Origin of the sequence: Chlorogloeopsis sp. ULAP01 (genome assembly GCF_030381805.1) — a bacterium.
Classification (GTDB): Bacteria; Cyanobacteriota; Cyanobacteriia; order Cyanobacteriales; family Nostocaceae; genus Chlorogloeopsis.
The window spans coordinates 1-56319 of record NZ_JAUDRH010000026.1 but is presented as its reverse complement, the minus strand read 5'-3'; the positions used below and the strand labels follow the sequence as shown (position 1 = coordinate 56319).

At 40.9% G+C, this 56319-nt stretch carries 60 protein-coding genes, 1 tRNA gene and 1 riboswitch (1 of these 62 only partly in view); of the genes, 36 read left to right on the top strand and 25 right to left on the bottom strand.

Annotation, left to right across the window (positions count from 1 at the left end; all coding sequences use genetic code 11):
• From QUB80_RS34365 to QUB80_RS34350, 4 genes are all read left to right on the top strand, one after another.
• A protein-coding gene (locus QUB80_RS34365) for a DUF3592 domain-containing protein (RefSeq protein ID WP_289793938.1) crosses the window boundary here: on the top strand, positions 1–6 show its end. 450 nt of this gene lie to the left of the window's left edge; 6 of the gene's 456 nt are visible here — the last part of the coding sequence; its start codon lies off the left edge, out of view; the stop codon is at positions 4–6.
• A 108-nt stretch (positions 7–114) separates the two neighbouring features.
• Positions 115–2379 (top strand): NHLP family bacteriocin export ABC transporter peptidase/permease/ATPase subunit, encoded by a 2265-nt coding sequence (locus QUB80_RS34360; protein ID WP_289793937.1) that lies wholly within the window; start codon positions 115–117, stop codon positions 2377–2379.
• A 155-nt stretch (positions 2380–2534) separates the two neighbouring features.
• The gene (locus QUB80_RS34355; RefSeq protein WP_289793936.1) at positions 2535–2915 is read left to right on the top strand and encodes a hypothetical protein; all 381 of its coding nucleotides are present in this window, start codon (positions 2535–2537) and stop codon (positions 2913–2915) included.
• 149 nt (positions 2916–3064) lie between these two features.
• Positions 3065–4087: a spore photoproduct lyase family protein gene (locus tag QUB80_RS34350; RefSeq protein ID WP_289793963.1), complete on the top strand. Its 1023-nt coding sequence runs from the start codon at positions 3065–3067 to the stop codon at positions 4085–4087.
• Positions 4088–4129: 42 nt separating this feature from the next.
• Here the strand turns inward: QUB80_RS34350 and QUB80_RS34345 are convergent, their stop codons facing one another.
• Both QUB80_RS34345 and QUB80_RS35010 read right to left on the bottom strand, forming a co-directional pair.
• Positions 4130–4594 (bottom strand): hypothetical protein, encoded by a 465-nt coding sequence (locus QUB80_RS34345; protein ID WP_289793935.1) that lies wholly within the window; start codon positions 4592–4594, stop codon positions 4130–4132.
• Positions 4595–4620: 26 nt separating this feature from the next.
• Positions 4621–5277: a DUF7219 family protein gene (locus tag QUB80_RS35010; RefSeq protein WP_336622374.1), complete on the bottom strand. Its 657-nt coding sequence runs from the start codon at positions 5275–5277 to the stop codon at positions 4621–4623.
• 735 nt (positions 5278–6012) lie between these two features.
• Between QUB80_RS35010 and QUB80_RS34335 the strand changes: the two genes are divergently transcribed.
• Positions 6013–6222, top strand: coding sequence for a hypothetical protein (locus QUB80_RS34335; RefSeq protein ID WP_289793934.1), 210 nt, complete (start codon positions 6013–6015; stop codon positions 6220–6222).
• A gap of 307 nt (positions 6223–6529) precedes the next feature.
• On the opposite strand, the gene QUB80_RS34330 is transcribed toward QUB80_RS34335, so the two are convergent.
• The 4 genes from QUB80_RS34330 to QUB80_RS34315 are packed head-to-tail and all read right to left on the bottom strand — an operon-like array spanning position 6530 to position 9511.
• Positions 6530–7687, bottom strand: coding sequence for a hypothetical protein (locus tag QUB80_RS34330; protein WP_289793933.1), 1158 nt, complete (start codon positions 7685–7687; stop codon positions 6530–6532).
• Between the two features lie 21 nt (positions 7688–7708).
• A complete protein-coding gene (locus tag QUB80_RS34325) occupies positions 7709–7981 on the bottom strand; it encodes a hypothetical protein (protein ID WP_289793932.1) in 273 nt (90 codons plus the stop codon).
• On the bottom strand, positions 7969–8223 hold the full coding sequence (locus QUB80_RS34320) for a hypothetical protein (protein ID WP_289793931.1): 255 nt from the start codon (positions 8221–8223) through the stop codon (positions 7969–7971). Before QUB80_RS34320 ends, QUB80_RS34325 begins: the two co-directional genes overlap by 13 nt.
• A 22-nt stretch (positions 8224–8245) precedes the next feature.
• Positions 8246–9511: a hypothetical protein gene (locus tag QUB80_RS34315; protein WP_289793930.1), complete on the bottom strand. Its 1266-nt coding sequence runs from the start codon at positions 9509–9511 to the stop codon at positions 8246–8248.
• A gap of 237 nt (positions 9512–9748) precedes the next feature.
• On the opposite strand from QUB80_RS34315, the gene QUB80_RS34310 reads away from it, so the two are divergent.
• A complete protein-coding gene (locus tag QUB80_RS34310; RefSeq protein ID WP_289793929.1) occupies positions 9749–9886 on the top strand; it encodes a hypothetical protein in 138 nt (45 codons plus the stop codon).
• Between the two features lie 301 nt (positions 9887–10187).
• The gene (locus tag QUB80_RS34305; protein WP_289793928.1) at positions 10188–10823 is read left to right on the top strand and encodes a DNA-3-methyladenine glycosylase family protein; all 636 of its coding nucleotides are present in this window, start codon (positions 10188–10190) and stop codon (positions 10821–10823) included.
• A 153-nt stretch (positions 10824–10976) separates the two neighbouring features.
• Here the strand turns inward: QUB80_RS34305 and QUB80_RS34300 are convergent, their stop codons facing one another.
• Together QUB80_RS34300 and QUB80_RS34295 are read right to left on the bottom strand one after the other, a co-directional pair.
• A complete protein-coding gene (locus tag QUB80_RS34300) occupies positions 10977–12185 on the bottom strand; it encodes an FG-GAP repeat domain-containing protein (protein WP_289793961.1) in 1209 nt (402 codons plus the stop codon).
• 608 nt (positions 12186–12793) lie between these two features.
• Positions 12794–14008, bottom strand: a complete 1215-nt coding sequence (locus QUB80_RS34295; protein ID WP_289793927.1) for an FG-GAP repeat domain-containing protein — start codon at positions 14006–14008, stop codon at positions 12794–12796.
• A 497-nt stretch (positions 14009–14505) separates the two neighbouring features.
• Between QUB80_RS34295 and QUB80_RS34290 the strand changes: the two genes are divergently transcribed.
• Positions 14506–15816, top strand: a complete 1311-nt coding sequence (locus QUB80_RS34290) for an aminopeptidase P N-terminal domain-containing protein (RefSeq protein ID WP_289793926.1) — start codon at positions 14506–14508, stop codon at positions 15814–15816.
• 64 nt (positions 15817–15880) lie between these two features.
• Here the strand turns inward: QUB80_RS34290 and rnc are convergent, their stop codons facing one another.
• Positions 15881–16561, bottom strand: coding sequence for a ribonuclease III (rnc, locus tag QUB80_RS34285; protein ID WP_289793960.1), 681 nt, complete (start codon positions 16559–16561; stop codon positions 15881–15883).
• A gap of 216 nt (positions 16562–16777) precedes the next feature.
• Here rnc and bchD point away from each other — a divergent pair, with 216 nt between their 5' ends.
• Complete coding sequence (gene bchD / locus QUB80_RS34280; RefSeq protein WP_289793925.1) at positions 16778–18805, top strand: magnesium chelatase ATPase subunit D; 2028 nt, start codon at positions 16778–16780, stop codon at positions 18803–18805.
• A 179-nt stretch (positions 18806–18984) separates the two neighbouring features.
• Here bchD and QUB80_RS34275 read toward each other — a convergent pair whose 3' ends face one another.
• The 3 genes from QUB80_RS34275 to QUB80_RS34265 form a co-directional block, all read right to left on the bottom strand.
• Positions 18985–19320 carry a hypothetical protein gene (locus QUB80_RS34275; RefSeq protein ID WP_016873553.1) on the bottom strand — a complete coding sequence of 112 codons (336 nt, stop codon included), beginning with the start codon at positions 19318–19320 and terminating at the stop codon, positions 18985–18987.
• 67 nt (positions 19321–19387) lie between these two features.
• A complete protein-coding gene (gene rbp / locus QUB80_RS34270; RefSeq protein WP_289793924.1) occupies positions 19388–19687 on the bottom strand; it encodes an RNA-binding regulator in 300 nt (99 codons plus the stop codon).
• Between the two features lie 300 nt (positions 19688–19987).
• Positions 19988–20167, bottom strand: coding sequence for a CAB/ELIP/HLIP family chlorophyll-binding protein (locus tag QUB80_RS34265; protein ID WP_016873552.1), 180 nt, complete (start codon positions 20165–20167; stop codon positions 19988–19990).
• 195 nt (positions 20168–20362) lie between these two features.
• On the opposite strand from QUB80_RS34265, the gene QUB80_RS34260 reads away from it, so the two are divergent.
• Both QUB80_RS34260 and QUB80_RS34255 read left to right on the top strand, forming a co-directional pair.
• Complete coding sequence (locus QUB80_RS34260; protein ID WP_289793923.1) at positions 20363–20707, top strand: type II toxin-antitoxin system Phd/YefM family antitoxin; 345 nt, start codon at positions 20363–20365, stop codon at positions 20705–20707.
• A gap of 2 nt (positions 20708–20709) precedes the next feature.
• A complete protein-coding gene (locus tag QUB80_RS34255; RefSeq protein ID WP_289793922.1) occupies positions 20710–21000 on the top strand; it encodes a type II toxin-antitoxin system RelE/ParE family toxin in 291 nt (96 codons plus the stop codon).
• A gap of 82 nt (positions 21001–21082) precedes the next feature.
• Here the strand turns inward: QUB80_RS34255 and pip are convergent, their stop codons facing one another.
• Positions 21083–22030, bottom strand: coding sequence for a prolyl aminopeptidase (gene pip, locus QUB80_RS34250; protein WP_289793921.1), 948 nt, complete (start codon positions 22028–22030; stop codon positions 21083–21085).
• A 72-nt stretch (positions 22031–22102) separates the two neighbouring features.
• Between pip and dusA the strand changes: the two genes are divergently transcribed.
• Entirely contained in the window at positions 22103–23146 is a 1044-nt protein-coding gene (dusA, locus tag QUB80_RS34245) for a tRNA dihydrouridine(20/20a) synthase DusA (RefSeq protein WP_289793920.1), read from the top strand.
• 11 nt (positions 23147–23157) lie between these two features.
• On the opposite strand, the gene QUB80_RS34240 is transcribed toward dusA, so the two are convergent.
• Positions 23158–23940 (bottom strand): RNA polymerase sigma factor SigF, encoded by a 783-nt coding sequence (locus QUB80_RS34240; RefSeq protein WP_289793919.1) that lies wholly within the window; start codon positions 23938–23940, stop codon positions 23158–23160.
• Positions 23941–24569: 629 nt separating this feature from the next.
• Between QUB80_RS34240 and QUB80_RS34235 the strand changes: the two genes are divergently transcribed.
• The 7 genes from QUB80_RS34235 (at position 24570) to QUB80_RS34205 (ending at position 29884) form a co-directional block, all read left to right on the top strand.
• Entirely contained in the window at positions 24570–25298 is a 729-nt protein-coding gene (locus tag QUB80_RS34235) for a Bax inhibitor-1/YccA family protein (protein ID WP_289793918.1), read from the top strand.
• A gap of 463 nt (positions 25299–25761) precedes the next feature.
• Positions 25762–26881, top strand: a protein-coding gene (prfB, locus tag QUB80_RS34230) for a peptide chain release factor 2 (RefSeq protein WP_289793917.1) whose coding sequence is annotated in 2 segments (ribosomal slippage) — positions 25762–25833 and positions 25835–26881 — 1119 coding nt in all. Because the reading frame shifts where the segments join, the coding sequence is not laid out codon by codon here.
• A 225-nt stretch (positions 26882–27106) separates the two neighbouring features.
• Positions 27107–27259, top strand: coding sequence for a DUF3285 domain-containing protein (locus tag QUB80_RS34225; RefSeq protein WP_289793916.1), 153 nt, complete (start codon positions 27107–27109; stop codon positions 27257–27259).
• Between the two features lie 40 nt (positions 27260–27299).
• The gene (gene ybeY / locus QUB80_RS34220; protein WP_289793915.1) at positions 27300–27827 is read left to right on the top strand and encodes an rRNA maturation RNase YbeY; all 528 of its coding nucleotides are present in this window, start codon (positions 27300–27302) and stop codon (positions 27825–27827) included.
• 122 nt (positions 27828–27949) lie between these two features.
• Positions 27950–28402 (top strand): diacylglycerol kinase family protein, encoded by a 453-nt coding sequence (locus QUB80_RS34215; RefSeq protein ID WP_289793959.1) that lies wholly within the window; start codon positions 27950–27952, stop codon positions 28400–28402.
• A gap of 99 nt (positions 28403–28501) precedes the next feature.
• The gene (locus tag QUB80_RS34210; RefSeq protein ID WP_289793914.1) at positions 28502–29107 is read left to right on the top strand and encodes an anthranilate synthase component II; all 606 of its coding nucleotides are present in this window, start codon (positions 28502–28504) and stop codon (positions 29105–29107) included.
• 3 nt (positions 29108–29110) lie between these two features.
• A complete protein-coding gene (locus QUB80_RS34205) occupies positions 29111–29884 on the top strand; it encodes an MBL fold metallo-hydrolase (RefSeq protein WP_289793913.1) in 774 nt (257 codons plus the stop codon).
• 188 nt (positions 29885–30072) lie between these two features.
• On the opposite strand, the gene QUB80_RS34200 is transcribed toward QUB80_RS34205, so the two are convergent.
• The gene (locus QUB80_RS34200) at positions 30073–30549 is read right to left on the bottom strand and encodes a cupin domain-containing protein (RefSeq protein WP_289793912.1); all 477 of its coding nucleotides are present in this window, start codon (positions 30547–30549) and stop codon (positions 30073–30075) included.
• Positions 30550–30643: 94 nt separating this feature from the next.
• Here QUB80_RS34200 and QUB80_RS34195 point away from each other — a divergent pair, with 94 nt between their 5' ends.
• Positions 30644–30985 (top strand): winged helix-turn-helix transcriptional regulator, encoded by a 342-nt coding sequence (locus QUB80_RS34195; protein WP_289793911.1) that lies wholly within the window; start codon positions 30644–30646, stop codon positions 30983–30985.
• A gap of 228 nt (positions 30986–31213) precedes the next feature.
• The gene (locus QUB80_RS34190) at positions 31214–31891 is read left to right on the top strand and encodes an Alr2735 family protein (protein WP_289793910.1); all 678 of its coding nucleotides are present in this window, start codon (positions 31214–31216) and stop codon (positions 31889–31891) included.
• A 16-nt stretch (positions 31892–31907) separates the two neighbouring features.
• On the opposite strand, the gene QUB80_RS34185 is transcribed toward QUB80_RS34190, so the two are convergent.
• Entirely contained in the window at positions 31908–32327 is a 420-nt protein-coding gene (locus QUB80_RS34185; protein ID WP_289793909.1) for a DUF1636 domain-containing protein, read from the bottom strand.
• Between the two features lie 23 nt (positions 32328–32350).
• Positions 32351–32510: riboswitch (cobalamin riboswitch) on the bottom strand.
• 104 nt (positions 32511–32614) lie between these two features.
• Between QUB80_RS34185 and QUB80_RS34180 the strand changes: the two genes are divergently transcribed.
• Together QUB80_RS34180 and QUB80_RS34175 are read left to right on the top strand one after the other, a co-directional pair.
• Positions 32615–33124, top strand: a complete 510-nt coding sequence (locus QUB80_RS34180; RefSeq protein WP_289793908.1) for a GNAT family N-acetyltransferase — start codon at positions 32615–32617, stop codon at positions 33122–33124.
• A gap of 250 nt (positions 33125–33374) precedes the next feature.
• The gene (locus QUB80_RS34175) at positions 33375–34961 is read left to right on the top strand and encodes a GMC oxidoreductase (RefSeq protein WP_289793907.1); all 1587 of its coding nucleotides are present in this window, start codon (positions 33375–33377) and stop codon (positions 34959–34961) included.
• 136 nt (positions 34962–35097) lie between these two features.
• On the opposite strand, the gene QUB80_RS34170 is transcribed toward QUB80_RS34175, so the two are convergent.
• On the bottom strand, positions 35098–35223 hold the full coding sequence (locus QUB80_RS34170) for a hypothetical protein (protein WP_289793906.1): 126 nt from the start codon (positions 35221–35223) through the stop codon (positions 35098–35100).
• A gap of 26 nt (positions 35224–35249) precedes the next feature.
• Between QUB80_RS34170 and QUB80_RS34165 the strand changes: the two genes are divergently transcribed.
• The 6 genes from QUB80_RS34165 to QUB80_RS34140 all read left to right on the top strand — a co-directional run bounded on the left by QUB80_RS34165 (position 35250) and on the right by QUB80_RS34140 (position 40915).
• Entirely contained in the window at positions 35250–36443 is a 1194-nt protein-coding gene (locus QUB80_RS34165) for an aminotransferase class V-fold PLP-dependent enzyme (RefSeq protein WP_289793905.1), read from the top strand.
• A 142-nt stretch (positions 36444–36585) separates the two neighbouring features.
• Positions 36586–37680, top strand: coding sequence for a glycosyl transferase (locus QUB80_RS34160; protein WP_289793904.1), 1095 nt, complete (start codon positions 36586–36588; stop codon positions 37678–37680).
• A 466-nt stretch (positions 37681–38146) separates the two neighbouring features.
• Positions 38147–38560 (top strand): secondary thiamine-phosphate synthase enzyme YjbQ, encoded by a 414-nt coding sequence (locus QUB80_RS34155; RefSeq protein WP_289793903.1) that lies wholly within the window; start codon positions 38147–38149, stop codon positions 38558–38560.
• Between the two features lie 106 nt (positions 38561–38666).
• Positions 38667–39470, top strand: a complete 804-nt coding sequence (locus tag QUB80_RS34150) for a Nif3-like dinuclear metal center hexameric protein (RefSeq protein WP_289793902.1) — start codon at positions 38667–38669, stop codon at positions 39468–39470.
• 353 nt (positions 39471–39823) lie between these two features.
• On the top strand, positions 39824–40033 hold the full coding sequence (locus QUB80_RS34145) for a hypothetical protein (RefSeq protein ID WP_289793958.1): 210 nt from the start codon (positions 39824–39826) through the stop codon (positions 40031–40033).
• Between the two features lie 570 nt (positions 40034–40603).
• Positions 40604–40915 (top strand): DUF6679 family protein, encoded by a 312-nt coding sequence (locus QUB80_RS34140; RefSeq protein WP_289793901.1) that lies wholly within the window; start codon positions 40604–40606, stop codon positions 40913–40915.
• A 46-nt stretch (positions 40916–40961) separates the two neighbouring features.
• On the opposite strand, the gene QUB80_RS34135 is transcribed toward QUB80_RS34140, so the two are convergent.
• Positions 40962–42641, bottom strand: coding sequence for an MBL fold metallo-hydrolase (locus tag QUB80_RS34135; protein ID WP_289793900.1), 1680 nt, complete (start codon positions 42639–42641; stop codon positions 40962–40964).
• A 240-nt stretch (positions 42642–42881) separates the two neighbouring features.
• Complete coding sequence (locus tag QUB80_RS35375) at positions 42882–43004, bottom strand: DUF8629 family protein (protein ID WP_039751593.1); 123 nt, start codon at positions 43002–43004, stop codon at positions 42882–42884.
• A gap of 278 nt (positions 43005–43282) precedes the next feature.
• On the opposite strand from QUB80_RS35375, the gene QUB80_RS34130 reads away from it, so the two are divergent.
• The 6 genes from QUB80_RS34130 (at position 43283) to QUB80_RS34105 (ending at position 49071) form a co-directional block, all read left to right on the top strand.
• Positions 43283–44104: an SDR family oxidoreductase gene (locus tag QUB80_RS34130; RefSeq protein WP_289793899.1), complete on the top strand. Its 822-nt coding sequence runs from the start codon at positions 43283–43285 to the stop codon at positions 44102–44104.
• A gap of 299 nt (positions 44105–44403) precedes the next feature.
• Positions 44404–46044 (top strand): peroxidase family protein, encoded by a 1641-nt coding sequence (locus QUB80_RS34125; RefSeq protein ID WP_289793898.1) that lies wholly within the window; start codon positions 44404–44406, stop codon positions 46042–46044.
• Positions 46045–46067: 23 nt separating this feature from the next.
• Positions 46068–47255 carry a catalase family protein gene (locus tag QUB80_RS34120; protein ID WP_289793897.1) on the top strand — a complete coding sequence of 396 codons (1188 nt, stop codon included), beginning with the start codon at positions 46068–46070 and terminating at the stop codon, positions 47253–47255.
• A gap of 235 nt (positions 47256–47490) precedes the next feature.
• Complete coding sequence (locus QUB80_RS34115; RefSeq protein ID WP_289793896.1) at positions 47491–47706, top strand: CAB/ELIP/HLIP family chlorophyll-binding protein; 216 nt, start codon at positions 47491–47493, stop codon at positions 47704–47706.
• A gap of 197 nt (positions 47707–47903) precedes the next feature.
• Positions 47904–48338 carry a YidH family protein gene (locus QUB80_RS34110; RefSeq protein ID WP_289793895.1) on the top strand — a complete coding sequence of 145 codons (435 nt, stop codon included), beginning with the start codon at positions 47904–47906 and terminating at the stop codon, positions 48336–48338.
• 148 nt (positions 48339–48486) lie between these two features.
• The gene (locus QUB80_RS34105) at positions 48487–49071 is read left to right on the top strand and encodes a thioredoxin family protein (protein ID WP_289793894.1); all 585 of its coding nucleotides are present in this window, start codon (positions 48487–48489) and stop codon (positions 49069–49071) included.
• Between the two features lie 106 nt (positions 49072–49177).
• On the opposite strand, the gene QUB80_RS34100 is transcribed toward QUB80_RS34105, so the two are convergent.
• A complete protein-coding gene (locus QUB80_RS34100) occupies positions 49178–49642 on the bottom strand; it encodes a hypothetical protein (protein ID WP_289793957.1) in 465 nt (154 codons plus the stop codon).
• Positions 49643–50177: 535 nt separating this feature from the next.
• Here QUB80_RS34100 and aroA point away from each other — a divergent pair.
• Positions 50178–51527, top strand: a complete 1350-nt coding sequence (aroA, locus tag QUB80_RS34095) for a 3-phosphoshikimate 1-carboxyvinyltransferase (protein ID WP_289793893.1) — start codon at positions 50178–50180, stop codon at positions 51525–51527.
• Between the two features lie 89 nt (positions 51528–51616).
• Here the strand turns inward: aroA and QUB80_RS34090 are convergent.
• The 5 genes from QUB80_RS34090 to glyQ all read right to left on the bottom strand — a co-directional run bounded on the left by QUB80_RS34090 (position 51617) and on the right by glyQ (position 56135).
• A tRNA-Ser gene (locus QUB80_RS34090) sits at positions 51617–51701 on the bottom strand.
• Positions 51702–51889: 188 nt separating this feature from the next.
• Complete coding sequence (locus QUB80_RS34085; protein WP_289793892.1) at positions 51890–54247, bottom strand: ComEC/Rec2 family competence protein; 2358 nt, start codon at positions 54245–54247, stop codon at positions 51890–51892.
• 110 nt (positions 54248–54357) lie between these two features.
• The gene (locus QUB80_RS34080; protein WP_289793891.1) at positions 54358–54837 is read right to left on the bottom strand and encodes a DUF4079 domain-containing protein; all 480 of its coding nucleotides are present in this window, start codon (positions 54835–54837) and stop codon (positions 54358–54360) included.
• Between the two features lie 78 nt (positions 54838–54915).
• Positions 54916–55143: a hypothetical protein gene (locus tag QUB80_RS34075; protein ID WP_289793890.1), complete on the bottom strand. Its 228-nt coding sequence runs from the start codon at positions 55141–55143 to the stop codon at positions 54916–54918.
• A gap of 86 nt (positions 55144–55229) precedes the next feature.
• Positions 55230–56135, bottom strand: coding sequence for a glycine--tRNA ligase subunit alpha (gene glyQ, locus QUB80_RS34070; RefSeq protein WP_289793889.1), 906 nt, complete (start codon positions 56133–56135; stop codon positions 55230–55232).
• Positions 56136–56319: the final 184 nt, after the last annotated feature.

Here is a 56319-nt window from a genome sequence, read left to right as displayed (position 1 = left end):
AAGTAAAAATCGGGAAAGGAATTGCGAGGAAGTTGCTTTTCTATCCCACTTTTTCTCAATTCTTTCCTACACTATAAGTTGGTTCAGCAAAAAATACTGCAACCTAACTATACTATGCTTTTTACTCTTGCTTCGCAACTGCTTGAGCGAGTCCAAACTTATTGTGTTCGCACTCCCACTATTTTGCAAATGGAAGCAGTAGAATGCGGTGCTGCTTCCCTGGGTATTATTCTTAGCTATTACGGTCGCATTGTACCTCTGGCGAAACTCCGAGAAGAGTGTGGTGTTTCGCGAGATGGGAGCAAAGCTTTTAATATTCTCAAAGCTGCCAAAAATTATGGTTTAGATGCAAAAGGTTTAAAAGTACCTTTTGAAAATCTTATAAATCTTCCTCCTCCATATATTGTCTTTTGGAATTTCAACCATTTTCTTGTCTTAGAAGGGTTTGGTAAAAAGCACGTTTATCTCAACGATCCGGCTACAGGACGCAGAAGCATTTCTATAGAAGAGTTTGACCGTGCATACACTGGCGTGATCTTGGTTATGGAGCCAGGAGTAAGCTTTCAAAAGGGAGGCAAAAAAAGTAATATTATCTCTGCTTTGCTGACTCGCTTACAAAACTCGTGGGGTACTATCCTATTTTGCCTATTTGCAGGTCTATTGCTGACAATTCCCCGATTAGCTGTGCCAGCATTCTCTCAAGTCTTTGTTGATGAAATTTTAGTTCAAGAGCGTCAAGAATGGTTACGTCCCTTGTTATTGGGGATGATTCTAACTGCTGTGTTACGGGCGTTACTTGCCAAAGTCCGACTGATCTATCTGCGGCAATTGATGGTGAAATTATCAGTTACTATGTCAGGAAAATTTCTCTGGCATATTCTGCGCTTACCTGTGGGATTTTATGCCCAACGTTATGCAGGAGAAATCAGCAGTCGGGTTCCCATCAATGACACAGTTGCAGACATACTTTCAGGACGTCTGGCAACGACGGTAATTGATGCGGTGATGATGGTTTTTTACCTGTTGATTATGATTCAGTACAACTTAATGCTGAGTGCGATCGCTGTCGGTTTTGCCGCTATCAATATTCTTGCCCTGCAATTTATTTCTCAAACTCGTGTTGATACAAATCTGCGGTTAGCCCAAGAACAAGGTAAAGTTTATGGAGTTACTGTTAGTGGCATTCAGACTATAGAAACCATCAAAGCATCTGGATTAGAGTCTGATTTATTTTCTCGATTTGCTGGTTATTATGCTAAAGCACTTAATGTTCGACAAGAATTAGGCTTACAAACTCAAATTCTCACTGCATTGCCTATAATTTTGACGAGCCTAACAACGGCTTCTATTTTAGTTGTCGGTGGTTTAGAGGTGATGAACGGCAATCTCAGTATTGGGATGTTAGTTGCCTACCAAAGTTTAACACTGAGTTTTTTAGAGCCAATTAACAGCTTGGTGAATTTTGGCAGTACTCTGCAAGAGTTAGAAGCTGACTTAAATCGCCTTGATGATGTCCTGCAAAACCCGATTGATGTAGAAGTAGAAAGGAAAGAGGACACGGGGAGGTGGGGACGCGGGGACACGGGGAATGTAAATGAAAGTTTCTCCCCCCCTTTGCGTCTCTCCTTCTTTGCGTCTTCCTCCTCCTCTAAATTAGAGGGCTATATTGAGTTACGAAATGTCACCTTTGGCTACAGCCGTTTAGAACCGCCTATAATCGAAAATTTAAGCTTGAGTATTCAACCAGGACAACGAGTGGCATTTGTAGGCAAGAGTGGTTCTGGTAAGTCTACGATCGCTAAATTAATTTGTGGTCTTTATGAACCTTGGGATGGGGAAATTTACTTTGATGGTATTCCGCGCAAGCAAATCCCGCGTTCTGTATTGGCTAATTCTTTAGCAATGGTTGAGCAGGATATCTTTTTATTTGCCGGAACAGTACGGGACAACATCACTCTTTGGGACTCAACAGTGCCCAATGCAGATTTGATCCAAGCTTGTCAAGATGCGGCGATCAAGGATTTAATCTTATCAATGCCTGGAAGGTATGACGCTGAATTAATTGAGGGAGGGATGAATATTAGTGGTGGGCAACGCCAGCGTCTAGAAATTGCCCGTGCTTTAGTTAAAAATCCAACGGTGTTAGTACTCGATGAAGCTACCAGCGCCCTCGATCCCGAAACAGAATTAATAATTGATCAAAATTTGCGACGACGTGGTTGCGCATGTATCATCATTGCCCATCGACTCAGTACAATCCGTGATAGTCATGAAATTATTGTGCTAGAAGCAGGCAAAGTCGTCCAAAGAGGTACTCATAAACAATTGTGGCAACAAGACGGAATTTATACTCGTTTGATGAAAACACAAGAGGCTTAAATACGTTGTTAGTCATTAAGTAAGAGCTCCAATACGTCATTTTCCAATCGGAAACTACTACTTGGAATTGGGTAAAACCCGCTTTACTTATAGCTGCAAGGTCATTTTCTAAGCTTCTAAAATAGAAGTAAGTCACAAAAATAAGTTTTATTTATATGAAAATCCAGTCGTCAGTGCTAGTCCATTTAGGATTTGGCAAGTATGTGCGTTCCGATCAAGTCACAGCAGTAATACCGATTGACGAAGATAGAGGGCCAGGACGACGCACTTTTGTTCATCTTCAAGGGCAAGTTGATCCAATTATTGCCTCAAGAGCTGAGGATACCATCGTGCGCGATCTAGTACAAGAACCGCGTGAAGTGACCCAAGCACGTCAACAACAGGAAATTCTTCAAGATTTATTGGTAGATTTGGGCAATGTTAATTCTACTGTGCGTAGAATTAGCCGTGATGAAGGTGGTTTAGATCTCGATTTACTGGAGCGGCGCATCCGTCAAATCTTAGACAATGAAACCAATCTTAAAGCCACCGCATAGCCTGTGAATTGCCTGCAAACAAGTAAAAACTTAGCAAGATAAACACGCTGAATCTGAATAGTATGCACCTGATGCCTACGGCAAAGACTTCTTCTCATACAGACAATAAAGATTCGTTAAAGCTAGAAGCATCTAAGCCTCGTTTATGGATGCCAGAGCGCGTTATATTTACAAAAGCCGCTTTGGCAGAGCCTTACGGTCAAAAAATATTAGAGCGCGTACAGTCCCTCAATTTACCCATTGAAGAGCTATCGCGAAATCGCCTGACTGGTTTACGTGGTGAAGGCGATCGCGATACCTACAATATTGCCAAGCGCACCCTTGCCGTCGTCACTGCACCACCCAGCCACTTTAAACTCAGCCCCATTCCACCTTCTGCGGATTGGCAGTTTCACATTGCTGAAGGATGTCCAGGACATTGTCAATACTGCTACCTAGCTGGTAGTTTGTCGGGGCCACCTGTGATTCGTGTCTTTGCCAACTTACCGCAGATATTAGAGAACTTAGCAGCATACGAACGACCAAGCCAGACAACGACATTTGAGGTTAGCTGCTATACCGATCCACTCGGTATTGAGCATTTAACCGGAAGTCTAGGTGAGTGTATTCGCTACTTTGGTAATCGTCAAGAAGCTCATCTACGCTGGGTGTCGAAGTTTGATGCCATAAATGATTTACTCGATTTGCCGCACAATGGCCATACCCGTTGTCGAATGAGTATAAATGCTGCACCTATTGCCAACAGGTTTGAAGGCGGTACTGCGTCGGTGGCAGCCAGACTGAGTGCGTTGCGACAATTAGCTTTACCACGAAAGCGTGGTGGTGGTGGATATCCGGTGGGAATAGTCATCGCGCCAATTATGCCCATAGATGATTGGCAAATGCACTATAGCCGTTTGTTTAACCAAATTAGCGAGACGTTAAATTTTGAGTGCGATCTTACTTTTGAGTTAATCTCACATCGATTCACACCTGGCTCAAAAGAGGTGTTGCAAACCTGGTATCCGCAATCAAAGCTAGATATGGATGAGTCAAAGCGTAGCATCAAGCGAAACAAGTTTGGCGGCACAAAGTATGTATATGATGCTAATACTATGAAGATGCTACGCCGCTTTTTTGAAGCTGAAATTGAACAGCACTTCAGTAATGCTAAATTGCTTTATTGGACTTAGGGCTAATTCTTCGTCTTTTTACAAACCAAGCTCGTTCCACTGTTAAAACAATTCAACCCCAAATTCCAGAGGACGTCCCCGTACAAGACTAAAAGCTTGCTGTGGAGGCACCTCTGGTTTTCTCAAAAACCAATATTCTGTAGCATCAGAACCATAATTGAAACCCACAATCACCACATATTCATTGTCTGGATTGTAGTTATCAATTAAGGTAAAAAATTGTGCGTATTCTATTGGTTGCTGTTTAGCAGCCTGTGAAAGTTTTGCCATGTTCCATGCTTCACTACCTTTGGCGACGTAGTGAACTGAGTTCCCCAAATGTGATACTCCTTCAGTAATTGAAAAGTTGTTGCCACCGGAATGCTGGATATTTACAACTTTGTGTAGATAAAGATAGCCTCTACCTAGGTTTTGAAAAAACTTCCATGCTTGAGCACTAAACAGTATTTCACATTGTTCGATAATGTTTTGCGCAATTTTAACTCGAATTTCTTTTTCTGGTGTCATTTTAGTTCTCACTGTAGTGGTGACAGTTAGTGCAAAGTTTCAATTCCCAAATCTTCTTTTAAGCACTCTAATTGTTTCCACAGTTCCTCTATTTGTTGGTATGCCACCTCAGAATTTATTTTGCCGTTGGTTTCTAAAGCACAAATATAACTAATTCGCTGGGAAAATTTCTGCAAAAAGGCGTTGAATTTTAAATTTTCTGGCTTGACTTCACCATGATAATTACTATATGTGTACAAAAAATCATCTTTATGTGTCATCCTGTTTTTCAGACTATTATCTTTTTTAAAGAGAATAGAAGAGCAAGTAACACAAGGTGTATCTATTCTCCCATAAGTTTCCCAAGAGGGATAAATATAGTTTTGTAACCAACAAGTAAGCTCCCAAGAATACTTATTGGAGATTTCGTTTAGTAATAAAAATGCTGTTTTTTTTGACAAAAAATCAATTTGTTCTCCATATATATATAAAGGAAAAGCCAGACTTTTTAATATAGTTTCATATTTATTCCATATCTGACTTTCTTCTTGATAAAAACAATAATTAATTAAAGAAAAGCCTGCAATACTCAAATCTACTCCATTAGAAGCAAATACAAAACTCTCGCCGTTTTTATCTGTTTTATAATCATCAGGTAGCCAAAAATCTACACAAAAAAATTGGTAGTTGGTAGATGTAATCATGATGAATATTCAAAGAATTTCTTGTCAGCAAACAGTCTCTAACACTAATCTATCAAGTCAACACAAACTTTATGAAAATACATTAGTGCTGAGAGCAAAAGTATGTTAGTAACAACATATTTGCTTTTGCTGATTTTTAAAATATGTCTCAAGGTAGATAAACAATTATTTCTTGGGTGGAGTGCTGAAAGTTTGTGTATGAAAATTTTATTTCAAGTTATTTTGACATTTTTCTTATTTTTTACTTATAAATCTCTTATTTTTTATATTTTTATTTAGGTTATGTTTAGTTTAAAAGCTCCTATTACTATATTTTTTACTAATGTTATTACCTCAACTTTTCTAAAATTCACGATTATAGACAGATACAGACTAACAAGTAAGGTTTCTAATTTGGGTATCTAACTTCATCTATCCGTATATGCATAAAAGACTTGCGCGCCATAAACGCGTAGGGATTCTTGAAGTAGGCAGATCTAACACTATCACCTGGATACTTCTGGGTAAGCTATTCCACGTCTAATACCAAATTGGCACGCGGGAGTCTTGTTTCAAAATTTTGGACTAGCCTATTAATCAATGTTTTTAATCCAAAATCACGCCACTTGCACTCAACGCGCTTAATCCGCAAGGGCGTACTGACTCCAAAATCCACGCATTGGTATAAGCACCATTCAAAAATTTTAGTTTTTTGTACATAGCATACTAATGTACTAAATATAGTACAATTGAACTATGCAAAAAGAACTTGTTTATAGGATTGGGCAAAAAGTTTATGTGAGTGAACCCAAGATGCCGCAGTATGGCAAGTGGGTTATCGTTCGCGGTACTAGTAATGGACACAGCTTAGGCATATTTTTAGTTTGCAGAGATGATAAAGGAAATAAATTGCTGCTGCGAGAGTCAGAAGTTTCTATTTCCCAGCCTGTAACTGGATATAGCTAAGACCTTGCTAACAATTAGTGCGCACAGTGTTGAAGGTTGCATAAAAGTTGTATATAACTTTACAAGTTGTTAGTTTTCTGGAATTCTTATTTTTAACCTCATTGATATGCTTACCTTTCGCCAGTGTATATATTGCCCTGGCGGTTTTTCTTTTTATACCTTCCCTTCAACAATAGACCTCTGGCATGAATCAAGAAAACAAACCCATTAATCACGATATATATAAATCATGTACAGACGCTGCCATGACACATCTCTACAAAAAGATATGTTTCGCTTTTAGAATAAATCAACTTTTGGAGGAGTGTTAAAGCGTCATTGGAGCAACAGGTTCAATATCAGGATCGAAACCACCAACCTGATTAGTTCGCAACACCCATGCCTCACCACCTTGTTTGAGAAATGCTTGCGTCACCTCATCACTAGTCAGGTGAGGTAAGATAGTACGCCAACTTAGCAAGCTGCGGATTAAGTTTTGCACCGGATCATCTTCTAGGGTGCTACCTAATACCTCAGCCTGATTTTTCCAGTCTGCTCGTGCCGTTCCCCAAGGTAACAATAGACGTCTCAAATCGAGACCTAAACTTTCTAGCTGCTCTAATCTATGCAACTGTGAGGGATGCTGTTTTTTCCACTCCTCGATGTTTGGGTGAGAACGAATCGCTTTAGCTATTTGCCTGAGTGCAGCGTATAAGGCTTGATTGGCATCCTGGGTACAGTTTGCAGGCCCTACAAAAGTGCCTCCTGTCCCATCGCCAATGCGATAGCGAGCAGCCATTATTTCTAACTGGTAAACCACCTGATCCAGAGGCGATCGCTTTTGACCATTCTCTGTTTCATAATCACCAGTAAACCCATCGAGTGCGACTATGGTATCGGCAACAGGGCGTAATCCCAACCATCCAAAGAAGCGATCGCCCATGTAACGAGACCAATGCAGGCTACCTGAAATCAGTCCATCAGTATTATGCGTGTAAATTTGGTGATAAACAATCTCAAACCGTAATTCATCGGTTAACGGTTCCCGCACTACCTGGGCAATGCCGTAAGCAAAGTGACCGAAGTAGAGTGGGCCTTTTGCAGTTGATTCGGTTTTATTGCCACCAATCCCACCATAGACATGAATTAACAAAGCCCGTTTACCTTCGCGCCAAGCAGTTGCACTTCTTTTTTCAGTTGTCCCCCAACCCAGCACAACAGAGCTAATTTTACCTTTCTGGGCAGCCAGATTACCCCAAGACTCTTTTTTCAGATACTTTTTGACTGACTTTTTGCCGACAACCACGCGCTCTGGTTTGACCTGTAACAGGACACGGGGAGCTAGAGCCTGCACAACAAACAGTCCTGACTCATCCCAAGCACCATAGATGTACCATCCACTTTCGTTCAGAGTATATTTTTCAATATCTTTACTGGTTGATGGATAAGTATGATTGCGATCAGTTACCACAGGAGGCATTCTCACAATTTCATCTGCCCCATCAAATTACTCTGAAGCCCGATTGAAGTGAACTACACGAAACAAGTCACTTTCAGGCTCAATTGGCTGAACGAATTTTACTAGTCCGTAGTAAAGTCCCGTAATTTGCACAGGCTCGTGAGAGATGTACAAGATGTGTGGTGCCTGAGAGCCGCTTTCACCATGCGAGGATTTATTCAGTTGTAGCGAACTCTGTGTAGTATCGGGGCGCACAACAGGTGGTTCTTGCAACATTACCATCACGTCATCTTCAGGATGCGAACTTGCTAGCGATTCCAAGGGATTGACAAGTCGCCAGTGATTAATCCGAGTCGGATGAACGTTGCCCTGTTGAGTTGGTAACCATATCTAATCAAGGCTTGATACATTACCTGGGCAATCCCCAGGTTGTAAATTGGCCCATAGCGTTTGTCAGCAGAAACCGCCACGACCAAGACGTTGCAAATGTTGACTAAATAACCAAACAAGCTGGCAGGATTTTTGAGCCTGAATGAGTCAGCCAAATGCCAAAAGAATGCCAAGGGACGGTTTCCTGTTAGTGGGTTATTTAATTCCTTTAATTAGCACCATGTCCTTTGGTAAGACTGATGCCAAAGAGTCTAGAAACTCTTGAGCATCTGGCAGATACTCAAATGTGGACTGACCGATACCGTCGAGATAAATTACGTAGCGTGTAATCGCTTGTTTTTGTGGGATAGGTTGTAACTGGGCTGTTGCTGGGGGCGTGGTGTCTACTTGCTCGCCATACCAGCCTGCCCACCAGCCGAGGGCTTCCAAGGGAGCTAAGAGTGCAGCGGCTACAAAAGCAATAATACCAATCCACACCAGATTAAAGGCTAGTTTAAAAATACCGCCTAAATTTTCATACCAGGCAAACCACCAGTAGCGAATTGGTGAAAGGAGGATGAGTGCAGCAAAAGTTACACCAATTAGGGCAAGTATGCCGGGTAATTGTTTAACGATTTTACTGAGTTGAAAACGAGGGTTTTTGTCTGTTGCACCAGTCTGAGCAGTGAATGCTGCATTGCTTTGGGAACTTGAGACAGGAATAGGCGATCGCACCTTTACACGAGCGATTTGTTCGGCTCCTGTTATTTCCTCTTCCACTTGGGGAGACGTAACAGCATTTTTTGTCTTTGGTATGTTAACCGTTGTTAAATTTGTGGCAAATGAACGTAATCTTCTTTGCAAAATAGCTGAAAACCGTTTGCGCTTGGTAACTAGCTCTACACCTGCTACCTGACAAGCAATCCAATGACCGAACTGGGCAATGGGCTGTCCAATAGTGCGTTGAATTGTCCAGAGCGTCAACCATCCCAACGCTACAGTTCCAAATGCCTGCCACAAACTAGTATCGCTGACAGCAGCAAAGCTTACAACCATCGCCAGTAATTGCCACAGCGATAAAACAGATAGGATCGGTTCACCCAAGTAAGGCATTGCCCCGAAAATGCTAAAAATGAGCGGTGCGTAGCTAAATCCTAAAGTGCGAGCCACTACATCAAAAGGAGCTGCAACTGTAAATGGAGCAAAGCTAATCAGCCAGGTACTCAAAACCAGGAACAAGTAGCCAGATGCAAACAAGACAGCTCCAATCAGTAGGGTGAAAACAAAGCGAATTGGTGTGACACGGTTGACGAATAGAATTACGCTCTGAGCAAGGACTTGGGATAGACTCGCAGCCAGAACAACAACTAATGCTACTATTGAGCCATCAGGCAGAGTGTTTATGTGCTCAATTGCTTCAGAGTTAAGAGCAAGAACCCATCCCAATAGCTCCCAAAATCGGTCGAGGGCGGTTTCATTCATGGCAAATGGAGTGAACGCTTACCAATCTGAATCGCACCTAAGCGCGAATGACTAAAAGCAGAAGCCAGCAGCCTTGCTCTGAATTTTAGTTTAGCAAGTGTTAACGCTATAATTCCTTCAATTGATATCAGTGCTCATATCAATTTTGGATTTTGGATTTCAGATTTTGGATTAAAATCACTTATTAATACGCTATTCCAAAACTTTTAAACAAGGCTTACATATGCCTGATCTTACATGATCACTATCCTACTAGTTCAAGATGATGTTTCTCAAGAAGAAAACATTATTGATATGGTGAATAAGGTTGTCGAGCCATTTAGCAGCTTGGATAATCAAATCAGCACCAATGATAAGTTTTCTAGTGTTGCATAAAAGTTGTATATAACTTTATCAAAATATAATTTTCTGGAAATCTTAGTTTTAGTTCAGCAAACCCATGTTGAGCTATCGAATCCACTTGTGCCAGTGTTGTTCTCCACACTGGCTTTCTTATGACATCTTTTATATAAATTTGCTTGAAAGGTGCTAATTACAGATTTTTTCTAATTTTTTGCAAATTTTTGGTTGTTAGTATTTGCTTCAAAAAAATTTCTCTTTCTAAAGATAGTTAACGTGTTAGCATATCAGCAGTAGGCTACACTGCATCTTGTGCATATATTTATAAATTTAGATAGTGTCAGAAATATTAACTCAGAATAACTTTGCTCATGGTTTAAAAGTTATTACTTCCAGCGATTTAGACCTAGCAGAGATTCTCAAGTCTTTTGGTTTACCACCTTTTTGGGTGCGTGAGCCAGGCTTTGCCACACTAATTCAAATTATCCTAGAACAACAGGTTTCTCTCGCGTCAGCTAAAGCAGTTTTTGAGCGTTTGCAGGAAACCATATCACCAATTACTCCAGAAGGATTTCTGACTCTAGATGATGTTCAAATTAAAAAAATCGGTTTTAGCAGGCAAAAAGCTCTTTATGGACGCCTACTATCACAATCTATCATTACAGGACAGCTTGATTTAGATAGCCTCAATCAGATGAATGATGAGGATGTACGTTCTGTTCTCAAAAAGATCAAAGGTATTGGAGACTGGACAGTTGATATATATTTACTGATGGCATTGCGGCGAGCGGATAGTTTACCAAAAGGAGATTTAGGATTAGCGCTGGCAATACAGAAAGTAAAACGCTTAGAAAATCGCCCTTCACCAAGAGAAATAGAACTTATCGCCGAGAACTGGCGACCTTGGAGAGCGATAGCTACGCGTTTGTTATGGCATTATTATTTGAGCGATCGCTTCTTGCTCCGCAAATAAAAATGTTCCTAGCACAATTGGTAATTAAGTTATTAAGTTTTGGTAAGGAGCGAATTCTTGTTCGCCCCATCAGCCTTCTGAAATCTTGCCTGAAAATTTGAATCACGATTAAACTTCAACAGTACACAATTTGATTACCATAACCACAAACTTCTAATAAGCCTGCCACTCAAGGGGAACTTGTTCTACAGGAACGGCATTGGCAATGGTACCATTCATTAACCAAATAGTGTTCTCGCCAGTTTGTTCGTCACGCCAGAAGATATCTGACTTGCCATCGTTATCAACATCACCAATACTAGCTTTCCACGATGAATTAGTTGGAGGTAGGAAAGCTTCTGTACCAATAGATGTACCATCCATCAACCAAGCGGTGTTTTCACCAGTTGTCTCATTGTGCCAAAAAATATCTGTTCTGCCATCTCCATTAAAATCCCCAACAGAAGATTTCCATGAAGAATCCAGTTTGGGTAAAGAACCTGCACTGATAAAGATACCATTCATTAACCAAACAGTATTTTCATCCGTTTGGTTATTATGCCAGAGTAAATCTGTTCTGCCATCACCATTGAAATCACCAACAGTTAAATCCCAAGATCCCTCCATTTTTGTCAGAGCATACTCTGATCTATTCGTACCATCCATAAACCAAATTAGATTTTCACCTGTAATTTGATTCCGCCAAAAGATGTCATTTTTGCCATCACCGTTAAAATCGACAACATTAAAATTCCAAGGTGAGTCAGTTCTCGGTAGAAAAGCCGCAGTCGTAATATTTGTACCATCCATCAACCAAGTGGCATTTTCACCAGTTTGAGTGTTGTGCCAAAAAACATCACTCCTGCCATCTCCATTAAAATCTGCGATCGCAAAGTTCCATGCAGGATTTATGGTTTGTAAATTAACCGCAGAAGCAATATTTAAACCATCCATTAACCAGATGCCAGTTTCACCATTATTTCTATTGCGCCAGAAGATATCTGTTTTACCATCACGGTTGAAATCGGCATAGGCAAAATCCCAAGCTGCATCCACTTGAGGCAGCAAAGCCCCAATCGGGGTTGTTCCATCCATTAACCAAATAGCAGTTTCACCTGTTTGTTGGTTACGCCAAAATTTGTCAGCTTTACCATCGCCATTAAAATCAGCAACAAGCGCCGCATTACTGAATATGGGATTAGGGTTGACATTTTTTGCTGCGATCGCGTTTTGCTGTTCATTTTGGGTTAATGACAATGAGCTTCTAAAGCTGAAATCAGAATTTGAATTAACTGTAGGCTCAAACAGGTTTGTCGAGAGTTGAGCATAGTTTAATGGATTGGTATTTACAGGCAAACTTATGGAAGTATCAGAGGAAGTCATATTGTTTGTCATCAGTATTCATAATGTTTCTACCTTTTTTTGATTATTATTTTTGTCAAAAATTAACATATAGTATTTATGCAACTGTTTCTTTGAGTAACAATTTCAATTCTAATTTTTTAGAGAAATTAGTATCTGTAAACACAAAAATATATAGACTATAAAAATGATATTTCAGCAAAATATCACATATATAAAATTTTTGACATGATCAAAATAAGTTGTATTCATTTAAATCTAAAAAAGATATAGTTGAACACAACTTTTTATAATGCTATTTTTAATAAATTAGGTGGGTATTATCACAATCCTAAATCATTGATAAAACTCTTCCTTCATTTTTCTGCATATACTTTGTGTACTTTGTGGTACTCTGCGGAAAGCCACCTCCTGCGTCTACGTTCTTCCCAGCATTTTTTGTAAATCAGATAAGACTGCTATGGATGCACTTTTAGCTTGAAAAACATAGGAAACGTGGTGCGTTACGGCTAGTTATCATCCTGTTAAACTCTCAAATTATTACATAGCCGTAACACACCCTACTAATCTGACTTTACTACTTGATATTTACTTTATCAAGGTGTAATTGTTGTTAATTTACATCACGATTAAGCTTTGGCAAGGGTACCATCGTACCATTCACTCGAAACTGACGGTAGAAGCGAAGGTTGGGGATTTGTAGTACCATCCATGATCACAATCGCATTCTGACCTGAGTTGGGATCACGCCAGAACATATCTGTCTTACCGTCACCATCATAATCACCAAGACTAGGTGTCCAGCTTGCGGTAGGTGCATCTGCGGCAGTTTCGGTGACAACATTGCCGTCACTGATTATCCATACTTTACCTTGACCAGTTTGCTGGTTGTACCACAAGACATCGGTTACTCCATCGCCGTTAAAGTCGCCAATCATTGGTTTAGAACCTTCAACTGTAGCCAGAGGAGTATCGCTAGCAACGCTTGTACCATTCATTAGCCACAATTTGCTTTCACCGGTTGCCTTATTGTGCCAGAGAATGTCGGTTTGGAAATCGCTGTTGAAATAGCCAACGCTAGCTTCCCAATTTGAGTCAAGAGTTGGTAGAAATTCTCCGCTAGTGATGGTTGTGCCGTCCATTTGCCAAACAGCATTTTCACCGCTTGCATTATTTCGCCAGAAGACATCTGTCTTGCCGTCCCCATTTACGTCAACAATGGTGGCTGTCCAGTTTGTATCGACTGTTTGCACAAAATCTGCTGAAGCAATCTGTGTACCGTTCATTTGCCAAAGGGCATTCTCACCAGTGGCATTATTGCGCCAGAGAATGTCGGTATTGCGATCGCCGTTAAAATCTCCTATTAGGGGTGTCCAGCCATTAGTTGCTTGTAAATCAGCTTGTGAGGCAACTAAGCCATCCATCACCCAAATTTGGTTCTCACCTGTCTGAGTGTTGTGCCACAGCAAGTCAGTTTTATTATCGCCGTTGAAGTCAGCTATTTTAAGATCCCAATCTGCACCCTTGATTATGCTATTACCATTAGCATCCTTAACAACATCAGCAGCACCAGCTTGTCTGCCGTCCATTAACCAAATAGCAACCTCACCTGTTTGAGAATTACGCCATATCCTGTCGTTCTTACCATCACCGTCAAAATCGGCGGAAATCGCAGCACTGGTTAACGCAGGATTAGGATTCTTCGGAGCAGTAGGTAATGCCGAAGATGAGGAAGAAGATTGATAGTAAGACTGAGTTTCTAACTTTTGATTATCCGGTACGTTGATAACTGTACTTTGAGGATTTGTGTCCAATGTGCTTTTTGTATTAGCTTGCATCGACATGGCGTGTGTTTATGACAAGTGGTAATAAACTTTTTAACTGTTTCTTTCTTTTTAATTCAAGTGTTAGTTAATAACAAAAATACCTTCTTTATATTTTCTTAATATTTTTGATATTTTTCCTAAAAAATTAGCGTAAACTAACTAAATTTTGAAAAAAAATCAAGTGCCATTTAAGATAAAGTATGAGATTTGACTATTTAATTTTGACAATTGTTAATTAGATAAACATTCTCAATTATTCAACTGTTTTTATATGGATGTTAAAAGTGAAATAAGATGCAGTATTGGGGATTGGGTACTGGGTACTGGGGATTGGGGATTGGGTACTAGTGATTAGGTACCAGACGCGATTAATCGCGTCTGGTACAATTGCTCCCTTTGTCCTTTTCCTAATTCCTAGCCCCTAGCTTGCGATCACTATAGCAAAAGTAATATTTGTAGTATAAATTACACAAGAATAGAGATGGCAAAATAGATCGTAAAAACAGCAAAACATTATGCAGACGGAGTATCGGCAGCGTCGGGAAGTGTTGATGTCAAAAATTGGTCATGGTGTTGCGATTTTTCGTAGTGCGCCAATGGCAGTGATGCACAATGACGTCGAATACAATTTTCGCCAAGACAGTGATTTCTTTTATTTAACTGGGTTTAATGAAGCCCAAGCAGTCGCAGTTCTATCGCCCCATCATCCAGAACATCGATTTGTGTTGTTTGTGCAGCCCAAAGACAGGGAAAAGGAAATTTGGAGTGGATATCGCTGTGGGGTAGAAGCAGCAAAAGAAATCTATGGTGCGGATGAAGCTTATCCGATCGCAGAATTAGATGAAAAATTGCCGCAGTACCTAGAAAAATCAGATCGTATTTATTACCATTTAGGACGCGATCGCACTTTTAACGAAAAAATCCTCAATCATTGGCAAACCTTAATGCGGACTTATCCCAAGCGCGGTACAGGGCCGATTGCAATTGAAGATACTGGCCCCATCCTTCATAGTATGAGGCTAATTAAAACAGAAGTCGAGCTGGAATTGATGCGTAAAGCTGCTGATATTGCCGTGGAAGCACACAATTACGCCATGAAATTTACCGCACCAGAACTTTACGAGTACGAAGTGCAGGCAGAAATAGAACATATTTTTAGAAAGCGGGGTGCGATGGGGCCAGCTTATCCTTCTATTGTCGCCTCTGGTGCTAATGCCTGCGTGCTGCACTACGTTGAGAACAATCGGCAAATGCAAGATAATGAGTTACTGCTAATTGACGCTGGCTGTGCCTACAATTATTACAACTCAGATATTACGCGCACATTTCCAGTCGGGGGTAAATTTACCGTAGAACAAAAGACACTGTACGAGTTAGTTTTAGAAGCCCAAAAACAAGCGATCGCCCAAGTGCAACCAGGCAACCCCTATAATTTAGTTCACGATACTGCCGTGCGTGTTCTTACAGAAGGCTTAGTAGAACTTGGCATCCTCAAAGGCGAAATTGACAAGTTAATTGAAGAAGAAAAATACAAGCCATTTTATATGCATCGTACAGGGCATTGGTTAGGTTTGGATGTGCATGATGTCGGAGTTTATCAGCATGGCGAAGACAACCCGCAAATTTTGCAACCAGGGCAAGTTTTAACAGTAGAACCTGGACTTTATATTGTTCCAGATACCAAGCCAGCAGAAGATCAACCAGAAATTGAGGAGCGTTGGGTTGCTATTGGTATTCGCATTGAAGATGATGTTTTAGTTACACCCACAGGACATGAGATTTTGACTGCCGGGGTTCCCAAAGAAGTCGATCAAGTAGAAAGATAAACCATATTACCCCACCCGTTTTATCAGGCACCCTCCCCTTGGCAAGGGGAGGGTTAGGGAGGGGTTACTCAGCTTTCTCCTTAACATTCGCGAGAGCATCTTCTGCCGCCGCCTTCTCAGCAACTTTCTTACTGCGTCCCCTACCGACTCCGTACACTTTTTCACCCACAAGTACTTTAGCGATGAACTCAGGTGCGTGAGAAGAACCACCGACTTGCTCTGTTAGATATTTGGGTGGAGTTAAAGTAATATTACGTTGCACCCATTCTTGAAAGCGATTTTTTGAATCTACATTGGCACGAACTTCAACTACATCTTCTGGAACAGCATCAAATAAAGGTTCGACAACGGCACGAACAGCCTCAATATCAGAGTTATTATCTAGATAATAAGCACCAATAACTGCTTCAAAAGTACTACTAAGTAAATTGGGATTACTAAAGCCTCCATCGAGAATTGCACCCTTACCTAGTTTCATTTGCAAATCTAAACCCACTTCAATTGCAAATCTCGCCAGTTGATTCTCATCTACCAGCGCCGATCGCCTTCGAGTTAATTCATCTTCTCCTTTTTCTGGGAAACGACGATAAAGATACTCGCCACTTAAAAAATTGAGCACAGCATCACCGAGAAATTCCAGGCGTTCATTGTGTTCCCCTTCTTGGGGATTTTCATGGACGTAGGAACGATGTGTTAATGCACGGCGCAGGAGCTTATCATTACGAAATATCAGCAGTTTGTGCATTTCGGCCAATTTTATTACCTTTATGTTACGGTTATGCAAGAATTTGAAAGTTTAAGAATGTAGGATAACTAGCCGTAATGCACCGCAAACTGGTGATGCCTTACTACAGTTTAAGGTTTATTGGAAAACAAGGCAGTGCTAAATCTCTGTTCCCACTACTCCACAAGGTGCCAGAAATTGATAAGCTAAAAACCTAGACAAGCTATTACACAAACCATGCCTGCGTCTACTATATCCCCTAGTACTACCACTTTTCCCTTGACCGCTGTCGTCGGACAAGAAGCGATTAAGTTAGCTTTACTCTTAGCAGCAGTCGATCCGGGGTTGGGGGGAGTAGCGATTGCAGGGCGTCGCGGTACGGCAAAATCTGTGATGGCGCGTGCGATCCATGCTCTACTGCCACCAATTGAAGTTGTTAAAGGTTCACTAAGTAATTGCGATCCCAATTATCCAGAGGAATGGGATGATAAATTGCTCTCTGAATTGGGAGATCAAGATCTTCAAGAACTCCCGACTGAAGTTATACCCGCACCCTTCGTGCAAATTCCTCTAGGAGTTACAGAAGACAGACTTTTGGGTTCTGTAGATGTGGAACAGTCGGTAAAACAAGGAGACACAATATTTCAACCTGGCTTACTTGCCGCCGCCAATCGAGGCGTTCTCTACGTCGATGAAATAAATTTATTAGATGACCAAATTAGCAACCAACTTTTAACAGTATTATCTGAAGGACGCAACCAAATTGAGCGGGAGGGCATCAGTTTTCAGCATCCCTGCAAAGCATTATTTATCGCCACCTATAACCCAGAAGAAGGAGCATTAAGAGAACATTTACTTGATCGGATTGCAATCGCTCTTTCTGCTGATGGTGTTCTCGGTTTAGATCAAAGAGTTCAAGCCGTAGAGGTTGCGATCGCCTACTCTAAATCTCCCCAAGAGTTTCTTCAGCAGTACAGCGAAGATATCGACGAACTCAAAACTCAAATTATCTTTGCACGGGAATGGTTGAAAGAAGTTCGTATCAGTCACGAACAAATTACCTACCTGGTGGAAGAAGCAATTCGTGGCGGAGTGCAAGGACATCGGGCAGAATTATTTGCCGTGCGTGTTGCCAAAGCCTCGGCGGCTTTAGATGGACGTACACAAGTCAATGCCGATGATTTGCGGCGAGCCGTAGAATTGGTGATCGTACCGAGGGCAACTCAGATACAAACGCCCCCACCTGAACAACCACCACCACCCCCTCCTCCCCCACCCCAGGATCAAGAAGAAACTGAAGACGAAAATCAAGAACAGGAAGAAGAGGAAGATAACCAAGAACAACAAGAACCTCCCAACATTCCTGAAGAATTTATTTTCGATCCTGAAGGAGTGATCCTTGACCAGAGTGTGCTTTATTTTGCTCAAATGGCACAACGGCAAGGTAAGTCTGGTAGTCGCAGTTTAATCTTTTCAGAAGACAGAGGGCGCTATATTAAGCCAATGTTGCCCAAAGGGAAAGTGCGCCGTGTTGCCGTAGATGCCACACTCAGGGCAGCAGCACCGTATCAAAAAGCACGACGTCAGCGACATCCTGACAGAAAAGTTATCGTCGAGCAAGGAGATATTCGCTCGAAGCGATTGGCACGCAAAGCTGGAGCTTTGGTTGTATTTGTAGTGGATGCTTCTGGCTCAATGGCGTTGAACAGGATGCAGTCAGCCAAAGGTGCAGTGATGCAGCTTTTAACAGAAGCCTATCAAAACCGTGACCAAGTATCATTGATTCCCTTCCGAGGAGAACAGGCAGACGTGCTACTACCGCCAACACGTTCGATTGCCTTGGCACGGAATCGTTTGGAAAGATTGCCTTGTGGTGGAGGTTCACCGCTAGCGCATGGATTAACGCAAGCTGTACGCGTGGGCTTGAATGCTCAAATGAGTGGAGATATCGGGCAAGTAGTGATTGTAGCGATTACTGACGGACGCGGCAATATTCCTTTATCGCGTTCATTAGGCGAACCGCAAGAACCGGGAGAAAAGCCAGATATCAAAGCCGAGTTGTTAGATATTGCTGGCAGAATCCGTGCCTTGGGAATGCAATTGTTGGTGATTGATACCGAAAGTAAATTTGTTTCCACTGGATTTGCCAAGGAAATAGCAAAGACAGCAGCAGGCAAATATTATCATTTACCCAAAGCCACCGATAAAGCAATTGCCGCCATGACAAAAGGAGCGATCGCGGACATTAAATCGGGGAATAGGTAATAGGGAACAGATACATTTTTAGTAAGTAAAACTCCTAGATTGGACACACATAATCTAGGAGTTTTCTAATTTTCAGCACTTGTCAAACGACTTAATTTTCGGAAGGTAATGTCTAACTAGTCATTAGCTAGAATCTGCTTCCAGTGCAGCAGTGTGTTAGCCGATAGTATTTTCCAACGTTACCGCATCGCTTCTAAAAAGCGGTAGTCGTGCATCCATCTTTCCCCTTCTTGATCACTCAACACGGCGATCCGTCCGGTACTCAAAAATGCTAGCTTGAAGATCTCCCACTGCTCGTCAGTGATGTCACCCTGCTGGGAGCTGACGCCTCCCTCCTCCCAGACAATAGTTACTTCTCTGCCACCAGCAATCTCAAAGTACCCCAACCGAGTAATCCGGCCGAAATGCCACTCGAATTTGGCTCCGGCTTGCTTGGCTTGGGCTTCTTCAAGCCCTTCAGTGCCAGGTCGGCGAATTTGTTGCCCTGTATCGACTGATGAAGACTTGTTTTCCATAATGTTGCTATCCTACTTATCTGCAATATCTTGCTTGAATTAGCTTAAAGAGCGAAATCTATAAGCCTTAATAGCGGTTGCGAAAGCTGTAGTTTCCGCGATCGCCACCAAACGAACCTCTGTCTTCTCTTGGCCTAGCTTTATTCACTTTCATCTGGCGTCCCATCCATTCAGCACCATCAAGAGCATCAATGGCAGCTGTTTCTTCAGCATCTGTACCCATTTCTACAAAACCAAAGCCGCGCAATTGTCCTGTTTCACGGTTAGTAGGTAGCTTAACCTGCTTTACAGAACCATATTCTGCAAAAACAGCGTTTAGACTTTCTTCTGTAACTTCGTAAGAAAGATTGCCTATATAAACTGACATAGATTTTCTCCAAAATCATGAGTGTGCAGAGATGTAGATTTCGGAGAAAAGTCTGTAAATACCAAAAGGAAAAAGCCTGTCAATAATAAAAACAAACGCTGTCGCCGAATTAACTCTCACTTTCCACCTTGACATAGGAGGAAATTATTAGAAGAGAAGTTATAAAAATCGTTATAAAAAGTTATGAGAGCAACTGTTCTAAGTATTAGGTAATCACTCAGGTTACAGCCAGTTCTCATCAATGCTCGGTTCTAGGTGAACCGAGCTTAATCAACCGAAGGCAAAAAAGACTACATCAATTTACAGGATGCCCCAGAAATGGAGGAAACCTTGACCAGAAAAAACTTCAATCAAAATGACAGATACAAAACCAATCATTGCAAAGCGACCGTTCCAATTTTCACTCTCAGGAGTGAACCCAAAACGCATAGCATTAGGGTCATCTGAAACAGTAGGAGTAGAATTCTTGAAACCTGACATGAGCAAAACTCCAAAGTTCAAGCTTTGTAACAGTTGCAACTGCCTGTAAAGTAATGTAACAGATTTTTAAGAGGATGCAACATTGAGTTGAAATAAAAATGCTGGCGTTGATTGGTTACGAGCGATCGCAGAGTAATCTTATTTTGATAGCATTGAATAGTAACTTAATTAAGTACGCAATTCAGTATTTAATTTATGATTAATCTAGAGCATATTCACTCTCTTACAGACTTTAAGCGCAACGTCAAACAGTTTCTAGAGAAGATCAAGGCGACTAAATCACCTCTTGTGCTTACTGTTAATGGCAAAGCAGAAGTCGTCATCCATGATGCAAGTGCCTTTCAGGAAATGATAGATAGACTTGAGCATACACAGGAGGAACTGCGTCAGCTAAAGTTAGAAGCATTACAGCGAGACATTGCGATCGCAGCCGAACAGCTAAAGAATGGAGAATATACCGAATACGATGACGAGTCTCTACCCCGTTTGCTGGAAAATATCAAGGCACGAGGACGGCGTAAGCTAGATCAGGATAGCTGACAATGAATCGCTATAGAATTTCTTGGCAAGCTGAACAAGACTTAGAAGATATTTGGACTTACCTAGCTCAACAGAACCAAATTGTAGCTGACAAACAAATAGCTCAAATTCTTAATCGTTTTCCAATGCTTGCTCAGTTTCCCGATCTGGGCAAAAAGCGAGATGATTTAATGAGCGAACTTAGAAGTTTTCCTGTTAAGCCTTACGTTGTGTTTTACATAAAAATAAATGATGACATAGAAATTTTCAGAGTATTACATCAATCGAGAGATATTGAAAGTGAGTTTTCTTAATTTATAGGTATTTTCTTGACTGGTGTACGGATCTTTACCTTTATAAGATTGCGCGATCGCTATTTGACGTGCGGGGAGTATGTCACAAACAAGCAAATTTATCCGTAGCCTCTATCAAAGCGCTGCGAATTCCGGGTTCGCTCATCGAATGCCCGGCATCAGGAACAACAATAAATTCTGCTTCCGGCCAAGCACGATGTAATTCCCAAGCTGATATCATTGGACAAACTACGTCATAACGTCCTTGAATAATTACAGCTGGAAGATGACGGATGCGATCAACATTTAAAAGCAATTGGTCTTCCGGTTCAAAAAAACCTTTATTGATAAAGTAATGGCATTCAATCCGTGCAAAAGCATCAGCGAATTCATTCTCACCAAATATTTGCATTAATTCTGAATCTGGAAATAATCTACTAGTACTAGCTTCCCAAATTGACCAAGCACGAGCAGCTTCTAGCCTAACTTGTCTATCAGGACTGGTTAAACGTTTGTAGTATGCTGTTAGCATATCATCACGTTCTGCCACAGGAATGGGTTTTAAATACTCTTCCCAAGCATCGGGAAAAATATAACTAGTGCCTTCTTGATAGAACCAGCGCAACTCTTTTTGCCTGAGCATAAAAATGCCACGCAAAATTAATCCTTGGCAACGTTCGGGGTGAGTTTCACTGTAAGCTAAAGATAAAGTACTTCCCCAACTGCCACCAAAAACAACCCACTTTTCAATTCCTAAGTGTTCTCGGAGTTCTTCAATATCGTTAACTAAATCCCAAGTTGTATTTTCTTGCAGTTCAGCGTGAGGTGCGCTTTTTCCACAGCCCCTTTGGTCAAACATCACCAACCGCCATTTTTCTGGATGAAAATACTGCCGATAAAATGGCGGACATCCCCCACCCGGCCCGCCATGCAGTAAGATAATAGGCTTACCGTGTGGGTTACCAGATTCTTCAAAATGAATAGTGTGAATTTCTGATACCCGTAAACTCCCTTCTCTATAAGGCTCAATTGGTGGATAAAGTTCTCGCATTTTCTCAATTTTCCTACTTGTGAGCCTGAATTCTCAATCCACAAGACATCGGTTGCGATAGACTTGTGATCTATGACTTGTTTGCACTCAGCCACTTTACCTGAATCAGTCACTCACGGCGTTTACCCCTTGAGTATTGCGCCAATGATGGATCGTACTGATCGCCACTTTCGGTATTTTATGCGGCAGATTACACGTCGCACTTTACTTTACACCGAAATGGTTACAAGTGCGGCAATTCTGCATGGCGATCGCCCCTCATTATTAGGCTTCTCACCCCAAGAAAAACCTCTAGTTTTGCAAGTGGGAGGCGATAACCCCAAAGAACTTGCTGAATGCGCTCGTATTGCTGAAGACATGGGTTATGACGAAATCAACCTCAATGTCGGTTGTCCTAGTAGCCGCGTACAAGATGGCAATTTTGGCGCTTGCTTGATGGCAAAGCCGCAACGGGTGGCAGATTGTGTAGCAGCAATGCTCAATGCTGTTCACATTCCTGTGAGTGTGAAGCATCGTATCGGTATTGACGATCGCGATCGCTACGAAGACATGGCAAACTTTGTCCACATTATTTCACAGGCAGGCTGCCGACGTTTTACCGTACACGCACGCAAGGCTTGGTTGCAGGGATTAAGCCCGAAAGAGAACCGGGATATTCCACCCCTACGTTATCAAGATGTATATCATCTCAAGCAGGAATTTCCCCACCTATTAATCGAAATTAATGGTGGAATTATCAATTTAAAACAGGTGCAACAACAGTTACAGTCCGTAGATGCAGTCATGATTGGACGTGCGGCTTACGATCATCCCTATCTGTTTGCCACAGCAGATAGTGAAATCTATGGCGAGACAGTGCAACCTCTTAATCGTCATGAAGTTGCTGAAGCGATGTTTTCCTATATTGATAGCTGGGTGACAAAGGGACTCAAACTCAATAAAATTACTCGCCATATGCTGCAACTATTCACTGGGCAACCGGGTAGTCGAGTGTGGAAGCGTCATCTGACAGAAAATTCCTGCCGTTTAGGAGCAGGTTCCGGTGTGGTAAGAGAAGCGTTAGTGCAAGTTTTAGAATTTTCGGCAATATCAAACGTCAACATCCCTACTAGCTGAACTTAATATCATCATCCAGTTGGTAGAGCCTGAGGACGTAACATCGACATTAAATCCTGAATTCCTTTTTGCAGATACCGCGTGACTGTCATCGGACTAGTACCTATTTTTTGAGCGGCATCTTTGCGAGAAAGTTCCTTCAAAAATACCAATTCCACCGCCATGCGGGGTTTTTCTTCCAACAAACAGATTGCCCCTTGCAGTTGTTGGCGCTCTTCTTCTCGCTGTTGTTCTGCCGCAGAACGAGGACAAGGAAGTGCTTCACCTAAAGTGATTTGGCAATCAATGTAGTTGACTACAGTAGCATCTAAACTCAAAGGCATCCGATTTTGAGCAGCTAACTTGGTTTCTAGCCATTCTTGTGTTGATACTTTAAGTTGCTTCGCTATTTCTGAATCTTTGGGGGGACGTCCCAAAATTTCTGCCAATTCTTTGCGAACTTTTTGTCCTTCATTGTAAAGTTCCTGCCAACGCCGGGGAATCTTTAGTAGAGTGCTGCGATCGCGTAAAAAATGCAGCATCTCACCCCGAATATAAGGAACAGCGAAGGAACTAAATGCATATCCTTGACTAGGATCGAAGCGTTCAATAGCTCTAATCAAACCAAAATAACCAATTTGCTCTAAATCCTCATAAGGCTCATTACATTGATGGCTAAATTTATGAGCCATTTTTCGTACTAAGCCGATATGTAACCTTACAAGTTTATTACGGAGTTCAATAGAGGGATTCTGATGGTATAGCTGCAATAATTCCATACCATCACCTCGTATAGAGGACTGACTTACTGCCATAGAAATTCCTTTGTAGTAACTCCTATTCTCGGAAATGGAGTTGCGTAAAATTTCACCTAAGCTGTAATTATTGTCCTTAGGAAAGCATTGCTACACCATTCGTTGTTTCACTGAACTTGTGTATGGCCTATCTCTATATACCAGTATTTACACGCATTATGCTTGTACAAAATATTATTTGTATATTGTTGAAGATTTTGTAACAATGATGTGTGTATTCCCTCGCTTAGTTACAAATATATAAAAATATTTTTAGAGTATTGATTTCAGTACTAAATATTGAAAATGAAAAATTATATTTTTGGACATTTAAACCTAAAATGTTCTTTTTCTATACTTGACAAACCTATTTTTTACATGGGTGATTTTATTGTTATTTATATAGTAAAAATCCTCCCTGCAAATATTTACTTATCTGCAACCTCTAAATACTTGTATGTTTCTCACCACAATTCACAGTTTGAAAGTACCGAAATACACGAATGGAAAATTTTCTAATTTTTTAACCAAAGCAGCGACAATTCTCGTTAAAGCTCACTCTTGCAGATTTATTTTCCAATTGGATCTGAAAATTTGAGTAAAAATGGAAGTAGTTTAGTAATGTTGTCACACAAAGCGAGTTGTGAAATATGAGCAATACTAGCAACTTCCGTGATGCTATCCGTGAAGCCAAAACTCAAGCCCTGGTTGGGCCAAATGTGATAGCTAATGCCTTACCCTTCTTGGGAGGTGGTTTAGTATTAACTGCACTAGGAACCTACGGCGGTTTGGCAGTTATCCGTGCTAATCCTGGATTGTTCTTTCCCACCTTCATTGGTGCAATTATTCTAAATTTAGTTCTGTTTTTTGTTGCCCAAAACGTTGCTGAAAAAGGTCAAAACAACATTGCACTGCCTCTTTTAGCAACTTACAGTCTGTTGTCTGGATATACCCTCAGTGGCTTAGTATTTGTGGCGTTAAGAACTGAGGGTGTAGGCATTCCAGGAATTGGTTTGGCAGCTCTTGGTTGCGGCATCACATTCATTGTCGCCCGTCAAGTTGGTTCAAATCTCTCTGATTCTGACGGCATGGCTCTCACAAAAACCATCCGTCTGGGCATTATTGCCTTGTTCGTTGTTGTACTTTTGCAATTCTTGTTTGCTTTGTTTGGTGTCTATACCCCAACATGGTTAGAAATAGGGATTTCTGGTTTAGGCGTGTTTTTGTTTGCCGGTGCATCGGTAGTAGACTTTTACATTCTGCCCCGTACATATCGCAACGATCAGTACTTACCAGCAGCGTTGTCGATGTACTTGACTTATATCAATCTGTTTGTCTTCATCTTACGTTTGCTAATCGCCCTTAATGGCCGTGATTAAGAATTCATTCAAAATCGGCGAAAAGCAAAGTTAAAGTTCAAATGCCGTGGTTTTTTGCGAAAGCAAACCACGGTTTTTGGATCGGGTTGAATAGAGCTTTTACAACAATTTGTAGTAAAAAATTATAAAACTCAATCTTCCCCATTCCCCCAACCCTGTACCCTGTCCCCCCAACCCTATGTTTCTTAAGAGCGCCAATACAGGTGGCGCAATATCAGCTACGAATGAAATAAGTCAAATCCTCTTCCCTACCTACGGAAACCCTACCAAGAGCGTTGCTTCACCACCGGACTGGCTCACCGCTACGCGTCTAATGCCTCCTGCCTCCAGCATAGCTGCCTTGTTTCTTAAAAGACAAATATGGATAAAATTGAAGATATGAATACAATAAAGAGCGATGTCTTTCGCAAGATGCTTTGCGTCTAAAGATAAAACCTAAAACGCTCTGTTATTAGCAAAAACAATGGAAGTACTAGAATTAAAACGCGAAATTGAAACGTTGTGCGATCGCCTGGGTAAAACCCAGGACTATCTTTGACATACCTGCACTGACTGCCAAAATTCAAGATTTAGAACAAATAGCAGCACAACCAGAGTTTTGGAATGATCAAGTTCAAGCTCAAAAAACTTTGCAAGAACTCAATGACTTGAAAAACCACCTTCAGCAGTATAACCAGTGGCAAACCAGTCTGGAAGATAGCAAAGCTGTAGTAGAGCTTTTGGAATTGGAAACTGATGAAGCACTACTGCAAGAAGCACAAATCACCATTACCAAACTGAATCGTGAGCTCGATCAGTGGGAATTGCAGCAGCTACTTTCTGGCCCTTACGATGAACAAGGTGCTGTACTAACGGTGAATGCTGGTGCTGGTGGTACTGATGCTCAAGATTGGGCTGAAATGCTATTGCGAATGTACACGCGTTGGGGAGAAAACCAGGGCTACAAGGTACATTTGACGGAAATATCTGAAGGTGATGAAGCGGGAATCAAATCTGCCACCATAGAAATTACCGGACGTTATGCCTACGGTTACTTGCGATCGGAAACTGGTACTCACCGTTTAGTGCGAATTTCACCTTTTAATGCTAACGGTAAACGGCAAACTAGCTTTGCTGGAGTAGAAGTGATGCCGCAGTTAGATAGCTCGGTACAGTTAGAAATTCCAGAGAAGGATTTGGAAATAACCACATCTAGATCTGGTGGGAAAGGTGGGCAGAACGTCAACAAAGTCGAAACAGCTGTGCGAATTGTTCACATTCCCACAGGCATCGCCGTACGTTGTACAGAAGAGCGCAGCCAATTGCAAAACAAAGAAAAAGCTCTGGCTCGGCTCAAAGCCAAACTGTTGGTAATAGCCCAAGAACAACGGGCTAAAGAAATTGCCGAAATTCGCGGTGATATGGTTGAAGCTTCTTGGGGTAATCAAATCCGTAACTATGTTTTTCACCCTTATCAAATGGTGAAGGATTTGCGTACTGATGTAGAAACGACTGCGATCACAGATGTGATGAATGGTGAAATTGACATATTTATCCAATCTTATCTCCGGCAAGAAAATCAATTGGTAGAAGCTACTGCGTAATTGTAGGAATTGTTAGTAGATAGTAGTTAGTAGGTAGTAGTTGGTTTTTATACCTACTAGCCACTAACCGCTAACTATTAACCACTGTACAGGCGAGTTTAAAAAATAAATTATCTGTTTCAGTCCAAAGCTCATTAGCAAAACTCGTCCTCACTAACTAACTGGCTAGTGACTATTGACTAAACAAACTGTTACATTTATAGAAGAAATTGTTATCAAATCATTATGAGTGCCTCTCCAACAGAACAAAAACCTAGCTATGTCAAACTCGCCATGCGAAACATGGTGCAAAAGCGAGTCACTTCTTTAAAACACTTTGTCTTAACTACTGTAGGGCTTTTAACTGTCCTCGTTGGTTTAGCTTACTTGACTCGTTGATAATTGATACAACCTAAAAATATGGGAGATTTTTTGGCTGGTGCAAGTTGAAGTATGCGTGCAAGATTTTGTGCTTGAGTCTTCTCAACCAGACGCTAAACTAATAGGCGATACTCATATCCAAATTAGTGTAGAAACTTGGGAAAAGTGGTTTAATTGCTGGTTGGAAATACTACAACCTTATCTTCCACCTGCAACAAATTATGAGCTAGGGCTACGTTTGACAAACGATGCCGAAATTCAGGTATTAAATGCTCAATATCGACTGCAAAATAAGCCTACAGATGTTTTATCCTTCGCAGCGTTAGAAGTAGAATGTCCTCAACCTGCTGAAATGCTTGCTTCCTTACCCTTGTATCTAGGTGACATAGTTATTTCTATTGATACAGCACAAATACAAGCTCAACAGCAGGAACATTCCTTACAAACTCAATTAGCATGGCTAGCTGCTCACGGATTATTGCATTTACTAGGTTGGGATCATCCAGATCAAGAAAGCTTAGAAAAAATGCTCAAACAGCAAGTAATATTACTTGAGTCAGTAAGTATTGCTATTGATATAGAATGACACGTGGCTGCATAACCATAAACCTATATTACTTTTGTAAGAAATTGGCATAAAGTCTGATGTGCGATTAAAATCGGCCAGAAATCCTCACTTAAAAAATCTGCTGCTGTATTTTTATGACTATGTCCCAACCAGTCTCATCACCATCCACAAATCCTCTAGAAAAAGTGGTGACCAAAAAGCGGGAGCTATCCTGGCAAGTCGCCTCCAGTTTATTCGTTAGTTTTAAGTATGCTTGGTGTGGGATAAGTTACGCATTTCAAACTCAGCGCAATTTTCGTATTCATGTATGTGTTTGTGTTTTAGCACTTGGATTAAGCATATTTTTACAATTAAAAACGGTAGAGATAGCAGTAATTAGTATCACAAGTGGTTTGGTTTTAGCTTTGGAATTACTGAATACGGCGATTGAATCAGTAGTTGATTTAACAGTAAAGCAGACTTACCATGAACTAGCAAAAATTGCTAAAGACTGTGCTGCTGGTGCTGTACTTGTATCTGCTTTAGTTGCAGTATTGGTAGCTGGTACGCTCTTGTTACCTCCTTTGTTAACTTTAATTGTCTCGGCATTTTAGATAAAGAGCGATCGCACTTAGATAGGGAACGGGGAACTGGGAATGTGTAATCAGTTTGTTTAGATAATGATTATTGATATGAATCAGGAGTTATAAACTGTGATTATAGTTATCGATAATTACGATAGCTTTACTTATAATTTAGTTCAATATTTAGGAGAATTGGCAGCAGAGTTTCCAGTCGCTACTGATATTAAAGTTTTTCGTAACGATAAAATCACCATAAATGAAATTCTTACTCTCAAGCCAGATGGTGTGCTAATATCTCCAGGGCCAGGACGTCCAGAAGATGCAGGAATTTCTCTAGAATTAATTGAAAAACTTGGAGATAATTTGCCAATTCTAGGAGTTTGTTTGGGGCATCAAAGTATCGGTCAGGTATTTGGCGGTAAAATAGTTTCTGCACCAGAGTTGATGCACGGTAAAACTTCTCAAGTTTCTCACACTGGGATCGGTGTTTTCCAGGGATTGGAAAATCCTATCACTGCAACCCGATATCATAGTTTGGTAATTGATCGCCAAACTTGCCCAGACGTGTTAGAAATTACCGCTTGGGTTGAAGATGGAACAATTATGGGAGTACGACACCGGAACTATCCTCATATAGAAGGCGTCCAATTTCACCCAGAGAGTGTTCTCACATCTTCAGGCAAGCAGTTACTGCGAAACTTTCTGGCAACATTACAAATGAGGACGAGAGAGTAATTAATGAAACGACGGCAACTGATGGGCTATGCTGGAGCGGGATTGGCAACAACCATCATGACTAGTTTGGGTTCTCACCTGCAAGCTAATGCCCAATCTCGCAGTGGTTCATTAACAGTTCAGTGGTTGGGGCATACTTGCTTTCTATTTACTGGCGATGGTACGAAAATTTTGGTTAATCCATTTCGTACAGTTGGTTGTACCGCCGGTTATCGTGCGCCAAAAGTAGCAGCAGATTTAGTACTAATTAGCAGTCAATTGCTAGATGAGGGCGCGGTGGAAAATCTACCTGGAAATCCCAAGTTAATTTACGAAGCGGGAGCCTATGAATTTCAGGGAATTAAATTTCAAGGAATTGCTCTCGATCATGATCGCAAAGGGGGCAGGCAGTTTGGTAAAAACACAGCTTGGCAATGGAATCAATCTGGAATCAACATCCTACATCTAGGAGGAGCTGCTGCACCAATTTCCATTGAACAAAAAATCCTGATTGGGCGTCCTGATGTAGCATTTGTACCTGTAGGGGGTGGGCCAAAAGCTTATAATGCTCAAGAAGCCAAACAGGCAATTCAAGTTATCAATCCCAAATTAGTCGTTCCTACCCATTACCGTACAAAAGCAGCCGATGGTAACAATTGCGATATTGCTCCCTTGGATGACTTTTTGAAATTAATGGATGGAATGACAGTTCGTCGTAGTAATAGTGACACAGTTACTATTAGTTCCGGTAATTTGCCGGAGAATGGAGCAATACAGGTTTTAAGTTACAAGTTTTAGTAAATTAGGTAGGGTGTATTACGGCTATGTAAAAATTTGAGAGTTTGAAAGATATCGAATCAGCCGTGACGCACCAATAATTTTGGTGTGTTCGCATTACTTTAACGCACCCTATCAGTATGACACAGCTAAAAATGAGTATATCCTCTGAAATTTTTTACAAGGTACACAAGCGAACATAATCTAGTTCAAATCCGTTGCTTGCCAACCCAACTAACCCGTTTTTGAACGCCGTAGCCATCTTCAATTGTGCGATCGCGATAAGAACCTGCTCGTGATTGAATCACTATCCAGTTCAGCTGTTCCCCATCTGAGGTATTGCGCAAGCAGCGCTCCCCTTCAGAATCCACGCGCACTACAGTTCCCTCACAGACTGAAAATACGCGATCGTCGACTTGAAACTCTCCTCGACCATGAATGAAAATATAAATTTCCTCGTTTAATCGGTGCTTGTGATAGAACGGTATGGACTTCAGAGGCTGTAAAGTGTTAAGGGAAATCTCTGCACTAGTTAGGTTAAGCAATTGTTTTAAAAAGACTTTGCCTTCCAGCTTAATCGAGTGTTCCTCAGCCTCAAAAATATACTGATGCAAATCAGAAAATTTTCCTAGATCTACAACAGCAAAGTTCTGCCCAGTTTTGGCTATTGGTATCGGTTGCATCATGGTTATCCTTAGGTTTTAAATTGCAAGTTAAAAGTTACTTTAGCAAAGTTAACTTGTAAAATGCAAGTAATTTTAAAATTCAGATTTTATATTGATGGCACAATCAAAACGCTCCTACTGTCCGATCGCATCCATGCTAGATCTAATTGGCGATCGTTGGACGCTTTTGGTGATAAGGGACATGATGTTTTTTGGCAAACAACGATTTGAAGAGTTTTTAGAGTCCCCGGAAGGAATTTCGACTAATATCTTGGCAAATCGACTCAAGTCTCTAGAAGATCTAGGTTTATTAGTAAAACAGCCATATGGCAATCATTCTCGGCGAATGAACTACCAACTTACAGAACGAGGACAAAGCCTTCGCCCCGTGCTAATGGCAATGATTGAATGGGGGTTAGAGCATATTCCTGACACAATGATTCCTAAAGGTGATTAGGGAGCGGGTATCGGGGATTGGGGAGTGTGGGGAGCGGTTTCTCCCCATCTTCCTCATCTTTCCTAGTCCCTAATCCCTAGTCCCCTGTCACCTGCCCTACTTGTATAAATCTTTCATCATTTTTCTCAAAAATTTTAGTATGTTTGGGGATTCTTCTTGCTACTGTAGTAGTACAATTGTTCTAGTAAAGCTAAATTTTGCCAACACTATAAAGAGTGCGATCGCTTTATGACGACACAAATGCACAGTGTAATAGCAGCCCAAGTTGATTCTAAAACAATTACCAGATCCTCCTTTAAACAGTACGAGAAAGAGCAGGCTGAGATAGCAACGCTTTCAAATGATCTAAATTCTTCTTTTGGGGCGCTCTTTCATGCCACCGCAACTATTCTACGACACGCCTTCTTTCTAGCTGAATTCAAAAAGACGCACTCTAAACGGGAATACAGAAAGTTGCTTTCTGAACATGGCTTCGTGGATGAGGAGAAGAAATATTTAAAGATAGCAGCAGCCTTTCAAAAGTTCTCACCTCAAGATTTAGCGCAAATTGAACCGAGAACCATATATCAGCTAGCAGAAAACAGCAAGAAATATCAGCCAGTTATCGATCAGCTATTAGATTTGGCAGAAGTTTCTCAAAAAGCAGTACGAGAGCTAGTCAGAAAGCAACGTCAACCCAGGGAAATAAAACCGGAAAAGCCCAGTATCTGGAGACGGACAAAAAATGGTGGTAGGTATTGTCAAATTCCACCCATTCACGAAGAAAATGAACGAACTGGAATTACTCTGCAAAAAATGATGGATACAGAGGGAACTAGCGCTCAAAAAATTGTGGCAGAGGCGATCGCCTTGCGTCAGGCATACAAAGAAGGAAGATTACTGCTGGTACAAGAAATTGCTAATTAACAACTCTAACAAATATTTATGAGGGTAAGGGTGGAATCTTAGCCAAAATACCTTTTTTAAGGGGTTCAGGACGTTCTGACCAAGGTAGTAAACCATCAGGTTTAGCATAATATTGGCTAGCACATTCCAAGATAGCGGATGCGCTGTTATCGATTGGTAAATCTCCAAACAAATAAGTTAATTTACCAGTTCCAGCAAAAGCGACAACGCAAGAATGATTGCAAGCGCTCATGCATTCAACTTCCTGAATTGGAAAATCATTTTTCAGATGCCAGTCTTGTGATAAGTTTTGAAGCTGTTGTAGTAGCTTTTGACCTCCACTTTCACCAATTCGCTTGCCATCTTGCCATGTGGTAGCACAAGTTTTACAAACAAATAAAGTATGAGAAGGGATATTAGTACCCTTGGTTGTGGACATATTTGTTGTGGCTGTCATCTGAATCCTCGCAGATACATGGAAATCATTGATTAACTTCGGCGGGCATCCTGACTTACAAAGGCAAAAGTTATGGGACTTTTGATTTGATTACAGTTGCGGGACAGCGTCGGATTTGCACCGTACTTTCCCCGTTACCTCTGGTGGCTGCTCCCCACCAGAACCGAACGTTTTCGATCATAACATCAATGTGATTTTTACTGAGGTAAAGGGCGATCGCGATGTTAGCAAGTTAATATAACAGTGCAGTAGATAGACAAAAGCCGCTATTGCTGAACTGAATGATAATGACGTACTTACTTCACACTGAACGACTGAGCCTACGCCCATGCCAAAACGAGGATTTGAACTCCCTACATAAGCTATGGATTGATGCTAATGTCAGGCGATTCCTATTCGATGATCGCCAAATTTCTTGTGAACAAGCGCAATCTTTTATTGAGACAAGTACAGAGAATTTTACAAATTACGGTTATGGGATTTGGCTATTTTTTGAAAATCAAAATGATTTGATTGCAGGATTCGCAGGTTTGCTTCATTCATTGCAGGAAGCACCGAGTCTCATATTTGGCACTTGTCCCTCACTTTGGGGACGTGGTTATGCAAAAGAAGCTGCACGGACTGTACTTAATTATGCCTTTGACGTGCTTGATTTGGAACGTGTGATTGCAGATGTTGATGAACCGAACGAAGCTTCGATAAGAGTACTTGAGGCTATAGGTATGTCTCAGACTCGACGGGCGATCATCAACGAACGACCACTTTTATACTACGAGATTCATATATACAGACACTAAATAAACAAAAACATATATCTCCAGATCCCCAACTTTTTAGAAAAGTCGGGGATCTTTTATAGAGCGCATATAACCAGAGTGCGATCGCGCCTCACAACACTGTCAGTAAATGATTTCTATATAATTGTTTTTTACCAAAAATAAAAGCTATTTAGGCTGAAAAAGAAGCAGTTGCATATGAATTACTGTCTCCTAGACTTCCGTGCTATATCTAATGTCTAATTGCTACTAAATATTAAAAGAAACGCTTATGAATAATCTCCGCATCTACCGACGGCGTTTCCTCAAAGCTAGTGCTTTTGCTGTTGGAAGTTATGCAGTTACTAGTACCGATATCCTGCGTTCCTGGGCAAATCAGAGTGAACCTATAGATGCGATCGTGATTGGCAGTGGCTTTGGTGGTGCGGTTGCTGCGCTGCGGTTAGCACAAGCTGGAGTACAAACTATTGTATTGGAACGTGGTCGTCGTTGGACATTGACTGAAGAACAGAACACCTTTTCTAGCGTGCGTACTCCAGATAGCCGCTCTTTGTGGCTAAATTCTTCTTCGGCTCCTGTTCTCGGTATTTTTAAACCTAATGCCATTGATGATTGTACTGGTGTGTTGGAGGTTTTAGGGGAAAACGGCATCGGTGTGTTAGCAGGTGCGGGTGTGGGTGGCGGTTCTCTTGTTTACTCCGCAGCTACCTACGAACCAACACGCGCTAATTTTGATCGAGTCTTCCAAGAAGCAATCTCTTATGATGAAATGGCCGAGGTATATTATCCTAGAGTTCGCTCCGTACTAAAACCTAGCCCCATTCCAGCAGATATATTAGCGTCAGACTACTACCGCCTGACACGCGTCACCCTAGAGCAGGCGGCAAATGCAGGATTGCCTGGCAAGCTATTGGACATGAATCTAGACTGGGATATAGTTCGCCAAGAAATCTCTGGAGAGCGCGTTCCTTCTGCGATCGCTGGTGAGTTTTTGTATGGAAATAATAGCGGCTGCAAGAATAGCTTGGATCGCAACTATCTACTACAGGCAGAACAGAGCGGATTTGTTCAAATCTTGCCATTACACATAGTCACAGATATCTACGAACTGCCAGAACATCGCTATGCAGTTTTTTGTAACCAAATCGATGAAGGTGGGAAGGTTATACAAAAGCACACGTTTACGAGTAGGTACGTTTTTTTAGCGGCTGGTTCAATCGGAACATCAAAGCTTCTAGTTAAGGCAAAAGCTAAAGGAACGCTGCCCAAGCTAAATGATGCTGTGGGAAAATTTTGGGGTGGTAATGGTGATACTCTTGGTCTTAGAGTCGGTCTACCGCCCACTAACCCTAGTCAAGGCGGGCCGTTAAGTGCTGTTATTGAAGATCATGCTAATCCACTTGCACCAACAGCCCTTCAGCCATATCCACAATGGAATGAAACACGGCAAGATTATCTTTATTCATTAGGATTTACCATTGGTTCAGCAAAGGGGAGCTTCCAGTTTGACTCCTTTACGAATAGCGTGCGACTAAACTGGCCCATATACGATCCAGAGATAGTTCAGCTACGTCAAGCAGCCTTGAGAACATACCAAACACTTAACCAAGCTAATACAAACAGTACATATCAGCCTACAACTGCTCGTGTCTTAGATGAGATAACATTGCATCCACTCGGTGGTGCCGTACTTGGAAGAGCCTGTGACCTTTACGGTAGAGTTATAGGCTACAAAGGTTTATATGTTGTAGATGGTGCAATGATTCCAGGCTACGCCGGATGCGTTAACCCTTCTCTTACTATCGCTGCCCTTGCAGAACGGTGCATCGAGCGGATTATTGCAGACAATTTTGTCTAATCACTTATATCAAGTCTGACCTAACTTCCAGATCAATTGCTGCGAAATTTCCACAACTAACTACAGCGATGTTGTTAGTTAGCAATAATACTCGACTTTTGAGCCAAAAGGGCGTCACCTATATGCCTTTCAATCGCTAGGTTATGGGTGCAGTTAAATTGAGTTTGTAAATGCGCGATCGCTTACTTTTAAAATGAAAATCATTGCTTTCCTCAACAAATTTATTGATTTGCAAAGGCAACTGTGTACGATTCTTGTTCACTTCACAACCTAATTTAGGATTGCTGTATGACCATTTCTGTAATAGAAACCAAGCTGCATCTCCATCGGCAAAAATTTCCAGCTTTAGCAAATAAAACTTATTTCAACTACGGTGGTCAAGGCCCTATGGCTAAAGCGTCTATGAATGCCATCACTCAAGCTCAAGCATATATTCAAGAAATCGGCCCTTTTGGCAATGCAATCGGTAAATGGATTGGACAGGAAGTAAAAGCCACAAGAGCTGCGATCGCATCCGAATTAAATGTACAACCACAGACAATCAGCATTACGGAGAATGTAACTGTTGGTTGTAATATTACAATGTGGGGTATCGACTGGCAAGCTGGCGACCACTTGCTTTTATCTGACTGTGAACATCACAGCGTTGTGGCAATTGCCCAAGAAATTTCACGTAGATATGCTATCGAAGTTACGACCTGCCCCTTAATGTCTACCTTGAACGAAGGCGATCCTGTGGCGATAGTAGCCCAGCACCTTCGTCCTAATACCCGTTTAGTAATTTTGAGTCATATTCTCTGGAATACAGGTCAAATTCTGCCTCTTGACAAAATTGCAAGAAAATGCAGGGAAAATAATTCTCTACTGCTGATAGACGCAGCGCAATCAGTTGGTTTATTGTCTTTGGATTTAACTGCATTAGGGGTAGATTTTTATGCCTTCACGGGGCATAAATGGTTATGTGGCCCTGCGGGGATAGGAGGTTTGTATGTGCATCCAGAAATTAGGGCAAGCTTGAAGCCTACTTTTGTTGGTTGGCGTAGTGTGATTACTGATAGTCAAGGAATGCCTATGGATTGGCAACCTGATGGACAATGTTATGAAGTTGCAACATCAGATTATCCTCTTTACGCTGGATTGAGAGAAGCGATCGCCATTCATCGGCAATGGGGAACGGCAGAGGAAAGATATCAGCAAATTTGTCGTAATAGTGAGTACCTGTGGCAGCAATTGAGGACACTACCCAATATTCATCTTTTACTAACCTCAGCTCCCGAAAGTGGTTTAGTCTCATTTCAACTTGCTCAGAATACTCACCAGTCTCATCCTCAATTGGTGAATTTTTTGGAATCACAAGGACTATTTATTCGGATAATTGCCAATCCGAATTGCGTGCGTGCCTGCGTTCACTACTTTACACTGGAGTCGGAAATCGACAAACTGGTTGAGGGAATTAGGGAATGGTTAGTGGTTAATGGTTAATGGTTAATAGCAATGGCTAATTTTTTACTACTATCTACTGTACGGGCGGGTTTTGTTGATTATCTTTCATTTGCTATCGACAATTTATCTTCTAAACCCACCCCTACCAACTTCCCTTGTACTCAAAAATTTCAAATTTACTATGGAACGTCCAATTTTATATATAGCAATCACCAATCATGGTTTTGGTCATGCTACTCGTGTTGCGGCTGTTGCAGCAACTATTCAAAAGCTGTGTCCAGAAGTTCTGCTCATTTTGGTGACCACTGCTCCACGGTGGTTGCTAGAGTGCTATATTGAAGGCGATTTTATCCATCGTCCCCGTGCATTTGATTTGGGTGTTGTACAAGCAGATAGCTTGACAATGGACAAAGAGGCGACATTGGAAAAATTATTAGAGATTAAGAAAAATCAGCGTTCTATCATTGCCTCAGAAGTCAACTTTATTCGCCAAAACCGCGTTCATCTGATCTTGGCAGATATTCCCTTCCTTGCTGCCGAAATGGGTAAAGCTGCCGACATTCCCTGCTGGATGATGAGTAACTTTGGTTTTGACTTTATTTACCGAAGTTGGGGTGATCGCTTTATCGAAGTTGCAGATTGGATTAGTGATTGTTACAGCAAGTGCGATCATTTGTTTCGTCTTCCCTTTCACGAACCGATGGAAGCATTCGAGTACGTTACAGATGTGGGTTTAACAGGTGGTTCTCCTCGTTATTGTGCTGATGAAATACGAGCAATGTGGAGTATTACTGCACCACTTGAAAGAACTATATTACTTACTTTCGGTGGCTTGGGTTTGCAACAAATTCCTTATGAGCGGCTGCAAAAATTTTCGGACTGGCAATTTATTGCTTTCGACCACTCAGCCCCAGATTTACCTAATATAGTTAAAATCAGCGACCATAAATTCCGTCCTGTAGATTTTATGCCCATCTGTAGTCGAGTTGTTTCTAAACCTGGTTACAGTACTTTTGCAGAAGCTACTCGCCTAGATATACCAATTGTTTCTGTAACTCGTGATGAGTTTGCAGAAGCAGCTTTTCTATTAGAAGGTATTTCTACTTACAATCAGCATCAAATTCTCACTCCTTCAGAGTTTTTTGATGGTTCTTGGGATTTTTTACTCCAACCACCCCAGCCGCCAACCTCCTCGAAACATATTGCTAAGGATGGTAACGAAGCGATCGCTCATGCAGTCATTAAATATTTTGGTGAATGTGGCAATTTCAAATGATCTATGAATGAACAACTATATTTAATCGCTAATTACCTTTTGAGTATTAGTTATTAACCATTCGCTACTAGCGTCTTTTCAAGATTTTACCTCTCAAAAAAATTGCAATAAATTATAAATAATAAAAATCTCCAACTCTAAACAAGTGGAGATTTTTACCAAAATATAAGTAACTAAGGCAGATGACCCTGATGACTCTGTAGATACCGAAAGTGAGTAATTCCACTCACAATCAAAGTTTAACCATCTACTAGCATCATAACAACCGCAAATACCACTAAACTACAATAATTTATAAACTGCTATCTCCGTAATAACCGTTAGTGATGAAAGCAACGAAAGAAAAATTTCTCTTGTCAGAACCAAACTAACACCAAACTAACCAAGAGAAACCTTAAAATTAATTAAAATACAAGCTGGTACTTGCACCTCAAACTTAGTATTAACACTAAAGTTAAATTATGCTATGGCTCATTACCAAAAGCTACTGAGAATTCCTACATCAGGTAAATCTTTGTACAATATTACTCCCAAAATTGAAGCTATTGTTTCTGAGTCAGGTGTTGAAACAGGGCTTTGTACTTTATTTTTACGGCATACTTCTGCAAGTTTACTCATTCAAGAAAACGCCGATCCTGACGTACTTAGGGATCTCGCAAATTTTATGTCAAAACTTGTACCAGAATCAGCACAGTATATTCACGCTGCTGAGGGGTCTGATGATATGCCAGCCCATATCCGTACAGCCCTAACTCATACTTCAGAAAGCATTCCAATTAATCGAGGACATTTAGTTTTGGGAACTTGGCAGGGAATTTACATCTGGGAACATCGTCAACATAGCCATACAAGGGAATTAGTTGTGCATATTTTTGCTTAGTTATATAGATAAGTAGTGGGAGATGGGGAGAACAACTAATCTATGTAACCATTAACCACTAACCAATGACTATTGACGAATGACCAATGACCAATGATTAGTAAAAATGAAAATTGCCGATTTAATCGTCTGGTTTGAAGAATGGGCAAATCCATCTTGGCAAGAAAGTTGGGATAACTGCGGCTGGCAAATTGAACCAGGAGTATTACAAGAACAAGCGCGGGTATTAGTTTGTCTGACACCAACTTTAGCAGTAATGCAAGAAGCGATCGCCTATCGCGCTGCTGGTATTTCTGTAAACCTAATTTTTGCCCACCATCCTTTAATTTTTAATCCACCTAAATCTCTACGTAGTGGCGATCCTATTGCGGAGATGGCACGATTAGCTTTTACTCACAATATCGGTATTTACACAGCCCACACTAACTTTGACCAAGTGCAAGATGGTACTGCTGACGTTTTAGCTCAAATTTTAGAACTGGAGCAAGTTTTTCCTATTGTCACCACCCAACCAGGTTTGGGATATGGACGTGTTGGCAATTTGCAGCCTTCTACATCATTAGGAGAGTTAATGGCAATAATTCAAACCCAACTTGCCCCTCCTAATTTGATTTACTCGCCAACAGTAGATTTAGAGCGACAAATTGATAGAGTTGCTGTTTTGGGTGGTTCTGGGGCAAGTTTTATCTCAGCAGTAGTCAAAACAGGCGCTCAAGCCTATCTGACTTCTGACTGCAAGTTTCATCAATTTCAAGAAAGCCGCGATCGCGATTTGATTTTAATTGATGCTGGACATTATGCTACGGAACGCCCAGCATGCGATCGCCTTGCGCAAAAGTTTCGTTCTTTAAAGATTGAATGGGTACAATTAAGCCAAAAAGACGAAGATTTTCGTTCGTTTTATCGGTAAATTTATTTTCATCATTTGCCACACCAAGCCCCTACCCTTAACAGAAGCCCGCCAAAACATACAGCAGTAAACGACGATGCAATTAATATATATTTATAAACTTACGTGATTTTACTGAATAAGGATAGTATATTTATTTACTTTACAAGCTGTATTTAACCTAAATTAGTTTTAATTTTTGACATAAGTAGTAAAGATTGCATAGTCAATGCCTATTCTTTTACTCTATGTGACTAAAGTCACGTGCCTATGTGATAGAAAATCACTAAGCTTTACTGATCCATATCAATCAGAGAAAGATTGAAATATTCCAAAGTTGAGGAAAGAAGTTGCCAACTATAGTTTTAATCACCATGATTCGCGCACTCGTTGAATCTGCTTTCCAAACAGGGTATCTTAGTGTTGAATCCGAAGGTCTTCTCTATCAAATGGTGGTGATGAAAAGTTACCAGCCAGAAGATTTAACTGCTATTTCAGCACTTTTAGATGCTGTTCGTGCAGGTCGAATTAAGCGGGAAGCTTCCTCAAATCTGGTGATGAAATTTCCCAAGTACAAAAAATAGAGATAATACCTTAAGGTAGAGCGTTATTAAGCGACATTGTGAACTTGCAGCTAATCGAATGTCAACATATACAAAAAATGTAGCAAAGAACTATTGAGAGTTGTTGATTAAAACCATGAAGGACACGAAAGAATAAGCTAAGATCATTTACGTAGGGATAAAAGTAAAGCCAAGTCCCCAGACTTCCCAGCAATGCCAATGAATACAAGTAGGCAACTTAAACAACCGCGAACCAAACTTGTTTCTAAGTATCTTTTATTACATTATGATACTAAAGATTCACTAGTGGCTGTGAACCTGGTCAGGTCAAACCCTGAATTATGTGACTTCTATGAAAAAAACTTTCCTAAATGACCTCAACAAATAAAGTTAAACTGGTGCAGTGAACAAAAATAAACCTCATGACCCAAGAGTTCCCTAGAACTGATAACTACAACCAAGTCTTGGTCTTGGGTCAAAGAAAGCACTTTTTAAGGTTGTTTTTGCAAACCTGTGTAAAGTGCTATCCATATGGGAGTAAAACCCAGATGTCAACAGATTTAACCAAATTTAGAAAGGCAGAAGCTGTAAATGCTACACCGCAAGATTTATCAATTGTGTTGCGATGGGCGGGAAGTGTGTATTTTCTTGCGGGACCAGCAACGCTGGATTGAACGCGCCCGCATCATCGATATAGAGGGAGATTTAGTCACCCTGCGTTATGAAACGGATGAAGAAGATGAAATTTGTTCTTGGGAGGAGATGGTTCGCCTAGAAAGTATTGGTGCTATTACCCAAAAACTAGCTTCCGTACCACGTGGTAACGTAGAGCCTCTCTTGACAGAAGAGTGTCCAGAAGCAGAACGTATCCGCAATCGTTACACTGACTCTAATCCAGATTAACTGGGTATTGGTGATTGGGGATTGGGGATTGGGAAGAATTTATTTCCTAGTCCCTGGTTCCTTCATTTCCACGCTCAAAAGCAGGGCAGTAGCCGTCCAAAGTCACTTTGAAGTTAAATAAAGGGGACGCGGGATTCCAGCACCGTTGTCCCCTTTGATGTCTACAGGTACCGCAGCACTCTACATCAGACAAAATAAAGCGATCGCTACTTTGATTGAGAAGCTCTCGTTGCGACAGCCCTCGCAATACTAGTTCTTCTCCCTGCCAACGGGCTTCAATCAAACCAGTATCAGCAAACTGCTGCCAGCGTGGATCGGCTGTAATTGCATCGGGAAGAGCGATCGTTACTACCGTATCTAACTCTGTAAGTTCGCCTTCATAGTTAGTTTCGGGGGCTGCTGGTTGCAAAAATGTTTCCCCGATCGGAATTTCTACTAATACTCCTGCTTCTGGAGAATGGACATGATAGCGATTTTGCAACTCATCCAAACTAGTAAGATCTGCTAAGTAGGTAGGAGATCCGTGGACAAAAATGACGTGCTGCGGGCGTAAATTATGAATTAATTGAGTAGTACCAGGGCCATCGCTATGTTGAGCAAGGAGATAGTTTTCAACAGTAATAATTCCTGGGAACTGGTAATTATTGTTAATTTTTATCTCAGTTTTTTCTGGTGAAAGAATCAGCCAAGGGCCTGTATCGGGTTGGCAATATTCCCTCAAATCGACTGTAGAGTCGGTGAGGACAATACAAGGGTATCTACCGACACGATCGCGCTGTCCTGCTTGTAATCGTCGCACACGCGGACGTATGCGTTCATCCCAAAATAAGGGTTGATGGCGAGCAAAATTCTGTACAGATGGCGGAAAGTGAGATAGTAGTTCTAAATAAGTATCGCAGCCTACAGCCACAGTACCATCTACCCAGATATCTAGATCGCGACCTGTAAAGTGGTGGTGACTGCGTAACAGCATTAATAATTCTTGACCTAAACCCAAAGCAGGTGTGGGCAAGAGTACAGAATAAGAGTCGGCGATCGCCCGATTAACTCGTTCTGCAAGTTGATTTTCTTGGTTGCGACGGTGGGGATGGCGAGATGTGCCATAGGTACCCTCAATAATTAAGGCATCCAACTCCAATCCTCGCAGTTCTTCTAACCGCAAACCTTCCACTAATCGGGAGTTGGACAAGAAAAAATCTCCAGTATACAGTAGCTTGTAGGAACGTTGTGAGGTAGTGTAAGTAAACAGCATCGCTACTGCCCCTGGTAGATGTCCAGCAGGAAATAGTTCTACTACTAAACCATCCTTAACCTCTACAGGCGCTCGCAAAGGTAAAGCTTGACAAAATTGAGAAATGTCTTGAAGGTTTTGATTTGGCCAATTCAAGGGCAATAACTTGCTAGTTACTTCACTGGCGTAGATTGGTAATAGCGGAAAAGCTTTATGTAGCGCTACCAATCCCCTTGCGTGATCTGCATGAGCATGACTTACCAGAACAAAATCAGCTGGCAGAGGCGAACGACCTCGACGTGCAGGTTTAGCAAGCCCCTTCATTAGAGATGAGATATCTGCCAAACCGCAGTCAAGTAAAATGCGGTGCGGTCCCATCCGCACCAACAGACAAACACCTTCACCACTATGGTTTACACCATAGGGCAAACACTCTAATTCATGAGACGCTTCCCCTGTATCAATTCGAGAGGATGCCGACAGGCGATCGCTCATGCTCTCCTCCCCTCTAACCTTATTTTTATGAATATTTCCGACAAGCCAAGTAGTACTAAGAAGATTTTGCTCACCTTACCTGGGGCTAATTTCACAAAGTGCGCCCCTACACCCTTGGAATGCGGATTTGTTATTGGGGAGGAAGCCTCCACGGAACCCGCCTCGGTTCCAAAAAAGTGGGTTACTCAAAAGCCCTGAAAATAACGGGACTAGGGGCGGTTGGCTCTTAACTTTTTCTCATCAATGTGCAGAGCCATTGCCGTGGTAGTTATCTGAATCGTAAAATCCATTTTTTGTGCCAAAGAACAAGCACGACACAGTGAAGAGAACTGTTAATCCAGCTAAGATTAGCTTTACATCCATTTGCTTGTAGCCCTCTACTAAAGACCTTCTTCTATTATGTATGTAAGTGATTCCGCTACAGAGGATAATCACTGGATATTCCTTACCATGCTTGGGTGGATTGGACAATGGGTGAATCTACTGTAACCAGTCCGATTGTAGAACTTTTCCACTCACCTGTCTATCAGAATTTTTGCGCGAGACCTCAAAACCAGATCCAAAGCCGCACTCTTACTTTGCGCTGGCAGCGTTTCTAAATTTCAGTAAATTAGCAATACACCATATCAAATGGTATTTTTATGACTTCTACACAAGTATCAGTCGAGAACTTAGTACTTATTGTTGGTGCAACAGGTGGGGTAGGGCAAATAGTAGTAGGTAAGTTGTTAGAGAAGGGCTTTAAAGTTCGTATCCTGACACGTAACGCTGCAAAAGCTCAAAAGATGTTTAATGACAAAGTAGAAATTGCGATCGGCGAACTGCACAATCCAACTACATTTCCAGCAGCAATGGTGGGTATTAGTCATATCATATGTTGTAGCGGGACTACTGCCTTTCCTTCCGCTAGATGGGAGTTTGAGCATACACCTAATTTGGTTGAATGGATCAAACTGTTTTTGAATCCTGAAGTTGCTCAAACAAAAGCCAAAAATAGTCCTACAAAAGTTGATGCTCAAGGTGTTAGTAACTTGGTACAAGCAGCACCTCACAACCTCAAGCGGTTTGTTTTTGTATCTTCCTGTGGAGTTCTGCGTAAAGATAAGTTTCCTTACAGTATTCTCAATGCTTTTGGTGTTCTTGACGCTAAACAAAAGGGTGAAGAAGCCATTATTAATTCAGGATTGCCTTACACCATCATCCGTCCAGGCAGGTTGATAGATGGCCCATACACTTCTTACGATCTCAATACTCTACTCAAAGCAACAACAGAAGGCAAACTTGGTGTAGTACTGGGAACAGGTGACAAACTTACAGGTCAAACCAGCCGGATTGATGTGGCAGCAGCCTGTGTAGAATCAATGCAAAATTCTGATTGTGAAAGAAAAGTGTTTGAAATAGTTAATCAAGGAGCAAGACCTTCTGTTATCAATTGGGAAAAATTGTTCTCTAAGTTAAGCTGACATCATCTTTACTTACTCGTTAGTAGCCAAATCATACCAATTTAAAAAGCGATCGCTATATGTATCGCAACTATCTTGAAAGTCGCTACACATCTGGCGCATTCTTTTCTGGAATTGCTATGAGTCGTGCTGTATATTTACACACACTAGTATGACTTGGAAAAAATAGGAGCTAAAAAGGTAGTGCGTTCTCAAGGGTTGCCCACCAGTCCACTAAGTTGGAAGAGGCACAGCATAGATCCAGAAAATTTTAATGTGCATTGAGTACAGAACTCAAATCAACAGAGGTAAAAATTATTATGGCTTCCAAACGAGATAAGTCCAAAGACGGGTTAAGAAACAAACTAGAAACAGCTGCTTTGACTGGCTTCAAGCCTATTTGGAACTTTATTCAAAGCAACCCAAGTCTTGCAAAAAAAATTAACAAACTTCTCATTAACAATGCTATCTATAAAGTTCCGACTCGTCCCTATCCGTTTAGTACAATGTCTCCTTACACCTCATGGGAGTCATTAACGGATCGTACTTATTCTGGTCTTCATTTACCACCTCTTGATTGGAAGCCTTTAACCGATAAGAATTATATAGGAATTAATTTAACTCCAACTGAACAATTTGAAAAAAATCTGCCCCCTGTTGAAGATTTAGCTATTTTATATAAGAAAACAGAAGAAACTAAATACTCACCTAAATCTACACTACTTTTCCCTTATTTTGTTCAGTGGTTTACTGACAGTTTTTTGCGAACAGATCGCAAAGAAGCCCGTAAAAATAATTCCAACCATCATATCGATTTATGTAATGTATATGGACTGAATTCCAACATTACTCATTTGTTGAGAGCTTATCAAGGGGGCAAGCTAAAAAGCCAGATTATTAATGGAGAAGAGTATCCTCCTTTTTACTATGACGAGAATGGGCAACCCAAGAAAGAATTTAAAGGGCTACCCCATGTTTACACCGATGAATTCATCCCAAAAGCAGATAGTTTTCCGCCAGAAAAAAGACAAACATTGTTTGCGATGGGGTTAGAAATTGAACGAGTAAATGTACAAATTGGCTATGTAATGCTAAATATTCTTTGTTTAAGAGAACACAATCGTCTGTGTGAACTCTTAGCAAAAAAATATCCAACCTGGGATGATGAAAGGCTTTACCATACCGCCAGAAATATCGTGATGGTAGAAATGTTAAAAATTGTTATGGAAGATTACATTAATCATATTACTCCCTATCACTTTAATTTCTTCGCCGATCCCCTCGCATTTACTAACGAAAAATGGTATCGCCAAAATTGGATGTCGGTAGAATTTACCTTAGTTTATCGTTGGCATAGTATGCTACCTGATCACATAATTTATGACGGTCAAGAAGTTCCCACGCCTGCGACGATGTGGAACAATGAAATGATTATCAAGAAAGGATTGGGAGCTTTATTTGAGGAAAGTTGTTCTCAAAGCGCAGCACTACTAAGCTTATTCAATACACCGGAATTTTTAGTTCCTACCGAATTAGCTAGTATTCGTTTAGGCCGCACTACCAAAGTCAGAAGCTATAACGACTATCGCGAGTTATGCAAGTATCCAAGAGTAACTAATTTTGACCAGATTAGTAGTGATGAGAAAGTCAAAAGAGAACTACAAAGATTGTACGGTCATGTAGATAATCTTGAGTTGTATGTAGGACTCTATGCAGAAGATTTGCGACCTAATTCTGCCTTACCTCCCTTAGTTGGGCGATTGATAGGAATTGATGCTTTTTCTCAGGCTTTAACTAATCCTTTATTAGCAGAAAATATCTTCAACCCAGAAACTTTTTCCCCTGTAGGCTGGGAGGAAATTCAAAAGACGAAGACTCTTTCGGATGTATTAAATCGTAATGTCCCTCAAGGGAAAACCTATCGAGTTTCATTCTATCGTCAGGATTGGCAACCAGTCTGATTAGTAAACAACTCACGGTGATTATGGATAAGAAGTTATTTACAGAATATCCAGAACAAGATGAGCGTCAATATTACGATCGCTTGGTTGAGCAAGCCAAAAAACGCATGGATAATCTGTTTCAAAATCAAGAACGGGCGCTCCGAGATACCCATGCCAAATCTCATGCTGCCGTCAAAGGCACGCTCGAAATCTTTGATATTGATGAAGATGCAATTAAACGCGAATTAAATCAATGCGCCTCATTGAGTTCTTCACAGTTAAATGCGATTTCTCTGAAACAAGGCTTGCTAGCACAACCCAAACAATATCCTGTTTGGATCAGATTTGCTAATGGGCGTACCAAAGTAGAGCATGATTATGTCTCAGATACACGCTCAATGACAGTGAAATTGATTGGAGTTGAAGGAGAACGGCTTACACAAAGCCATGAATCGACAACCCAAGACATTATTACTCAAAATGCCGAGATATTTTTCATTAAAACTATTAGAGACTACTACGGCTTTTTTAGTGCTGTAGTTAAGTCAGAAAAAGCGGCACTCACATGGCTTCTGCTGCATCCCAAACAATTCTTGGCACTCAATAAGATTACGAAACCGACTCCCAAGAGTTTATTAACCGAACGATATTGGAGCGGTTCAGCCTATGCTTTGGGTATTAATCCAAATTTTGATGCCTCCCAGACTGGTTTAGTTCCTTTTGAATATCCAGCTGTGGTTAAATATGCATTTACTCCAGTTTCAGTTGAACCACCCCACAACAGGATTCCATTCCAAGAAAGACAAAAAAGCGATCGCGATCGCGCCAAAGCTCTAGCTGAAAACGGCGCTCAACCAGACAATTACTATCGAGATGAGCTAATTCAAGCCCTTGCTAAACCTGACGCTCATTACTGCTGGGACTTTGGCATCCAGTTTCAAACTAACCTCAATATGTCTATTGACGATGCGACGATTCTCTGGCGAGAAAAGGAATCACCTTTCTTTACAGTAGGTCGTCTTACTGTAAAGCACCAAATAATTAATTTTGAGAAACAATACGATTTCTGTGAAAATCTCCGATTTTCTCCTTGGAACGGACTTACTACTCATCGTCCGGTTGGTGCGCTCAATCGGCTACGCAGTATTGTTTATCCAGTTGTAGCATCCTATCGCCATCAAAAGCGAGGTCTTGTTTACCAAGAACCGACTGGAAATGAAACCTTTTAAATTTCAATAGTGCGTGTCTTTTATGGATTCTACGCTAAAGCACAAATGCCAACACAGTAGATTTAGTCTTGACCACATAGCAACATAAATGGGGAGCGATCGCTCCCCATCATTTTTGTATTCTTACGACGAGATCTCAACTGTTGCGATCACTTGTCATCACTTTCTTTACAATTTTTAATAAATAAGTTACATTTATTTACAATAATAGCAATCATCTAATTAGGAAGTATTCATGCGTGCAAACGGTTCTATAGTTGACGATCAGGGTAAGATGAACAATTTTGCGATCGAGCCAAGAGTTTATGTGGATACTCAGGGCGATCGCACTGGCTTTACTCCCTATGCCGAGTTACTCAACGGGCGTTTAGCAATGATAGGTTTTGTGTCTTTAATGGTGCTAGAAGCGTTGACAGGACACGGAGTTTTTGGTCTTTTAGGCAGCTTATAAAAAATAAATTTTCATATCATTGGCACTTGTTTTCGCAAGAGTGGAGATACTGAGTTTCTTCGTGTCTCTGCTTTTTTATTTTGAAGCTAAACATTAATTGAAAGTTTGAATATGTAAAAGCCATCCGTTAGATGGAGTATTTTTTATAACTAAATAAGTTAGCCTGCTTTTGTGGCAAAAGGGTAACACAGTTAATTATGAGCAATACGCCCAAAATTGACCGTCAAAGGGAGCATCAAGCAAATGAGCGTACATTTTTGGCTTGGCTGAGGACTTCAATTGCATTAATTGGTTTTGGCTTTGCGATCGCACGATTTGGTTTATTTCTGCGTCAGCTTAGTTTTACCTTGACACAACAAGAATCATCTTCACATCCCTTATTTAACTCAGAAAATTTAGGTATTAGTTTGGTAATTTTTGGTATTATTACCATCGCTTTTGCAGCTTGGCGATACAATCAAGTTCTATGGCAAATCGAAAGAAGTGACTACCAACCTATGCGATGGACAGTATGGATGATAGCTGGAATTGTAATGATTTTCGGATTTTTCAGTCTTCCATTGCTGATTATGCGAACTAGAGTATCTCCACAACGGGATTTAAATCAGCCGTTATCTCGGAATTTACGATAATTGCTAAATTATAAGGCTTGTGATAGAGAAGTCAAAATAAAACTTTAGAAGCAATATCTCCAAATTTTATTTTTCCGAATAGTAAAGATTGCTAATTAAAAATTTGTAACTCTAATCAAGAATTTCAAGTAAGTTTATCGGGTGAATTATGGCTTTAACTGCTTCAACAATGCTTCCTATTGGTACTCAAGCACCAGATTTTCGTTTACTAGATGTAATTTCTGGACAGACAATCTCACTTTCTACATTTGCTGACAAAAAAGCTTTATTGGTAATGTTTATTTGTCGGCATTGTCCTTTTGTCAAACACGTTCAAGCAGAATTAGCAAACTTGGGTAAAGATTACTTTCAAAGTGATTTAGGTATTGTAGCTATCAGTGCAAATGATGCTAGAAATTATCCAGATGATGCTCCAGATAGCTTAAAAGCAATGGCAGGTGAGCTTGGTTTTCAATTTCCCTTTTGTTATGACGAGAGCCAAGAAACGGCAAAGACATACACAGCAGCTTGTACACCTGATTTCTTTTTGTTTGATAGGGATCGCAAGCTGATTTATCGTGGACAATTAGATGATAGTCGTCCTAGTAATAACAAACCTGTAACAGGTACAGACTTACGTGCTGCGATTGAGGCTGTACTTGCTAATAAAGCCGTGACTCTAGATCAAAAACCAAGTATAGGTTGCAATATAAAATGGAAATCAGGGAACGAACCTAGTTATTTTGGTAGTTAAGTGTGGTTAAGCAGAATTAAAAATCTGCTTATGAACTACATAAATATCCTCCCTCATAAAATCAAAAGACATGACGAGAGAGGATATTAATTACTTGTTGGGGCTATCAGTTACGGATTTCTAAATTGAGAATGTAACATCCCAGTTGTATTTTGTCTGCCCATAATTCATATTCGACTCGTAAATTCTCTGGTAATGGATGTCCATTGAGTGTCAAATTACTAGTAAAGTTACGTAAGCGAATGGGTTGGTTAGGTTGCAGTGATTCAGTAGGCAACCAATAACGAGTGATACCATAAACACCCTGTTCCCAAAAATGGCGGTAACTTAATTGACCATTACCCTGCATTGTCATAGTAACTCGATAGGGGGAAATTTCCAGCCACAATACTCTGGGACTATAAGGATTAATAATTTCTTTGGAACTGTTCACAGATGGTGCCGTCAACAGTAGGTGAAAACGCTCACTGTCTTTTTGGTATAAAGTCGCGGCGGTTTCGACAACAGACCAAACAGGTAAGTCTGTGGAAATTAATGATAGGCACACGGGCTTGCGGTGGTGAGTCAGCATGGGAGCGATAAAAGCTAAAAGCAATGAAATACAAAGTAATCGGCAGGTTTGAGTCAGGAACTGAACCGTAAAATATGCTTCATATTAACTGAAGCTGCTGAAATAGAAAGCTAGACAAATCAAAGTAAAAACAAGTAATATGTCGGATTAGAAGGTTTTGGTGAGACTTTTGCTCTAGTTAGCTTAGTTTATAGTGGATGACAAGACCCTAATTGGCTTGCGCAGTAAACTGAGCGTCTCAAATAGTTTGTTTTTTGCAAAACTAGCAGGCAACAGCTACAAGATTGGCTTTATAGGCTTGCTAAAATTTGGCTTACCTGTGTCTGTGAAAAGAAGCTTTTCTTCGATTAGAAGTTAATCTTCTCCCCTGAGTAGGAAAATCAAGCCAAAGATACATATTAAATATAGTCTTAGTGTATATCAGTAATTTTCATAGAGCAGAAAGCGATACGATACTAGCGAGGAAGCAACTAGCAGTGAGTTTTACCTTTACTGCTTACTAACTTCCGGTGCAGTCACAAGTCAGTTTATCCTAATGTCGCCTTCTGTTATTACCGTAGAAACTAAAGAAAACTTTTCTCAAAACTTAGTTATCGATCAAACTGCTTCTAAGTTAAGTTTACAAGGTCGTATCCGCGTTCCAGGAGATAAGTCTATTTCCCATCGTGCTTTGATGTTAGGCGCGATCGCTCAAGGACACACCCAGATTCAGGGACTACTATTAGGTGAAGATCCTTGCAGCACCGCTAGCTGTTTTCAGGCAATGGGAGCAGATATTTCGCCCTTAAACACAGAATTGGTGCAGATTAAAGGAATCGGTTTAGGAAATTTGCAAGAACCTGTTGACGTATTAAATGCTGGGAACTCAGGCACAACAATCCGATTGATGTTGGGACTATTGGCATCCCATGCGGGACGCTTTTTTACCATTACAGGCGATTCTTCCCTGCGATCGCGTCCCATGTCCCGTGTTATTAAACCTTTACAACAAATGGGAGCGGAAATTTGGGGGCGTAAAGGTAGTTCTTTAGCACCCTTGGCTGTGCAAGGACAAAATCTCAAACCAATTCATTACCATTCTCCCATCGCCTCTGCTCAAGTCAAATCCTGTATTTTGTTGGCGGGTTTAATGGCTGAAGGCAAAACTACTATTACAGAACCAGATCTGTCCAGAGATCACAGCGAAAGGATGCTCAAGGCATTTGGAGCGGAACTGGATATTGATCCCGAAACTAACAGCGTAACAGTTAAAGGCCCTGCTCAACTTATTGGGCAAACAGTGATTGTTCCTGGGGATATCAGTTCGGCTGCCTTTTGGTTGGTGGCTGGGGCAATTGTATCGGATTCTGATTTGGTGATTGAAAATGTCGGTGTTAATCCCACTCGCACGGGTATTTTAGAAGCTTTAGCAATGATGGGAGCCGATATTAAGCGAGAAAATGAACGGGAGGTAGCTGGTGAACCTGTTGCCGATTTACGGGTGCGTTCTAGTCGTCTGCAAGGTTGCACCATTGCTGGGGAGATCATACCCAGGCTAATTGATGAGATTCCGATTTTAGCAGTAGCAGCAGTATTTGCCGAAGGAATAACTGTAATTAAAGATGCAGCAGAATTACGAGTTAAAGAAAGTGATCGTATTGCTGTGATGGCTCAACAGTTAAATAAAATGGGAGCGCAAGTAACCGAGCTACCCGATGGCATGGAAATTACTGGTGGTACTTCTTTAGTAGGTGCAGATGTTGATAGCTATACAGATCATCGCATTGCTATGAGTTTGGCGATCGCTGCTCTTAACGCAACTGGTACTACAAAGATTCAGCGTGCAGAGGCTGCTGCTATTTCTTATCCAAATTTCATACCTACGCTGCAACAAATTTGTAGCTAGCTATGAGCGCATTAATCGGGAACACGAAGATTGCTCATCTTAATTAAAAAATTTGAAATAGGGTTGCTTGCCCTATTTTTAATTTTATACGGAGAGGGGGGGATTCGAACCCCCGTTGAGTTTCCCCAAAACGCATTTCGAGTGCGCCGCATTCAACCGCTCTGCCACCTCTCCAGATTATGAAAAATTATATTTTTTACTAGGCAATCTCTTCAATCTTAGCATGATATGAAGACAAGTGCATAAGCACATAAATGATATCACGTTCTTAATTTTGGGCTTTAGACGCCAGTATCGGAACCTAGTTTTTTGAGCTTTTCCTATTTCGTGATCCCTGCTTAAGACCTGAAAGCATAATATACTTACAAAATCGAAGTTTTATTTTCTGTTCCCTGAATAAATGTTTCAAAATCACTGTTAAGAGTCCATTGAATTGCTCCATCTCTTCCTGTAATGAATAGTTTTGTCTGACCTTTACTGAGTTCAGATAAAGCTTTTTGCTGAATGTTAGTATTAGATGCGATCGCGACTTGTGGTTGTAAAGCAACAACTAATTCTTTTAAAGACTCACCAGGACACCATAATACCTGTGGACGCGGTAATTGTCCTGTTTTAACTAGGCGACGTATTTCTATAGTTTTAAGATTCCCTACTAGCAACCAAGTCTGACCCTGAATTTGCATCTGCAATATGGGCAATCCATTATTAATGTATTGCACAACTATAGAATCAGTACCGACAGTTTGACCAACTGATACAGGCTGGTAAAATCCCTTTTTTTGTTGTACTTCCTGTTGAATTATCTGACTAGTAAGAGTGCCTCCCGACGGAGAAAAATAGTCATAAAAAACTTTAATTGGCAAACTTTTTAGAACTTCTAGCCAACCGTTGTTACCGTTTAGTTGAAAATTAGAAGCGATTGCCCAATCTATTTTATTTACACCTTGTTGTTGTAAAAACGGTACGATTGTGAAGCGTCCCGTTCCTTCATCACCACTATTAATTAAAGCTATCTTTCCTCGATCTTGAATTACCATTACTGGTTCTTCGCCAGCTGCTAATACTGTAACCCTAAACAAAGTGTTAGCAGAATACCACCCTGGAATTAAGACCAATCCTATTGCAGTTAAAAGGGCTATCCACCAACGTTTTTGCCACCAACGTACAATCCAAACTAATGCAATCAATCCATAAACTACTAGTACCTGCCAAATTGCTATCTTACCAGTAGCAAAAGAATTTCCTGGTAGCTTACTAAAAAATTCTACTAGCTTAATTAACCAATCGCTAGGGTAATGTAATGTCCCAGCCAAATAATTTTCAGTATTAGGCACAATTAACCCTGCTAAAGCATTAATAATGCCACCTATACTAATAACTGAAATGAAAGGCGTAGTAATTATATTCAGTAGTAAGCTATAAATTGGTACAACTCCAAAAACAAATAGTTGGACTGGTAGAGTCCAGATTGTAGCAGCTATAGGAACAGCTATTAAAGAAGCGATCGCGGGGGGTAACCATGCCAAACGTTGAGTTAATGGTGGTACAGTTACTATCAATCCTAATGTAGCTAAAAAGCTTAGTTGAAATCCTAAATCCCAAATCCACAGAGGATTAAACAATAATAATAAAGTAGCAGCAACCATCAACGATCCCAACTGCTTGACTTTTCGTTTTAGTCCCAAACCAACTAATGCTGCAAATCCCATCACTACAGCTCGCAGTACTGCGGGCTGGAAACCTGTTAAGCACAGAAAAATAATTAACGCCAAACTGCCCAAAATAACTTGCAATACTCTGTTGAAGCGCTTAGTTAAACTGAGGACTACACTCAAAATTAAGGAAGTTTGAAATCCAGATGCTGCTAAAGCATGAGCTAACCCAGCTTTGATAAACGCATCGCGGATATCGTATGGCAAATCAACAGCTTTGCTGCCTATAACCATAGCACTAACAAGAGGCCCCTCCGGAATACCTAACCAACGTACTTGCGATCGCACAATTTTTTCCCGGATTTGCCACCATCCCCACTGATTTTGTTCTTCATTCAATATATTTACAAGCCTTCCAACAAAACCAGCAAAAGCTCCTTCTTGCTGAAGGAATTTTTGAAAGTCAAAGGCACCAGGGTTTGATGGCGGTTTCGGTTTGTATAAAATTCCAGTTACAGCAACTTGCTGACCGGGGTGCAATCCAGTAGCTTGAAGTATAGGCACTGTTACATACAACTTCCCCGTTACACCCTTACTGGCACCTGCTAGCCCTTGATCGTTTTTGACTTCATCAAGTTGAGTCGCTTCTAACCAAAACTGTCCTCGTTGATTACGAGTTAAGCGTGGTGTACTTTTAACCTCACCACGCACAATAAAAAGTTGTTCTTGATTATTATTCTGTGATGGTACAAGTTTACTTATATCGTTTGTTCCTGCTTGAGGAACCCGGAATTGAAAATAGAAAGTTGCCAACAACCCTAACACCCCAGCAATTAACCATACTCTTGGATGAGGAGTAGAGGACATAAATTGTGGTGTCACCTTAGTCTTTAATTGGGTATTTGCAGTTTTTTGGGTGGCTTTGTGTGGATTTAAACGCCGTTTTCTAACAAGAATTGCTCCCACAATTCCCAAAAGCATTACCCAAGCACCACCCCAGGGAACTGTTGTAAACAGTAATCCAAGAATGTAGCCAAGACAGATAATTACACCACTTGCCTGAATCATTGGAATTTTTGCAATAATATCTGGTGACAAAATTTACAGTTACAAAAATGTAGACGCCCTCAGGGCGTCTACAGTCTAAAAGCACAAAGAGATTTTGGCAATAGCTAAATTTATAAAGACAAACCTAATTTCAAACCCAAAATAGCATGGAGAAACATCAGAAAAAGTACAGTGCTGCCCAAATAGGCATGAAGGTTGCGTAACCCAGGTTGCTCGCCTCCAAATTTGCTCAAAGCAATTGCAGAGTTAATTCCCAGTAAGATTAATACACTTGAACCAGTCCAGAAATGAGGACTTTCCGTAATAGGTTGACGTTGCATCACAAGAGATAACATTCCACCTGTGAAACCTAATGCCATAAATAAAAACATCCACGGTGCTATCTGGCGATGAGCGCTGTGATTTTTAACCACAATATCTTTATCTTCTGCCAATCTTCCTTGCCAACCTGTAATTCCCACAGCACTACCCATAACAAACACCACGATCCCCATCATCAGAGGATGTCCCCAATGGACTATCGGTTCGGGTATACCTAAGCTGCGAAACCAAGCTGCGATCGGTTCTAAAATCTCAGTCAAACTAACCATTTATATTTCACAGCCTTCTCAGTATTTATGCTAGTGTGTATGCTTTTAGATTAACCTAAGTAGCTAATCAAACATTAATTATTGTTGTAAGCTTTTGAGAAAATCGAGCTTTGCTGTGAATTTATCAGCAAAATAATCAGCAACCTCTGTGGAAGTTAGTGGTATTACCTCTGTTCCATGTCGAATTGGCTGTAACGCCACCCCTAAACTGCAATGCGAACTGCTGGCCTTTCTGTACACATACCTGGCATTCATTTCAGGTATCTGAAAGTATTTGCCTATTGGTAATTCTTGAAAAGTCGTCATAACGCTCAAGATTGAGGTTCAGATGTGAAATTTCTTCCTTACTTAGTTGTTCTTACCTGTACTGCATCTTGCCATCAAAATAATACTCAAACATCTGCTTTTTTCAGCAATGGAAAACCTAACTTTTCTCTTTGTTCGACATATAACTGTGCTACTTTGCGTGCTAAATGCCGAATCCTGGCAATGTAACGAGTTCTTTCTGTAACTGAAATTACCCCTCTCGCATCAAGCAAATTGAAAGTGTGCGAACACTTTAACACGTAGTCCAGAGTAGGTAGAACCAGTCCTCGCTCTGTCAATTGTAGAGCCTCTTGTTCATACATATTAAATAGTGTGAGCAGCATCTCAGGATTGGAGGCTTCAAAGTTATAAACACATTGCTCAATCTCTCCTTGGAGGTGAACATCACCATACGTTATGTTGTCCGTCCACTGAATTTTAGTCATTGCCTCCACTCCCTGGAGATACATTGCCAAACGCTCCAATCCATATGTAATCTCTATTGAGACAGGGTGGCAATCAATACCTCCACACTGTTGGAAATAAGTAAATTGAGTAATTTCCATCCCATCTAACCACACTTCCCAACCAGTACCCCAAGCTCCTACTGTTGCGTCTTCCCAATTATCTTCTACAAATCGCACATCGTGGTCTTCTGGACGAATTCCCAAAGCTCTCAAGGAGTCTAAATAAATTTCCTGAATATTATCTGGGGAAGGTTTTATCAACACTTGATACTGATAATAATGTTGAAAACGATTAGGATTTTCACCATAGCGTCCATCTGTGGGACGACGACAAGGTTCAACGTAAGCGACTGCCCAAGGTTCAGGCCCCAGCGCTCTTAGAAAAGTATGGGGATTCTTAGTGCCAGCTCCCTTTTCAATGTCGTAAGGCTGGGCAATCAGACATCCGCGTTGACCGCCAGGTCTTTCTGAAAGAGACTCGCTCCAAAACTTGTGCAATATCTCTATTACCGACTGAAAATTCACAACAACCCCTTTGTAAGTCAACAGTTTCTAACCCATTGTTACTTAAACTCAGCACAACAGGCATTTGTGGGGCAACAAAAAAAGTCCGAAAAAATTTTTCGAAAAGTAGTTGACAGTGAAAGATGTGTTGGCTACTATAGATAAGTGCCTGAGAGGGGCGCGACAGAGCGCTGCTCGAAAGGAA

What these genes read in the sequence shown, in the direction of transcription:
- QUB80_RS34360 (WP_289793937.1), top strand. Translation starts at nt 115, where the DNA reads ATGCTTTTTACTCTTGCTTCGCAACTGCTTGAGCGAGTCCAAACTTAT.
- QUB80_RS34355 (WP_289793936.1), top strand. Translation starts at nt 2,535, where the DNA reads ATGAAAATCCAGTCGTCAGTGCTAGTCCATTTAGGATTTGGCAAGTAT.
- QUB80_RS34350 (WP_289793963.1), top strand. Translation starts at nt 3,065, where the DNA reads ATGCCAGAGCGCGTTATATTTACAAAAGCCGCTTTGGCAGAGCCTTAC.
- QUB80_RS34345 (WP_289793935.1), bottom strand. Translation starts at nt 4,594, where the DNA reads ATGACACCAGAAAAAGAAATTCGAGTTAAAATTGCGCAAAACATTATC.
- QUB80_RS35010 (WP_336622374.1), bottom strand. Translation starts at nt 5,277, where the DNA reads ATGATTACATCTACCAACTACCAATTTTTTTGTGTAGATTTTTGGCTA.
- QUB80_RS34335 (WP_289793934.1), top strand. Translation starts at nt 6,013, where the DNA reads ATGCAAAAAGAACTTGTTTATAGGATTGGGCAAAAAGTTTATGTGAGT.
- QUB80_RS34315 (WP_289793930.1), bottom strand. Translation starts at nt 9,511, where the DNA reads ATGAATGAAACCGCCCTCGACCGATTTTGGGAGCTATTGGGATGGGTT.
- QUB80_RS34310 (WP_289793929.1), top strand. Translation starts at nt 9,749, where the DNA reads ATGATCACTATCCTACTAGTTCAAGATGATGTTTCTCAAGAAGAAAAC.
- QUB80_RS34300 (WP_289793961.1), bottom strand. Translation starts at nt 12,185, where the DNA reads ATGACTTCCTCTGATACTTCCATAAGTTTGCCTGTAAATACCAATCCA.
- QUB80_RS34295 (WP_289793927.1), bottom strand. Translation starts at nt 14,008, where the DNA reads ATGTCGATGCAAGCTAATACAAAAAGCACATTGGACACAAATCCTCAA.
- QUB80_RS34290 (WP_289793926.1), top strand. Translation starts at nt 14,506, where the DNA reads ATGCAGACGGAGTATCGGCAGCGTCGGGAAGTGTTGATGTCAAAAATT.
- rnc (WP_289793960.1), bottom strand. Translation starts at nt 16,561, where the DNA reads ATGCACAAACTGCTGATATTTCGTAATGATAAGCTCCTGCGCCGTGCA.
- bchD (WP_289793925.1), top strand. Translation starts at nt 16,778, where the DNA reads ATGCCTGCGTCTACTATATCCCCTAGTACTACCACTTTTCCCTTGACC.
- QUB80_RS34275 (WP_016873553.1), bottom strand. Translation starts at nt 19,320, where the DNA reads ATGGAAAACAAGTCTTCATCAGTCGATACAGGGCAACAAATTCGCCGA.
- rbp (WP_289793924.1), bottom strand. Translation starts at nt 19,687, where the DNA reads ATGTCAGTTTATATAGGCAATCTTTCTTACGAAGTTACAGAAGAAAGT.
- QUB80_RS34265 (WP_016873552.1), bottom strand. Translation starts at nt 20,167, where the DNA reads ATGTCAGGTTTCAAGAATTCTACTCCTACTGTTTCAGATGACCCTAAT.
- QUB80_RS34260 (WP_289793923.1), top strand. Translation starts at nt 20,363, where the DNA reads ATGATTAATCTAGAGCATATTCACTCTCTTACAGACTTTAAGCGCAAC.
- QUB80_RS34255 (WP_289793922.1), top strand. Translation starts at nt 20,710, where the DNA reads ATGAATCGCTATAGAATTTCTTGGCAAGCTGAACAAGACTTAGAAGAT.
- pip (WP_289793921.1), bottom strand. Translation starts at nt 22,030, where the DNA reads ATGCGAGAACTTTATCCACCAATTGAGCCTTATAGAGAAGGGAGTTTA.
- dusA (WP_289793920.1), top strand. Translation starts at nt 22,103, where the DNA reads ATGACTTGTTTGCACTCAGCCACTTTACCTGAATCAGTCACTCACGGC.
- QUB80_RS34240 (WP_289793919.1), bottom strand. Translation starts at nt 23,940, where the DNA reads ATGGCAGTAAGTCAGTCCTCTATACGAGGTGATGGTATGGAATTATTG.
- QUB80_RS34235 (WP_289793918.1), top strand. Translation starts at nt 24,570, where the DNA reads ATGAGCAATACTAGCAACTTCCGTGATGCTATCCGTGAAGCCAAAACT.
- QUB80_RS34225 (WP_289793916.1), top strand. Translation starts at nt 27,107, where the DNA reads ATGAGTGCCTCTCCAACAGAACAAAAACCTAGCTATGTCAAACTCGCC.
- QUB80_RS34215 (WP_289793959.1), top strand. Translation starts at nt 27,950, where the DNA reads ATGTCCCAACCAGTCTCATCACCATCCACAAATCCTCTAGAAAAAGTG.
- QUB80_RS34205 (WP_289793913.1), top strand. Translation starts at nt 29,111, where the DNA reads ATGAAACGACGGCAACTGATGGGCTATGCTGGAGCGGGATTGGCAACA.
- QUB80_RS34200 (WP_289793912.1), bottom strand. Translation starts at nt 30,549, where the DNA reads ATGATGCAACCGATACCAATAGCCAAAACTGGGCAGAACTTTGCTGTT.
- QUB80_RS34195 (WP_289793911.1), top strand. Translation starts at nt 30,644, where the DNA reads ATGGCACAATCAAAACGCTCCTACTGTCCGATCGCATCCATGCTAGAT.
- QUB80_RS34190 (WP_289793910.1), top strand. Translation starts at nt 31,214, where the DNA reads ATGACGACACAAATGCACAGTGTAATAGCAGCCCAAGTTGATTCTAAA.
- QUB80_RS34185 (WP_289793909.1), bottom strand. Translation starts at nt 32,327, where the DNA reads ATGACAGCCACAACAAATATGTCCACAACCAAGGGTACTAATATCCCT.
- QUB80_RS34180 (WP_289793908.1), top strand. Translation starts at nt 32,615, where the DNA reads ATGACGTACTTACTTCACACTGAACGACTGAGCCTACGCCCATGCCAA.
- QUB80_RS34175 (WP_289793907.1), top strand. Translation starts at nt 33,375, where the DNA reads ATGAATAATCTCCGCATCTACCGACGGCGTTTCCTCAAAGCTAGTGCT.
- QUB80_RS34165 (WP_289793905.1), top strand. Translation starts at nt 35,250, where the DNA reads ATGACCATTTCTGTAATAGAAACCAAGCTGCATCTCCATCGGCAAAAA.
- QUB80_RS34160 (WP_289793904.1), top strand. Translation starts at nt 36,586, where the DNA reads ATGGAACGTCCAATTTTATATATAGCAATCACCAATCATGGTTTTGGT.
- QUB80_RS34155 (WP_289793903.1), top strand. Translation starts at nt 38,147, where the DNA reads ATGGCTCATTACCAAAAGCTACTGAGAATTCCTACATCAGGTAAATCT.
- QUB80_RS34150 (WP_289793902.1), top strand. Translation starts at nt 38,667, where the DNA reads ATGAAAATTGCCGATTTAATCGTCTGGTTTGAAGAATGGGCAAATCCA.
- QUB80_RS34145 (WP_289793958.1), top strand. Translation starts at nt 39,824, where the DNA reads ATGATTCGCGCACTCGTTGAATCTGCTTTCCAAACAGGGTATCTTAGT.
- QUB80_RS34140 (WP_289793901.1), top strand. Translation starts at nt 40,604, where the DNA reads ATGCTACACCGCAAGATTTATCAATTGTGTTGCGATGGGCGGGAAGTG.
- QUB80_RS34135 (WP_289793900.1), bottom strand. Translation starts at nt 42,641, where the DNA reads ATGAGCGATCGCCTGTCGGCATCCTCTCGAATTGATACAGGGGAAGCG.
- QUB80_RS35375 (WP_039751593.1), bottom strand. Translation starts at nt 43,004, where the DNA reads ATGGATGTAAAGCTAATCTTAGCTGGATTAACAGTTCTCTTCACTGTG.
- QUB80_RS34130 (WP_289793899.1), top strand. Translation starts at nt 43,283, where the DNA reads ATGACTTCTACACAAGTATCAGTCGAGAACTTAGTACTTATTGTTGGT.
- QUB80_RS34125 (WP_289793898.1), top strand. Translation starts at nt 44,404, where the DNA reads ATGGCTTCCAAACGAGATAAGTCCAAAGACGGGTTAAGAAACAAACTA.
- QUB80_RS34120 (WP_289793897.1), top strand. Translation starts at nt 46,068, where the DNA reads ATGGATAAGAAGTTATTTACAGAATATCCAGAACAAGATGAGCGTCAA.
- QUB80_RS34115 (WP_289793896.1), top strand. Translation starts at nt 47,491, where the DNA reads ATGCGTGCAAACGGTTCTATAGTTGACGATCAGGGTAAGATGAACAAT.
- QUB80_RS34110 (WP_289793895.1), top strand. Translation starts at nt 47,904, where the DNA reads ATGAGCAATACGCCCAAAATTGACCGTCAAAGGGAGCATCAAGCAAAT.
- QUB80_RS34105 (WP_289793894.1), top strand. Translation starts at nt 48,487, where the DNA reads ATGGCTTTAACTGCTTCAACAATGCTTCCTATTGGTACTCAAGCACCA.
- QUB80_RS34100 (WP_289793957.1), bottom strand. Translation starts at nt 49,642, where the DNA reads ATGCTGACTCACCACCGCAAGCCCGTGTGCCTATCATTAATTTCCACA.
- aroA (WP_289793893.1), top strand. Translation starts at nt 50,178, where the DNA reads ATGTCGCCTTCTGTTATTACCGTAGAAACTAAAGAAAACTTTTCTCAA.
- QUB80_RS34085 (WP_289793892.1), bottom strand. Translation starts at nt 54,247, where the DNA reads ATGATTCAGGCAAGTGGTGTAATTATCTGTCTTGGCTACATTCTTGGA.
- QUB80_RS34080 (WP_289793891.1), bottom strand. Translation starts at nt 54,837, where the DNA reads ATGGTTAGTTTGACTGAGATTTTAGAACCGATCGCAGCTTGGTTTCGC.
- QUB80_RS34075 (WP_289793890.1), bottom strand. Translation starts at nt 55,143, where the DNA reads ATGACGACTTTTCAAGAATTACCAATAGGCAAATACTTTCAGATACCT.